Source organism: Roseobacter sp. OBYS 0001, assembly GCF_019654895.1.
GTDB classification, from domain to species: domain Bacteria; phylum Pseudomonadota; class Alphaproteobacteria; order Rhodobacterales; family Rhodobacteraceae; genus Roseobacter; species Roseobacter litoralis.
On sequence record NZ_BPES01000003.1, the window covers coordinates 399,565 to 451,405 of the forward strand.

56 protein-coding genes, 3 tRNA genes and 1 pseudogene (1 of these 60 cut by a window edge) are annotated in these 51,841 nt (G+C 55.9%); 28 read left to right on the forward strand and 32 right to left on the reverse strand.

The features are described 5' to 3' along the window. From K5Q35_RS09670 to K5Q35_RS09715, 10 genes are all read left to right on the forward strand, one after another. Nucleotides 1-142 carry the 3' portion of a hypothetical protein gene (locus K5Q35_RS09670; protein WP_220799457.1) on the forward strand. The gene continues 275 nt to the left of window position 1, outside the view, so 142 of the gene's 417 nt are visible here — the last part of the coding sequence; the start codon falls outside the window, past its left edge; it ends in the stop codon at nt 140-142. A 41-nt stretch (nt 143-183) separates the two neighbouring features. Then, nucleotides 184-603, forward strand: coding sequence for a secondary thiamine-phosphate synthase enzyme YjbQ (locus K5Q35_RS09675; protein WP_220799406.1), 420 nt, complete (start codon nt 184-186; stop codon nt 601-603). A 134-nt stretch (nt 604-737) separates the two neighbouring features. Further along, the gene (gene nrdR / locus K5Q35_RS09680) at nt 738-1,205 is read left to right on the forward strand and encodes a transcriptional regulator NrdR (protein WP_011568035.1); all 468 of its coding nucleotides are present in this window, start codon (nt 738-740) and stop codon (nt 1,203-1,205) included. After that, nucleotides 1,202-2,302, forward strand: coding sequence for a bifunctional diaminohydroxyphosphoribosylaminopyrimidine deaminase/5-amino-6-(5-phosphoribosylamino)uracil reductase RibD (gene ribD, locus K5Q35_RS09685; RefSeq protein WP_259650510.1), 1,101 nt, complete (start codon nt 1,202-1,204; stop codon nt 2,300-2,302). Before nrdR ends, ribD begins: the two co-directional genes overlap by 4 nt. A gap of 139 nt (nt 2,303-2,441) precedes the next feature. Further along, complete coding sequence (locus K5Q35_RS09690; protein WP_013962787.1) at nt 2,442-3,035, forward strand: riboflavin synthase; 594 nt, start codon at nt 2,442-2,444, stop codon at nt 3,033-3,035. A gap of 70 nt (nt 3,036-3,105) precedes the next feature. Further along, entirely contained in the window at nt 3,106-4,230 is a 1,125-nt protein-coding gene (gene ribB, locus K5Q35_RS09695; protein ID WP_013962786.1) for a 3,4-dihydroxy-2-butanone-4-phosphate synthase, read from the forward strand. Between the two features lie 3 nt (nt 4,231-4,233). Then, the gene (locus K5Q35_RS09700) at nt 4,234-4,785 is read left to right on the forward strand and encodes a 6,7-dimethyl-8-ribityllumazine synthase (RefSeq protein ID WP_013962785.1); all 552 of its coding nucleotides are present in this window, start codon (nt 4,234-4,236) and stop codon (nt 4,783-4,785) included. Beyond that, nucleotides 4,782-5,264, forward strand: coding sequence for a transcription antitermination factor NusB (gene nusB, locus K5Q35_RS09705; protein WP_013962784.1), 483 nt, complete (start codon nt 4,782-4,784; stop codon nt 5,262-5,264). Before K5Q35_RS09700 ends, nusB begins: the two co-directional genes overlap by 4 nt. Nucleotides 5,265-5,318: 54 nt before the next feature. Continuing rightward, the gene (locus K5Q35_RS09710) at nt 5,319-5,573 is read left to right on the forward strand and encodes a hypothetical protein (protein WP_013962783.1); all 255 of its coding nucleotides are present in this window, start codon (nt 5,319-5,321) and stop codon (nt 5,571-5,573) included. Between the two features lie 530 nt (nt 5,574-6,103). Then, on the forward strand, nt 6,104-6,562 hold the full coding sequence (locus K5Q35_RS09715) for an MmcB family DNA repair protein (RefSeq protein ID WP_013962782.1): 459 nt from the start codon (nt 6,104-6,106) through the stop codon (nt 6,560-6,562). A gap of 11 nt (nt 6,563-6,573) precedes the next feature. Here the strand turns inward: K5Q35_RS09715 and K5Q35_RS09720 are convergent, their stop codons facing one another. Continuing rightward, nucleotides 6,574-6,759 (reverse strand): DUF6324 family protein, encoded by a 186-nt coding sequence (locus tag K5Q35_RS09720; RefSeq protein WP_013962781.1) that lies wholly within the window; start codon nt 6,757-6,759, stop codon nt 6,574-6,576. 79 nt (nt 6,760-6,838) lie between these two features. Between K5Q35_RS09720 and K5Q35_RS09725 the strand changes: the two genes are divergently transcribed. From K5Q35_RS09725 to K5Q35_RS09735, 3 genes are all read left to right on the forward strand, one after another. Then, a complete protein-coding gene (locus K5Q35_RS09725) occupies nt 6,839-7,321 on the forward strand; it encodes a GNAT family N-acetyltransferase (protein ID WP_220799407.1) in 483 nt (160 codons plus the stop codon). Nucleotides 7,322-7,364: 43 nt separating this feature from the next. Further along, a tRNA-His gene (locus tag K5Q35_RS09730) sits at nt 7,365-7,441 on the forward strand. A 116-nt stretch (nt 7,442-7,557) separates the two neighbouring features. Continuing rightward, entirely contained in the window at nt 7,558-8,565 is a 1,008-nt protein-coding gene (locus tag K5Q35_RS09735; protein WP_259650511.1) for an AraC family transcriptional regulator, read from the forward strand. Nucleotides 8,566-8,575: 10 nt separating this feature from the next. On the opposite strand, the gene K5Q35_RS09740 is transcribed toward K5Q35_RS09735, so the two are convergent. Further along, complete coding sequence (locus tag K5Q35_RS09740) at nt 8,576-8,884, reverse strand: DUF6476 family protein (protein WP_220799409.1); 309 nt, start codon at nt 8,882-8,884, stop codon at nt 8,576-8,578. On the opposite strand from K5Q35_RS09740, the gene K5Q35_RS09745 reads away from it, so the two are divergent. Then, on the forward strand, nt 8,883-9,911 hold the full coding sequence (locus tag K5Q35_RS09745; RefSeq protein WP_220799410.1) for an RluA family pseudouridine synthase: 1,029 nt from the start codon (nt 8,883-8,885) through the stop codon (nt 9,909-9,911). The two genes, K5Q35_RS09740 and K5Q35_RS09745, sit on opposite strands and share 2 nt — an antisense overlap. Before the next feature lie 175 nt (nt 9,912-10,086). Beyond that, on the forward strand, nt 10,087-10,983 hold the full coding sequence (rpoH, locus tag K5Q35_RS09750) for an RNA polymerase sigma factor RpoH (RefSeq protein ID WP_013962776.1): 897 nt from the start codon (nt 10,087-10,089) through the stop codon (nt 10,981-10,983). 160 nt (nt 10,984-11,143) lie between these two features. On the opposite strand, the gene K5Q35_RS09755 is transcribed toward rpoH, so the two are convergent. Next, a complete protein-coding gene (locus K5Q35_RS09755) occupies nt 11,144-12,964 on the reverse strand; it encodes a M3 family oligoendopeptidase (RefSeq protein WP_220799411.1) in 1,821 nt (606 codons plus the stop codon). Nucleotides 12,965-13,171: 207 nt separating this feature from the next. Here K5Q35_RS09755 and K5Q35_RS09760 point away from each other — a divergent pair, with 207 nt between their 5' ends. Next, the gene (locus tag K5Q35_RS09760) at nt 13,172-14,065 is read left to right on the forward strand and encodes a hypothetical protein (RefSeq protein WP_220799412.1); all 894 of its coding nucleotides are present in this window, start codon (nt 13,172-13,174) and stop codon (nt 14,063-14,065) included. Between the two features lie 106 nt (nt 14,066-14,171). Here the strand turns inward: K5Q35_RS09760 and K5Q35_RS09765 are convergent, their stop codons facing one another. From K5Q35_RS09765 to K5Q35_RS09780, 4 genes are read right to left on the reverse strand one after another with little or no spacing between them, the layout of a single operon-like run. Further along, the gene (locus K5Q35_RS09765) at nt 14,172-15,770 is read right to left on the reverse strand and encodes an ATP-dependent DNA ligase (protein ID WP_220799413.1); all 1,599 of its coding nucleotides are present in this window, start codon (nt 15,768-15,770) and stop codon (nt 14,172-14,174) included. Then, the gene (locus tag K5Q35_RS09770; RefSeq protein WP_220799414.1) at nt 15,767-16,780 is read right to left on the reverse strand and encodes a ligase-associated DNA damage response exonuclease; all 1,014 of its coding nucleotides are present in this window, start codon (nt 16,778-16,780) and stop codon (nt 15,767-15,769) included. Before K5Q35_RS09770 ends, K5Q35_RS09765 begins: the two co-directional genes overlap by 4 nt. A 38-nt stretch (nt 16,781-16,818) precedes the next feature. Further along, nucleotides 16,819-17,766 (reverse strand): alpha/beta fold hydrolase, encoded by a 948-nt coding sequence (locus tag K5Q35_RS09775; RefSeq protein ID WP_220799415.1) that lies wholly within the window; start codon nt 17,764-17,766, stop codon nt 16,819-16,821. Next, complete coding sequence (locus tag K5Q35_RS09780; protein ID WP_013962770.1) at nt 17,766-18,056, reverse strand: SCP2 sterol-binding domain-containing protein; 291 nt, start codon at nt 18,054-18,056, stop codon at nt 17,766-17,768. Before K5Q35_RS09780 ends, K5Q35_RS09775 begins: the two co-directional genes overlap by 1 nt. Before the next feature lie 50 nt (nt 18,057-18,106). Between K5Q35_RS09780 and K5Q35_RS09785 the strand changes: the two genes are divergently transcribed. From K5Q35_RS09785 to K5Q35_RS09805, 5 genes are all read left to right on the forward strand, one after another. Further along, entirely contained in the window at nt 18,107-18,688 is a 582-nt protein-coding gene (locus tag K5Q35_RS09785) for a tetratricopeptide repeat protein (protein ID WP_220799416.1), read from the forward strand. Nucleotides 18,689-18,712: 24 nt separating this feature from the next. Then, nucleotides 18,713-21,514 carry a helicase-related protein gene (locus K5Q35_RS09790; protein WP_259650512.1) on the forward strand — a complete coding sequence of 934 codons (2,802 nt, stop codon included), beginning with the start codon at nt 18,713-18,715 and terminating at the stop codon, nt 21,512-21,514. Next, complete coding sequence (locus K5Q35_RS09795) at nt 21,515-21,892, forward strand: RNA-binding S4 domain-containing protein (protein ID WP_220799417.1); 378 nt, start codon at nt 21,515-21,517, stop codon at nt 21,890-21,892. A gap of 53 nt (nt 21,893-21,945) precedes the next feature. Beyond that, nucleotides 21,946-22,284, forward strand: coding sequence for a ferredoxin FdxA (gene fdxA / locus K5Q35_RS09800; RefSeq protein ID WP_013962766.1), 339 nt, complete (start codon nt 21,946-21,948; stop codon nt 22,282-22,284). A 272-nt stretch (nt 22,285-22,556) separates the two neighbouring features. Then, nucleotides 22,557-23,069 carry a CarD family transcriptional regulator gene (locus K5Q35_RS09805; RefSeq protein WP_013962765.1) on the forward strand — a complete coding sequence of 171 codons (513 nt, stop codon included), beginning with the start codon at nt 22,557-22,559 and terminating at the stop codon, nt 23,067-23,069. Between the two features lie 51 nt (nt 23,070-23,120). Here K5Q35_RS09805 and cobS read toward each other — a convergent pair whose 3' ends face one another. Next, nucleotides 23,121-23,882 carry an adenosylcobinamide-GDP ribazoletransferase gene (gene cobS, locus K5Q35_RS09810; protein WP_220799418.1) on the reverse strand — a complete coding sequence of 254 codons (762 nt, stop codon included), beginning with the start codon at nt 23,880-23,882 and terminating at the stop codon, nt 23,121-23,123. 81 nt (nt 23,883-23,963) lie between these two features. On the opposite strand from cobS, the gene cobT reads away from it, so the two are divergent. Next, complete coding sequence (gene cobT / locus K5Q35_RS09815) at nt 23,964-24,977, forward strand: nicotinate-nucleotide--dimethylbenzimidazole phosphoribosyltransferase (RefSeq protein WP_220799419.1); 1,014 nt, start codon at nt 23,964-23,966, stop codon at nt 24,975-24,977. A gap of 14 nt (nt 24,978-24,991) precedes the next feature. On the opposite strand, the gene K5Q35_RS09820 is transcribed toward cobT, so the two are convergent. Continuing rightward, entirely contained in the window at nt 24,992-26,875 is a 1,884-nt protein-coding gene (locus K5Q35_RS09820; RefSeq protein ID WP_220799420.1) for a monovalent cation:proton antiporter-2 (CPA2) family protein, read from the reverse strand. A gap of 22 nt (nt 26,876-26,897) precedes the next feature. Beyond that, a complete protein-coding gene (locus tag K5Q35_RS09825) occupies nt 26,898-27,353 on the reverse strand; it encodes an Lrp/AsnC family transcriptional regulator (RefSeq protein ID WP_013962761.1) in 456 nt (151 codons plus the stop codon). Between the two features lie 156 nt (nt 27,354-27,509). Between K5Q35_RS09825 and hppD the strand changes: the two genes are divergently transcribed. Then, nucleotides 27,510-28,604, forward strand: coding sequence for a 4-hydroxyphenylpyruvate dioxygenase (gene hppD / locus K5Q35_RS09830; protein WP_220799421.1), 1,095 nt, complete (start codon nt 27,510-27,512; stop codon nt 28,602-28,604). 10 nt (nt 28,605-28,614) lie between these two features. On the opposite strand, the gene K5Q35_RS09835 is transcribed toward hppD, so the two are convergent. Beyond that, complete coding sequence (locus K5Q35_RS09835) at nt 28,615-30,819, reverse strand: hypothetical protein (RefSeq protein ID WP_220799422.1); 2,205 nt, start codon at nt 30,817-30,819, stop codon at nt 28,615-28,617. A gap of 159 nt (nt 30,820-30,978) precedes the next feature. On the opposite strand from K5Q35_RS09835, the gene K5Q35_RS09840 reads away from it, so the two are divergent. Then, a complete protein-coding gene (locus K5Q35_RS09840) occupies nt 30,979-31,668 on the forward strand; it encodes an SIMPL domain-containing protein (protein ID WP_220799423.1) in 690 nt (229 codons plus the stop codon). A gap of 65 nt (nt 31,669-31,733) precedes the next feature. On the opposite strand, the gene K5Q35_RS09845 is transcribed toward K5Q35_RS09840, so the two are convergent. Beyond that, nucleotides 31,734-33,032 (reverse strand): O-acetylhomoserine aminocarboxypropyltransferase/cysteine synthase family protein, encoded by a 1,299-nt coding sequence (locus K5Q35_RS09845; RefSeq protein WP_220799424.1) that lies wholly within the window; start codon nt 33,030-33,032, stop codon nt 31,734-31,736. A gap of 298 nt (nt 33,033-33,330) precedes the next feature. On the opposite strand from K5Q35_RS09845, the gene K5Q35_RS09850 reads away from it, so the two are divergent. Beyond that, nucleotides 33,331-34,488, forward strand: coding sequence for an aminotransferase class I/II-fold pyridoxal phosphate-dependent enzyme (locus tag K5Q35_RS09850; RefSeq protein WP_220799425.1), 1,158 nt, complete (start codon nt 33,331-33,333; stop codon nt 34,486-34,488). A gap of 117 nt (nt 34,489-34,605) precedes the next feature. Here the strand turns inward: K5Q35_RS09850 and K5Q35_RS09855 are convergent, their stop codons facing one another. The 6 genes from K5Q35_RS09855 to K5Q35_RS09875 form a co-directional block, all read right to left on the reverse strand. Continuing rightward, nucleotides 34,606-34,995, reverse strand: coding sequence for a hypothetical protein (locus K5Q35_RS09855; protein ID WP_220799426.1), 390 nt, complete (start codon nt 34,993-34,995; stop codon nt 34,606-34,608). A gap of 35 nt (nt 34,996-35,030) precedes the next feature. Further along, nucleotides 35,031-35,104: transfer RNA gene (locus tag K5Q35_RS09860), tRNA-Cys, on the reverse strand. An 88-nt stretch (nt 35,105-35,192) separates the two neighbouring features. Then, nucleotides 35,193-35,558, reverse strand: coding sequence for a tyrosine-type recombinase/integrase (locus tag K5Q35_RS22645; RefSeq protein ID WP_259650513.1), 366 nt, complete (start codon nt 35,556-35,558; stop codon nt 35,193-35,195). After that, complete coding sequence (locus tag K5Q35_RS22650; RefSeq protein WP_259650514.1) at nt 35,498-36,220, reverse strand: hypothetical protein; 723 nt, start codon at nt 36,218-36,220, stop codon at nt 35,498-35,500. The genes K5Q35_RS22645 and K5Q35_RS22650 overlap by 61 nt, the downstream gene beginning before the upstream one ends. Next, on the reverse strand, nt 36,217-36,426 hold the full coding sequence (locus K5Q35_RS09870; RefSeq protein WP_220799427.1) for a hypothetical protein: 210 nt from the start codon (nt 36,424-36,426) through the stop codon (nt 36,217-36,219). Before K5Q35_RS09870 ends, K5Q35_RS22650 begins: the two co-directional genes overlap by 4 nt. Continuing rightward, on the reverse strand, nt 36,423-37,046 hold the full coding sequence (locus tag K5Q35_RS09875; RefSeq protein ID WP_220799428.1) for a hypothetical protein: 624 nt from the start codon (nt 37,044-37,046) through the stop codon (nt 36,423-36,425). Before K5Q35_RS09875 ends, K5Q35_RS09870 begins: the two co-directional genes overlap by 4 nt. A 377-nt stretch (nt 37,047-37,423) precedes the next feature. Here K5Q35_RS09875 and K5Q35_RS09880 point away from each other — a divergent pair, with 377 nt between their 5' ends. Next, on the forward strand, nt 37,424-38,623 hold the full coding sequence (locus tag K5Q35_RS09880) for a DUF262 domain-containing protein (protein ID WP_220799429.1): 1,200 nt from the start codon (nt 37,424-37,426) through the stop codon (nt 38,621-38,623). Continuing rightward, the gene (locus K5Q35_RS09885; protein WP_220799430.1) at nt 38,620-39,267 is read left to right on the forward strand and encodes an MAE_28990/MAE_18760 family HEPN-like nuclease; all 648 of its coding nucleotides are present in this window, start codon (nt 38,620-38,622) and stop codon (nt 39,265-39,267) included. The genes K5Q35_RS09880 and K5Q35_RS09885 overlap by 4 nt, the downstream gene beginning before the upstream one ends. An 84-nt stretch (nt 39,268-39,351) precedes the next feature. On the opposite strand, the gene K5Q35_RS09890 is transcribed toward K5Q35_RS09885, so the two are convergent. From K5Q35_RS09890 to K5Q35_RS09905, 4 genes are all read right to left on the reverse strand, one after another. Next, entirely contained in the window at nt 39,352-39,567 is a 216-nt protein-coding gene (locus K5Q35_RS09890; protein WP_220799431.1) for a hypothetical protein, read from the reverse strand. 72 nt (nt 39,568-39,639) lie between these two features. Then, the gene (locus K5Q35_RS09895; protein ID WP_220799432.1) at nt 39,640-41,490 is read right to left on the reverse strand and encodes a phage major capsid protein; all 1,851 of its coding nucleotides are present in this window, start codon (nt 41,488-41,490) and stop codon (nt 39,640-39,642) included. Beyond that, nucleotides 41,480-41,887 (reverse strand): hypothetical protein, encoded by a 408-nt coding sequence (locus K5Q35_RS09900; RefSeq protein WP_220799433.1) that lies wholly within the window; start codon nt 41,885-41,887, stop codon nt 41,480-41,482. Before K5Q35_RS09900 ends, K5Q35_RS09895 begins: the two co-directional genes overlap by 11 nt. A 428-nt stretch (nt 41,888-42,315) precedes the next feature. Then, nucleotides 42,316-43,422, reverse strand: a complete 1,107-nt coding sequence (locus K5Q35_RS09905) for an AAA family ATPase (protein WP_220799434.1) — start codon at nt 43,420-43,422, stop codon at nt 42,316-42,318. A gap of 867 nt (nt 43,423-44,289) precedes the next feature. On the opposite strand from K5Q35_RS09905, the gene K5Q35_RS09910 reads away from it, so the two are divergent. Next, nucleotides 44,290-44,364, forward strand: a tRNA-Phe gene (locus K5Q35_RS09910). A 208-nt stretch (nt 44,365-44,572) separates the two neighbouring features. On the opposite strand, the gene K5Q35_RS09915 is transcribed toward K5Q35_RS09910, so the two are convergent. The 10 genes and pseudogenes from K5Q35_RS09915 to K5Q35_RS09960 all read right to left on the reverse strand — a co-directional run bounded on the left by K5Q35_RS09915 (nt 44,573) and on the right by K5Q35_RS09960 (nt 51,466). After that, nucleotides 44,573-45,421, reverse strand: a complete 849-nt coding sequence (locus K5Q35_RS09915) for a reverse transcriptase domain-containing protein (protein WP_220799435.1) — start codon at nt 45,419-45,421, stop codon at nt 44,573-44,575. 17 nt (nt 45,422-45,438) lie between these two features. Continuing rightward, nucleotides 45,439-45,663, reverse strand: coding sequence for an AlpA family transcriptional regulator (locus K5Q35_RS09920; RefSeq protein WP_220799436.1), 225 nt, complete (start codon nt 45,661-45,663; stop codon nt 45,439-45,441). Between the two features lie 132 nt (nt 45,664-45,795). Further along, a complete protein-coding gene (locus K5Q35_RS09925) occupies nt 45,796-46,365 on the reverse strand; it encodes a hypothetical protein (protein WP_220799437.1) in 570 nt (189 codons plus the stop codon). Nucleotides 46,366-46,370: 5 nt separating this feature from the next. Then, nucleotides 46,371-46,991, reverse strand: a complete 621-nt coding sequence (locus K5Q35_RS09930; RefSeq protein WP_308443345.1) for a hypothetical protein — start codon at nt 46,989-46,991, stop codon at nt 46,371-46,373. A 231-nt stretch (nt 46,992-47,222) separates the two neighbouring features. Further along, nucleotides 47,223-47,386 (reverse strand): annotated as a pseudogene (locus K5Q35_RS09935) (IS3 family transposase); the annotation flags it as partial. Between the two features lie 212 nt (nt 47,387-47,598). Continuing rightward, the gene (locus tag K5Q35_RS09940; RefSeq protein WP_220799438.1) at nt 47,599-48,483 is read right to left on the reverse strand and encodes a hypothetical protein; all 885 of its coding nucleotides are present in this window, start codon (nt 48,481-48,483) and stop codon (nt 47,599-47,601) included. Continuing rightward, on the reverse strand, nt 48,398-48,970 hold the full coding sequence (locus K5Q35_RS09945) for a hypothetical protein (RefSeq protein ID WP_220799439.1): 573 nt from the start codon (nt 48,968-48,970) through the stop codon (nt 48,398-48,400). Before K5Q35_RS09945 ends, K5Q35_RS09940 begins: the two co-directional genes overlap by 86 nt. A gap of 483 nt (nt 48,971-49,453) precedes the next feature. Next, nucleotides 49,454-49,735 (reverse strand): hypothetical protein, encoded by a 282-nt coding sequence (locus K5Q35_RS09950; protein WP_220799440.1) that lies wholly within the window; start codon nt 49,733-49,735, stop codon nt 49,454-49,456. A gap of 78 nt (nt 49,736-49,813) precedes the next feature. Then, the gene (locus K5Q35_RS09955; RefSeq protein ID WP_220799441.1) at nt 49,814-50,935 is read right to left on the reverse strand and encodes a hypothetical protein; all 1,122 of its coding nucleotides are present in this window, start codon (nt 50,933-50,935) and stop codon (nt 49,814-49,816) included. A gap of 138 nt (nt 50,936-51,073) precedes the next feature. Beyond that, complete coding sequence (locus tag K5Q35_RS09960; protein ID WP_220799442.1) at nt 51,074-51,466, reverse strand: transposase; 393 nt, start codon at nt 51,464-51,466, stop codon at nt 51,074-51,076. Nucleotides 51,467-51,841 lie beyond the last annotated feature (375 nt).

The window sequence follows — 51,841 nt, forward strand, 5'->3', positions numbered from 1 at the left end:
TACGGTCAGCCCGGATGACGCGATGAAGAACACGCCATCCTCCTATTCCGTTTCCGTAAAACGCGGCAACGAAAACCTTGCGATCAGCCATGCGTATAACTTCTGCGACACTTTGTTGGACGGTGTCTTCGGTCGCTTCTGAGAAACCTATTCTTTCCCACCGAACAGGACATGAAAAGCGCGATGAAAACACAGTTTGAATTTCAAACAGACGGGCCCGGGCTTTACGAATTTACCGATCAGGTCGCTGCATGGCTCCGGCCCCGCGGTGATGGTCTGTTAACGTTGCTCGTGCAGCACACATCGGCCTCGCTGTTGATACAGGAGAACGCAGATCCGGACGTGCAAACCGATTTGCAGGCCTTTTTCAACCGATTGGTGCCACCTGCGGATGACGCAAAGATGTCCTACCTGATCCATACGGTCGAAGGCCCGGATGATATGCCTGCCCACATCAAGGCGGCGATCATGCCGGTGAGCCTGTCTATTCCGGTCTCGGCGGGGCGGCTTCAACTGGGCACTTGGCAGGGGATTTATCTGGTGGAACACCGCTGCCGTCCGCATCGCAGACGGGTGGTCGCGCACTTTAATGCTGACCGATAAGACACGGTTTTTGCCACAACATGTGGGATGATAATTCGCCTCTACCCAAAACTTAGGCGTTCGCCTATACTTGTGGATAAGTGGGGCGGTGATCCCACAACAAGAGGCAGAGACTGGAATAAGGGGGACGGCCGATGCGCTGCCCGTTTTGCGGAAATATTGATACTCAGGTAAAAGACAGCCGTCCTGCGGAGGACCATGTCTCCATAAGGCGACGCCGGTTTTGCCCGGCCTGTGGCGGGCGGTTTACCACCTATGAACGTGTGCAGCTGCGCGATCTGGTGGTCATCAAATCTACCGGCAAACGCGAAGATTTTGACCGTGATAAACTTGAGCGGTCCATCCGGATTTCGATGCAGAAACGGCCCATTGATCCTGAGCGTATCGACCAAATGATCTCGGGTATTGTGCGCCGGTTGGAAAGCATGGGCGAGACCGATATCGGCTCCAAACAAATCGGTGAGATCGTGATGGAAGCGCTCGCGCGGATCGATACCGTTGCCTATGTGCGCTTTGCCAGTGTGTACAAGAACTTTCAGGCGGCAGATGACTTTGACAAATTTGTCAGCGAATTGCGCCCGGACGTTCCCGGCGACGAGTGACCGAGGCGTCCCGCTACATGGCGCTGGCCCTGTCGTTGGGGCGGCGGGGGTTGGGCCGTGTTTGGCCGAACCCGGCTGTGGGCTGTGTGATTGTTAAAGAGGGCCGGATTGTCGGGCGCGGCTGGACCCAACCGGGGGGCCGCCCGCATGCCGAGACGCAGGCACTGGCGCAAGCCGGGGCGCAGGCGCGCGGTGCCGATGTCTATGTGACGCTGGAGCCTTGCGCGCATCACGGCAAGACCCCACCCTGCGCAGCGGCGTTGGTCAAGGCGGGCGTTGCGCGGGTTTTCGCGGCCACCGGGGACCCTGACTCAAGGGTGCACGGTGCTGGTTTTCGCGCCTTGGAACAGGCGGGCATCCATGTTCAGTCCGGCATTTTGGAAGCGCAGGCGCGCCGGGACAACGCGGGCTTTTTTGCGCGCGTGGAACTGGATCGCCCTTTCATGACGCTCAAGCTTGCAGGCAGCTTTGACGGGCGCATTGCAACCGGCACAGGCGAGAGCAAGTGGATCACAGGCCCGCAGGCGCGCCGCGTGGTGCATGCATTGCGTGCGCGGCATGATGCGGTGATGGTGGGCGCGGGTACGGCGCGCAAGGATGACCCGGCGCTGACCGTCCGGGACCTCGGCACCACGTGGCAACCCGCGCGTGTTGTGATCAGCCGCAGGCTCGATGTGTCGCTGATGGGGGTCTTGGCCCGCACGGCGTCTGAGGTGCCGGTGATCTTATGTCATGGCAAGGACGCCGATCCGCAGTTGATCCGAACCTGGCAGGATTTGGGGGCAGTTCTGTTGCCCTGCGCGGCGCGGGGTGGGCAATTGGACCCTGCGGATGTGATGCGCCAACTGGCCGGGCATGGTCTGACGCGGATCTTTTGCGAAGGGGGCAGCGCCTTGGCGGCGTCCCTGTTCGAGGCCGACCTCGTGGATGAGTTGATCGGCTTCACCGCAGGTCTGGCGATCGGGGCAGAGGGGTTGCCGTCGATTGGCGCTTTGGGGCTGAGCAATTTGTCGCGCGCGCCGCGATATGGCCTGCGCAGCACGCAGCGCATCGGTTCAGACATCATGCATATCTGGGAGCGCGCGCAGCCTGATTGACACGCGTCGCGATGAACGGTTCTGCCACGCTTTGCGTGGTGCATCAACGGCAGCCATAAGGCCATGACGCGCTGCAGGGGCTTGTCAGCTTTGGGTCTCCCCGCTACGTCATCACAAACACCAGCACGGCGGAGCTTTCATGTTTACGGGAATCATTACCGACATCGGCACAATCATCGACCTCAAACAGGAGGGCGATCTGCGGGCGCGCATTCGCACGGGTTATGATACGTCCGGCATTGATATGGGGGCCTCCATCGCGTCGGATGGTGTCTGCCTGACCGTGGTTGATCTCGGGCCGGATTGGTATGATGTGCAGATCAGCGCCGAGACCGTGAGCAAGACGAACCTCACCCATTGGGCGGTCGGCGGTCACGTCAATCTCGAACGTGCCTTGCGTGTGGGGGATGAGTTGGGCGGTCATATCGTGTCGGGGCATGTGGACGGTGTTGCCGAAGTCGTCGCGGTGATGGATGAGGGCGATAGCACGCGGGTGACATTGCGCGCACCTGAGGCACTGGCACGGTTCATCGCACCGAAAGGGTCGGTGGCCCTCAACGGGACCTCTTTAACGGTGAACGAGGTCGACGGCAGGGACTTCGGAATCAACTTCATCCCCCATACGAAAGAAGTTACGACATGGGGTGGGGTCAGCGTTGGGGACGCCGTGAACCTCGAAATCGACACGCTGGCCCGTTACGTCGCGCGCCTTGCGGAAATGCCTGCGCATTGAACCGGGGGCGGCTGGTCAAGCCTTCTGGCTTGGTCTATGAGCCTCTCCCAGACAAAGAGGCGTTCTTGCTATGACATTTGAAACATCCGGCCCAATTGAGCGTGAGTTGCGCGACAGCATCTCACCCATCGAAGCGATCATTGAGGATGCGCGTCACGGTCGGATGTTCATTCTGGTCGATCATGAAGACCGTGAGAATGAAGGCGATCTGGTGATCCCTGCGCAATTTGCGGATGCACAGGTGATCAACTTCATGGCCACCCATGGCCGTGGGCTGATTTGTCTGCCGATGACGTCCGAGCGTATCGATACCTTGGGTCTGCCGATGATGGCGGTCAACAATTCGTCGCGCCATGAGACGGCTTTTACCGTATCGATCGAGGCGCGCGAAGGTGTCAGCACCGGCATTTCGGCCCCAGACCGGGCGCTGACGGTCGCCATCGCCATTGATGAGGACAAGGGTCAGGCAGATATTGCAACGCCGGGTCATATCTTTCCGTTGCGTGCACGTGCGGGCGGGGTGCTGGCGCGGGCCGGGCATACCGAAGCCGCGGTTGATATCAGCCGCTTGGCCGGGCTGCATCCCTCTGGCGTGATCTGCGAGATCATGAAGCCGGATGGCGAAATGGCGCGTTTGCCCGATCTTGTGAGCTTTGCGCAGGAACACGACCTGAAGATCGGCACGATCAGCGATCTGATCGCCTATCGCCACAAGCACGACAACTTGCTGCGCCTGCGGGATGAGCGGATGGTCAGTTCCGTTTTTGGCGGTGAGTGGTGTATGCGGATTTTCTCGGATGAGATGACCGGCACCGATCATGTCATGCTGTCCAAGGGTGATATTTCGACACCGGAACCGGTGCTGGTGCGCACCCATGCTCTGAACGCGCTGGAAGACGTTCTGGGCCTTGGTCCCAGCCCGGCGGATGAGCTGCCCCGCGCCATGCAGATCATCGCTGAGGAAGGGCGTGGTGCGGTCTTGCTGTTTCGCGAACCGCACCCGAAACTGCGTCTGGACGACGATGACGAGGATGGGCCCCGCACGATCAAACGCACAGGGGTCGGCGCGCAGATCATGTCGACCATGGGGCTGCACGAACTTATCCTGCTGACCGACAGCCCGCAGACGAAATACCTCGGGCTTGAAGCGTATAACCTTTCCATCATCGGCACCCGTCCGATTACAAAGGACTGAACCATGGCTGCTCAAGAACAGCATTACGTCTTGCCGCGTCCGACATTCGAAAAGCCGGTGAAGATTCTGATCGTGGTCGCACCCTATTACAAGGACATCGCGGATAGCCTGGTGGCAGGGGCCAAAGCCGAGATTGAAGCGGCTGGCGGGTCTTGGGAAGTGGCGGAAATGCCCGGCGCGCTTGAGGTGCCGACGGCAATTGGCATGGCGGACCGGCGCAGCAATTTCGATGGCTATGTGGCTTTGGGTTGTGTGATCCGTGGCGAGACAACCCATTATGAGACGGTGTGCAATGACAGCAGCCGTGCGTTGCAGCTTTTGGGGCTGCAGGGGCTGTGCATTGGCAATGGCATCCTGACAGTTGAAACGCGCGCGCAGGCCGAAGCACGCGCAGATGTCTCCGGTCAAAACAAAGGTGGCGGGGCGGCTGCTGCGGCGTTGCATCTGATCGCACTGGCGCGTAAGTGGTCCTCCGAGAGCAAGGGCATTGGCTTCAAGCCGCTGGGGCAAACGATCCAAATGGCCGGCGATATAGACGGAACTGACACGGTATGAGCGCGTTTCACGGTAACCTGTCGGGCAATCAGCGCCGCAAAATGAAATCTGCCGCGCGCCTTTATGCGGTGCAGGCGCTGTTTCAGATGGAGCATTCAGGCCAGACCATTGAAATCGTGCGGCGGGAATTTCTCGAGCACCGCTTCGGTGAGACATACGACGGGCAAGAGATGTTGGATGGTGATGTCGACCTGTTTGATACGGTCATCGAGGGGGCAGTGAACTTTCAGGCCCCGATAGATCAGATGACCGACCGTGCATTGGTGGCCAAATGGCCTTTGGGGCGCATTGATCCGACCTTGCGCGCCCTGTTTCGCGCGGCTGGCGCCGAATTGAATGGTAAAGACACGCCGCCAAAGGTTGTGATTTCCGAGTATGTCGATGTTGCGCGCGCATTTTTTGAGGACGGAAAAGAGCCGAAACTGGTCAACGGTGTGCTGGATCACATGGCACGCGAGGCCCGACCCGACGCCTTTTGAGGCTTGCCGGGGCCGTCTAGGGGGCTACGTTTCTGCTCTGAAGGAGCGACAGTCATGCCACGTGTTTTCAAACTCTACCTGATGAGTGCCCTGAACGGCTTTGGCATTTCGCTGGCCTTTGTGGCGTTGATCCTTGCCTTCAATGTTGCAAACCTGCGCCATCTGGTCGGCACATCCGATATCGGTGTTTTGGCCACCGTTGCGTTCTGGATCCTGAATGGAATCGTCTTTTCCGGCGTTCAATTTGCCTGGGCATTGTCGCAGATGGTGCGCGTTGATCCATCCGAACTGGATGAAAGCAGCCGCTAGATCACTCTTTTGTGGCGAAATATTAAGAAATACTGCCTAAGATCGCTTTAATCGCCATATCCTGTGGCCTAGGCACTGGACATTTTTTTTCCAAATGCCATCTTATGATCAAAGGAGAGCAGTAATGTTTGACGCCATCATATCGTTCTTTCGGTCTTTGTTTGCACAACCTCAACAACAGGAACTTCTTATTCCTGTGCGCGTGGAGCGTAAAAAGGACCAACTGCGCCGCCGTTGATTTCTGTTTGTCGGTTGATTGATGCGGGTGTGACGGGCCCGCAGTAACCGTTTTGGTTTTATATTCCCGAGGACCTGTATGTACAGGTGGGCGCCAGGTAACCAGGCCAAGGCCAGGACAGAGCCAGCTCCCTCGGATTTGCTTAAGGCCACTGGAACGTAACCAGTCACGAGAGAAGCAGCACCCGTCACACCTTACCATCTAGGCCGGGCTTGCCCCGAGAACAAGGGCAAGCGGCGCATTACGCGATATTACTGTTGCGCGGTGTTCTTATTTTGTTCATATTTCCGGTATGGATGTCGAAAACACATGTGTTTTATCGCGTGGGCAGCTGCTGGCGCGCGGCGTGTCGCGTCTACTGGCAAGCCACGGACTGGTCACGATTGAAGAACTCGTACCGTCGCGCGGCCTGCGCGTCGACGTCATGGCGCTTGGCGGAAAAAGCGAGATCTGGATTGTGGAGTGTAAATCCAGCCGCGCCGATTTCCTTTCGGATCACAAATGGCAAGGATACCTCGCGTGGTGTGATCGTTTTTTCTGGGCGGTAGACACAGATTTTCCGACCGAGCTTCTGCCCGATACATCCGGTCTGATCATTGCGGACCCTTATGGCGGAGAAATCATGCGCATGGGTCCTGAACACAAGCTGGTACCAGCACGACGAAAACAGCTTGTTCAGAAATTTGCGACAACCGCAGCGCGCCGGCTGCATAATTTACGCGATCCGGACATGCAATTGGCGGGGCCCTGATCGCTGCGGGCTTACTTCACCGCCCGCGCCCGGTTGGCGGCAGCCACGATTTCCTCAGCAATTTCTTCGGCGTCATCTGGCGTAAAATCCATTGGAATCTCAGCGCCATCAGCTTCCACGAAGATGCGCACCATGCCTTGATTTGTCGGGCCGATTTGCAGGTTCGCCTCAATGTCCCGTTCGGTATCAATGCCCATCGCAGCCTCCTTTACATATTGCGGCATGGCTAGCGCGTACAGCCTTGCAACGCAAGTATAGGGGGTGTCATCTGGGGATATGAAAAACCTGATTCTCAGAAAAGTCAGGCCGGAAGACCGGGAATGGCTGGTGGCTGAACACCGTACGATCTACGCGCAGACGGACGGATTTGACGACAGCTTTGGTGATTTGGTCCAGCAGGTGCTGGACGATTTTCTGGCAAGCCATGACCCGCGATATGAGCGGGGGTGGATTGCAGAAGAGAACGGATTGCGGCTGGGCTCGATTTTTTGCGTGCGTTTGGATGAGGAGACGGCGCAACTGCGCTTGTTCCTGCTGGTTCCGGAGGCACGCGGCAAGGGGCTGGGCCTGCGCATGTTGCGTCATTGCATGCAATTCGCACAAGAGCATGGCTATTCAGGTATGCGGCTTTGGACCCACCAAAGCCATAAAGCCGCCTGCGCTTTGTACAAAGCACAGGGATGGCAGTGCATTGAGACCAAACCAGTGCGATCGTTCGGGCAGGAATTGATCGTTGAGACTTACACCTACCCCTTTTAACCCTCTTGCAATTCGCAGGCGCGGCAGCTAAATCCAGCGCAGTGCCGCCTTAGCTCAGTTGGTTAGAGCGCCTGATTGTGGATCAGGAGGTCCCCCGTTCAAGCCGGGGAGGTGGTACCACCTTAAACCGCTTCATGTGACCGAACGATTATTATCGTTTTCGTGTGCGGAATACCCAACCGTACCGCCCGATCTTGCGCAACGCCGGGCAAAGTGTATTCCTTCGGCGTATGAAGATGATCGGTCCTAATCTCGCGCTGGCCAGCCATGCGGCACTGCGATTGCGCCATCAGGCATCTGTAGATGCGGTCCGCCAAATTGCGGATGATCTTGGTATGCCGGATCCCTTGACGGCAAAACGTACCGAAGTGATCACCACACATCAGGAAGCTGCATTCGTCGAGGAGGCAAGCCGTGTTGTGCGTGATATCGATTTCGGATTTTCTTGTGGCCTGACCTATGGCTCCGCCGGGACTTTGCCGGCATATCTTGCCGAACACTCAAGCACGCTCCGGCAAGGGCTGAACCTCGCAATAGATCATTTGCACACAGTCAGACCCGGGATGGATTTCGTGCTGGATGAAAGCGGAAACTCAGCAAACCTCAGGCTTGTGCTCTCCGATGCCAAGCTTTTGGAGTTCCCGCGTCACACGGAAATGATCTACGCAGGTGTCACGGCGCAAATCCGCGCTTTCACTAAGCGCGCATTCTATCCGGATACGATCAGCTTTTCTTATCACAGGCCGCCCATCGGGTCGGAGGTGCGATCTCGCATGGGGTGTGTGGTGGAGTTTGGTGCCGATCATATCGAGATGTCGATGTCGCCTGCGATTCTGGACGCGTGTATGGTGTCCAACGATGAAGTGCTGCTTGCCTTACTGCTGGATCAGGCGAAAGCGATCGAGGCGCAGGTTTCGCACCCTGAAGCAAGCACCGCAGAGAAAGTCGAAGTGTTGATTGAGGCGGGGCTGGCAAAGGAAGTGCCCAAGATCAGCGATATCGCAAATGCGCTGGGTCTGTCCGAGCGTACGCTGGCGCGCCGGTTGAACGAGGCCGAAACAAGTTATTCGGGCATATTGAACCACGTTCGTTTGCGGGTCGCCGCGCGTGAATTGCGCGAGAGTACGTCGCAGATCGGTGAGATCAGCTGGCGGCTCGGATATGGTTCTTCCGCGTCTTTCTCGACAGCCTTCAAGCGCGAAACGGGATTGTCACCCAGAGAGTACCGTCAAACAAGCAGCTGAGCGGCAGGCCTCAGTCAATTGTAACGGTTTGCTTAAGCGCACCGGTGATCCGATCATAAATCAAGATGCGATTGTCATCCGTCACAATTGCGTACCAGTCGGGACCTTGTGTGAAAGACACGGCCTGTGCCCCGTCCGGCAAAGACACGTTCTGAGGTAAAACCGGCGGTACATCATAGAAGCGGATGACAATCAGCCCAACGATCAGTAGAACGCCTGCAATCATCGTGGCGGTCAATACCGTCACCAAACGCCGCAAAAACTTGAGGTTTGCGGGTTCTTCAGGCTCCCTGTCGGGGGTGAGTTCAGGGGTCATCATGTCCGTGCGTCAAATCCAATTCGTGATCGACGAAGCGCCGCCACTGCGTCTTGATAAAGCGCTGGCGCGCGATGTGCCAGTGGAGGCGGCACTTTCGCGCACAAGACTTGCACGTTTGATTGATGAGGGCGGCGTCTGGGTCGATGGTGTTGTCCAGCACAACCCCAAGGCGCGTATTGAGGCGGGTGCTCAGGTTACCATCCATGTGCAGGAAGCGCAGGACAGTCATATTTTGCCCGAAGACATACCGCTCGACATTATCCACGAGGATGCCGATCTGATTGTCGTCAACAAGCCCGCTGGGATGGTCGTCCACCCCGCACCGGGCACTCCGTCTGGCACGTTGGTAAATGCACTGCTGGCCCATTGTGGGGACGACCTATCCGGTGTCGGCGGTCTCAAGCGCCCCGGTATCGTGCACCGGATCGACAAAGATACCAGCGGTCTCTTGGTAGTTGCGAAATCCGATGCCGCGCATCACGGGCTGGCGGCGCAGTTCCAAGCCCATACGGTCGAGCGGTATTACAACTGTCTCGTCTACGGGGCACCCGACGCAAATGATCCACGCCTGCGTGGGGTCAAAGGGGCACGGTTCGAGGCCGGGAACATCCTGAAAATGACAACACAACTGGCGCGCCATAAAACCGATCGGCAACGACAGGCAGTTTTATTTCAGGGCGGACGGCATGCGGTAACACGCGCGCGCAGCGTTGAGAGATATGGCACGCCGCCCGTGCTCACTTTGATGGAGTGTTGGCTGGAGACAGGGCGTACGCATCAGATCAGAGTTCATATGGCGCATGCGGGCCATGCATTGGTGGGCGATCCGACCTACGGCGGTAAACGCAAACTGCCAGCCAAATCGCTCCCCGATGCGACGCTGGAGGCGGTGAAGTGTTTCAAAAGGCAGGCCCTGCATGCAGAGGTTCTTGGCTTTGAGCACCCTGTTTCGGGGGAACACCTTCGGTTTGAGGCGGCTTTGCCCGATGATATGGCCCAATTGCTGGGTATCTTGCGCGCTCACTGACATGAAAAGCAAACCCGCGTGAACGCCGCTTTTGCCAAGTTTTAACTGTCGCGATTTATGCGTAGACTGACGAAACGAAGTTGTTTTTCGTTAAGGTTTTCTGCCGATCGAGACTTGAACCGATCAGTTTAGATACCATATTTATGTTAAGACAATAAACATCGGGGGGCTTTAAATGGCCAACTACGCAAATCTGCCGGCGCCAACGCCGGAAGGCGGCTTGAACCGCTACATGCAGGAAATTCGCAAGTTCCCGCTGCTTGAGCCGCAAGAAGAATACATGCTGGCAAAGCGATGGGTCGAAGAACAGGATACGGAGGCGGCCCATAAAATGGTCACATCCCACCTGCGTCTGGCCGCGAAAATCGCAATGGGCTACCGTGGCTATGGGTTGCCGCAGGCCGAAGTGATTTCCGAGGCGAATGTCGGCCTGATGCAGGCGGTGAAACGGTTTGACCCCGAAAAAGGTTTCCGGCTGGCCACATATGCGATGTGGTGGATCCGCGCGTCCATTCAGGAATACATCTTGCGGTCCTGGTCGCTGGTGAAACTGGGCACGACCTCAGGTCAAAAGAAGCTATTTTTCAATCTGCGCAAAGCCAAAAACAAGATCGGCGCGTTGGAAGAAGGCGACTTGCACCCGGATAACGTTGCGCGCATCGCAAAGGACCTTGGTGTAACCGAGACCGAAGTGATTTCGATGAACCGGCGCATGTCGGGGGGCGATGCCTCTCTCAATGCGACTGTCGGGTCCGAGGGCGAGGGGACGATGCAGTGGCAGGATTGGCTCGAAGACGAGGGTGCCGATCAGGCCGGTGATTATGAGGCGCGTGATGAGCTGGAAGCACGGCGCGAGCTGTTGGCGGACGCGATGAGTGTTCTGAATGACCGTGAAAAAGACATTCTGCAACAGCGCAGGCTGTCAGAGAAAACGGTGACGCTCGAAGACCTCAGTGCCGAATATAACGTCAGCCGCGAACGTATCCGTCAGATTGAAGTGCGCGCGTTTGAAAAGCTGCAAAAGAAGATGCGTGATCTGGCCAAGGAAAAGGGCATGCCGGTTTCGGCCTGATCATGTGAAAACGTTAGGGAACCGGCGCATACGACGCCAGTTTCCGCATGAACCCTGCGGTGCCCGGGTCACCACGCCGAAAGATCAGCCGGGAAAATCAATCACCTGCCTTGCACGCCCGGTTCCTGATTGCAGGAACCGGGCGTGAAGCATTGGGTCGTTACTCTTCCATCGCTTCCAGTTCGTCGATGAATCCTGAAATCATGCTCAACCCCTTGTCCCAGAACGCAGGGTCCGAGGCATCGAGGCCGAAAGGCGCCAGCAATTCCTTGTGGTGTTTTGAGCCGCCAGCCTTCAGCATGTCGAAGTATTTTTCCTCAAACCCTTCGGTGCCTTCCGCGTAAACGGAATAGAGCGCATTCACGAGCCCGTCGCCAAAGGCGTAGGCATAGACGTAGAACGGCGAATGCACGAAATGCGGGATATAGGCCCAAAAGGTTTCGTACCCATCCATAAACTCAAACGCCGGTCCAAGGCTTTCGCCCTGCACGGACATCCACAACGCGTTGATGTCATCGGGGGTCAACTCGCCGCCGCGCCGCGCATCATGCAGTTTGCATTCGAAATCGTAAAACGCGATCTGGCGCACGACCGTGTTGATCATATCCTCGACTTTTCCCGCCAGCAGGACTTTGCGTTCTGCGTCGTCCTTGGCTCCGTCCAGCATTTTGCGGAAGGTGAGCATTTCGCCAAACACGCTGGCCGTTTCCGCCAGCGTGAGCGGCGTGGAAGACAGCATCTCCCCTTGTCCGGCGGCCAGAACCTGATGGACACCGTGCCCTAGCTCATGCGCGAGTGTCATCACATCGCGCGGTTTGCCGAGGTAGTTCAGCATGACATAAGGGTGCACATCGGTGACCGTCGGATGCGCAAAAGCACCCGGTGCCTTGCCGGGTTTGACACCCGCGTCGATCCAGCCCTTGCTGAAAAACGGTGCCGCGATCTCGCCCATGCGCGGATCAAACGCGGTATAGGCATCCATCACCATGCTTTGTGCCTGATCCCAGCCAACAATGCGGTTGTCCTCAAGCGGCAGCGGCGCGTTGCGATCCCAGACCTGCATCTTGTCGAGGCCCAGCCATTTGCGCTTGAGCTCGTAATAGCGGTGGCTGAGTTTGGGATAGGATTTCACCACTGCGTTGCGCAACGCTTCGACCACTTCGGGTTCAACCTGATTGCTCAGATGGCGGCCTTGCTGTGGGCTTTCCATGCCGCGCCAGCGGTCTACGATCTCTTTTTCCTTGGCCTGCGTGTTGTGCACGCGGGCAAAGGTTTTGACGTTCGCGCCGAAGACATCCGCCAGCTCGCGCGCGGCGGCTTCGCGTTTGGGCCGCTCAGGGTCGGTCAGCAGATTCAGTGCGCCCTCAATGTTCAACGCCTCGCCGTCGACTTCGAATTCCAGCCCGGCAATGGTTTCATCAAACAGCCGCTCCCAGGCATCGCCCACCACGCCCAGATCATGCAGGAACTTTTCCAACTCATCGCTGAGTTGATAGGGCTTCATCGCGCGGATGCGGTCAAAGATGGGTTTATAGCGCGCAAGATCGCCGTTTTGCGCATAAAGACGGTCAAGGTGATCATCCGCAAGCCGGTTGATTTCCAGCGTGAAGAACACCAGCGGCGTGGTGAAATTGGTGATCTTTTCCTGCAGGTCGGACATGAATTTGGCCCGTCCGGCATCCGTGGTCAGCTGGTAATACCGCAGCCCGGCGTAGGACATGATACGCCCGGCGATCTGGCTGATTTTTTCGTTGCGCAACACGCACTCCAGAAAGCCAGCAGCGTCGAGGCTTTCCAGATTGCCTTCGTAATCGGCGGCAAAGCTGGCACAGGCCTGTTCCAGCCAGTCGAGATCGCGTTTCAGCTCGGGCGCATCCTCGCCGGTATAGAGATCATCGAGATTCCACTCGGGCAGATCGCCCAGCGGATCAGCCGCGCCTGAAGCATTTGCATCGCGCACCGGAAAGGGAAGTTGAAACATGAGAGACCTCGTTTTGAATTCCTGTAATACCTAGGCTGCAGCAGGGCAGGGTACAAGCAAACAGATGCGATTATCTGCGGGTACACACAGCCACGCAACCTCACGAAAAATATAGAAACGTGGCGCGAATTCGGTAAACTATGGTCGGGAAAAACAAAAGGCAGGACCGTTCCGGTACCTGTTTTATAACAGAAGGGAGAAACACTCATGAGTAATCAACCGATTGCGATCGCCGCCGGGGGTATGGTCATTGGCGTATTGCTTGCCGTGGCGATCAGTGGCTCGCGCGTGGATACGAAAATATCCGGCGCGCTGCAGCGTGCTGAAGGAACCACCAGCAGCGCCGTGACGGATGCAACAGAGGCCATGTCCGCCCAGCTCGCTGAGCTTGAGGCGCGCCTGAGCGATGGCGCAGCGGCAGCCTCTGAGGAAGCAGAGGCCCGGTTTGCCGCGCTCGAAGAAAGCTTTGGGGCGCAATTGGCTGCCCTGTCCGAATCCGCGGCAGCACAGGCCGGTGCGTTCGAAGCAGCGCTGGCCGATTTGGCAGCGGCGGCTGTGGCCCCTGTCGCCGCACCCGAGGCCGACACACAAATGCCCAGCCTGAACGCCATAGGCGTGGGGCAGACGGCAGTCTTTGCCGAAGGCGCGGTCAGGGCCTTTGTGTCTTCCTTTGACGCTGAGGCGAATTACGCCAAGCTGAGCGTTAACGGAGAGATGGTAACGCTGGATGCCGGGGCATCGACTTCCGTATCCCTCGAAAGTGGCGACTGCGCGGTGTCGGTGGTTGGGTTAAGTGACGCGGGCGTTGAGGTCGGCTCGGATTGTGGCATGTCCGAGATGGCAGCCGCTGACGTGCCGCCAGCCCCCGAAGAGGGCTATACACCAGGTTCCGTTGCGCTTTTGTCTGATGGCGCTTTGCGGGTCTTCGTGTCCAGCCTTGCACAGGATGGCAAGTCGGCGCGGATCGCGGTCAATGGGATCGACACGCAAGTGGTTAATTCCGGCGCCTCGATTGAAGTCGCGGCAGGCGATCAGACCTGCAATGTGACCGTCACCGGCGTTGGCAACGGCATGGTCGGGCTGGAGGGTGCCTGCAACTAAAGCGTCATGCGAAAAACCTGAATCACGTAACGCTGCCTGAAATCAAAGATTTCAACGCGTTACGTGATACTTGATGTTTCGGGTATTTCGTCAGACGCACTAGGGCTCAGCCATATAGTTCAAGCATCTGCTTGAGGTCATCCAGCGTGTTGGCCTCTTGCAGGGGCTTATCCTGTCGCCACCGCGCCATGCGCGGGAAGCGCAGCGCCACGCCGGATTTATGGCGCGGGCTGGCCTGAATACCCTCAAAGGCGATTTCAAAGACATGGTGCGGCGTCACTTGTCGCACCGGGCCAAAACGCTGGAGCGTGTTTTTACGCACCCATGCGGTAATGGCGCGGAATTCGGCATCCGTCAGACCGGAATAGGCTTTGGTGAATGGCACGAGGTCATTGCCATGGCGCACGGCAAAGGTGAAATCGGTAAAGAGGTTCGCGCGTCGCCCATGTCCGGCCTGCGCATAGATCATCACGGCATCAATGGTCAGCGGATCAAGTTTCCATTTCCACCAGTCCCCCTTTTTGCGTCCCACGAGATAGGGGCTGTCGGCGCGTTTCAGCATCACCCCTTCGGCCTGTGCATCGCGCGCAGCACCGCGATGTTGCGCGAGACTGTCCCAGTCTTGAAATGAGAGCTGGGGGGATAGTTTTATCGGCGCTGTTGCGGGCAGGGCCGTGCAGGCGTCTTGCAGGATCGCGCGCCGTTCTGCGAAGGGACGTTGGCGGATATCCGTGCCCTGCCATTCCAGCACATCATAGGCGTGGAGCACGACGGGCGCTTCAGCGAGCAGCTTTTTCGGCACCGTTTTGCGCCCGATCCGTTTTTGCAGCGCATTGAAACTGGACGGCGCTTCGGCACCTTCCTCCCAGACCAGCAATTCGCCATCCAGCACGGTGCCTGCCGGGAAAAAGTCGACCGCCTGCGCCAGTTCGGGAAAGCGGTCCGTCATCAACTCCTCGCCGCGCGACCACACGAAGTACTGCCCGTCGCGCAGGATCAGCTGACCGCGAATGCCGTCCCATTTCCATTCCGCGACCCATTCCGACGGTGCGCCGAGGTCTTCAACCGGCCCCTCCAACCCATAGGACAAATAGAAAGGGTAGGGACGCGAGGCATCCGCCATCGGGTCGTCTGCCTCGATCAGGGCGTCCCACGTGGTGTCATCCGGATGCCAGTTGCCCATCAGGCGATGCGCCAGCTCGGTTTCAGGCTTGCCCGTGGCCTTTGAGAGCGCGCGCGTCATCAGCTTTTGACTGATCCCAACGCGAAAACCGCCGGTGATCAGCTTGTTGAACACAAAACGCTCTGTGCCGCCAAGCTCTGCCCATGCATCGCGCACGAAGGCTTTGCGCTGTGCGTCGTCTGCCTCTGACAGAGCGCGTAATGCGGTGATCCAATCAGATAGGGATGTGTCGTTCGTGCTGGTCGTGTCGGGTAAAACCAGGGCGATCGTTTCGGCAAGATCGCCGACGATCGGATAACTTTCCTCGAAAAGCCACAAGGGGATGTCGGCCATTTCAGCCGCCCATTCGCGCAGCTTGGTGGTGGTGACCGCCCGTTTCGGTCTGCGACCTGAAAAGATGGCGATTGTCCACAACCGGTCCTCTTTCGGGGCCTTGGCAAAATATGCCGCCAGTGCCGCCGTTTTGACGGTGGTCTTGGTGCTTTGGTCAATCGCATTGAAAAGCGCTGCAAACTCTTTCACGATTCTGCCTCGCTTTCGTCGCTCTCACCGCCAAACTCGGTTGGAACCACCTGCGCATGCCATCCGTTTTCGCTGAGATAGCGCGCGAAAACATCCGTATAGCCGTGCGTGACATAGATGTTTTCAGCCCCTGTGGCCTTGATCGCACTCAACAGCCCGTCCCAATCGGCATGATCCGAGATGACAAAACCGCGATCCCCGGACCGGCGGCGGCGCACGCCGCGCAACTGCATCCACCCGCTCGCAAAAGCGCTTTCACTGGGGCCAAACCGCTTGGCCCATGTGCTGCCCAAAGCTGACGGCGGGGCCACGACCAGCGCGCCGCGGTTCGCCTTGGGGTCTGTGTCTTTCGTCAGTTGGGTTGTCTGCGGTAGCACGATGCCCTGTCCGCGCAGAACCGCGTTCGTTGCCTCAACCGCGCCATGGGTCAGGATCGGGCCGATGGAAGGGTCCAGCATGCGCAACAGCCGCTGCGCCTTGCCAAGCGCATAGGCCCCCAGAAAAGCGGTCTTGCCCGCGGCGGCGCATCCTTGCCACCATGCATTGATGTCCTGCGCGATATCGGGCTGGGGCCGCCAGCGAAAAACCGGCAGGCCAAAGGTCGATTCCGTGATAAAATGGTGACAGCGCTGCGGCTCGAACGGTTCGGACAAACCGTCATCTTCAATCTTGTAATCGCCGGATGCGACCCAGATTTCGCCCGCGACGCTGACTTTGATCTGCGCGGAACCGGGAACGTGGCCTGCGGGATGAAAGGATACCTCGGCCGCGCCGATTTGCTGCACCTCACCGTAGCGGATACTCTGACAGGTGATGTCACTGAGCCGGTGTTTCATGACCGGAAGCGCCTGCTCGGTCGCCAGATAGTGGCGATGACCACTGCGCGCGTGATCTGCATGGCCATGCGTGATGAGCGCACGCTCAACCGGTCGCCATGGATCGATATAGAAATCCCCTGCTGCGCAGTAGATACCCCTGTCGGTAAAGGAAAGAACCGGTGTGTTGGACATGGGTTTAACCTAGCGACAGATTGCCCAATGCCCAGCGATTAAACACCGCCCTCTTCCAGAAACAGGTCAACCATCTGGTCAAACAAACCGGCGGTCACCTGCGGGCCTTCCATGAGAACTTCATGCTCGGCATCCGGTACGATCTCAAGATGTCCGCGCTTCCAACTTTGCATCCGGGTATGAATGGCAGAAATGTCGACGATGCGTTCGTTGCTGCCCATCAAGGTAAGGCAGGGCACGTTCGGCGCTGCCCGGCTCGACAAATGGCGCGTTTCCAGCAGTGCCTCACGCAGCCAGACGTAACTTGGGCCACCCAGTGTCAGTTCGGGGTGGGTTAAAAGCTGCTGTCGCATGATTTCAAATTGCGCCGGATCGCGGGTCAGCACGTTGTCTTCGAACCCGTCGGTCAGCACGTGGTGTTCCATCTTCGTCCCCGGTGGCAGCCTGTGGCCCTGACCGATGCGTGGCATGGTATGGCTGAGAACCCACGCGGCAGGCTTGAGGTGGGGCGCGATCTTGATGCCCCACATCGGGCCGCTGAACACGACAGCACGCACGGCCAGCCCTTCCATCGCGGCGCGCAACCCAATCGCTCCGCCCATAGAATGCGCAAGCAGGAAAAATGGACGCGGCAATTCCAGTTCGCGTGCCGCCCGCATCATGGCGGCGACATCCTTCTGGTAATCGGAAAAATGATCCACGTGACCAATTACCGGATCATCGAGCAGCCGGTCCGCGAGGCCCTGTCCACGCCAGTCTACCGAAATGCTCGCCAGACCGCGTTCGCCGAGCGCCTTGGCAATCTGTCCGTATTTTTCGATGTATTCAGTCCGCCCCGGAAAAATCAGCACAGTGCCTTTGGCCGCGTGTATGGGCCAATGACCCACACGGATACGGACATCATCAGATGTCGTCACCCAATACGCCGCAGCGTCTTCGGGGCCATGCGCTATGTCGCCATAATACGGGGCGGGATGAAGTGTCATCAGCCCAAAGCAGCCGCGAGTTGCATCGCCATTGCCATATCACCGTCGACGGTCAGCTTGCCGGTCATGAAAGCCCCGGTCGGGTCTGTTTCACCGGCGAGGATTGACTGAAATGTGTCTGCATCGGCGGTGAGCGTCACATCCGTGTCCTCATCGCCCGCGCGTGCGCCCGATCCATCGACAATGATGGCACCTTCACCGGTGATGTCGAACTTTGCGGTGCCGGTAAACTCGGAACCTGCCAGTTTTTCATTCAGCCGCTCAACGGCACCGTTCACAATATCGCTCATTTTCAAGACCCTTTTGCCTTATCTGCCCACAAGCTCTGGAATTGGCCTGCATGGCTGTTACATTGTCCCACGTTATGGCTACGCACGCACAGATTCTCAAATTGATCGTTACGGCACTTTTTGTCGTCCCTTTGTTTTTAGCACCAGCTAAGGCACAGACCAGCGAAACCGACCTTTTGCAGCAATTACAGACCGCGCCGGAATCGGATGCGAACCGTTTGGAACGTGAACTTGCGCTGATATGGGATCAATCCGGGTCGGCTGCGATGGACTTATTGCTTAAACGGGGCCGCGAGGCTTTGGAAGCCGAAGATAACGCCCGCGCGGTGGAGCATTTGTCGGCACTGACCGATCATGCACCTGAATTTGCCGAAGGTTGGCACGCCCGCGCAACAGCCCTTTATCGCGCTGGACTATATGGCCCGGCCCTTGATGCACTGCATAAGGCGCTTTTGCTAAACCCAAATAACTTCAACGCAATATTTGGCCTTGGGGTCATGTTGCGTGAATTCGGCGATCTTGAGCGGTCGGCAACCGCTTTTGATCGCGTGCTCGAATTGAACCCGCATCACGAACGCGCGAAAGCAGCGAAAGAACAATTGGCCGTGCAGGGACTGGGGCAGACACTCTAGTCAAGTTTGAGCAAGGGAAACGCCGTGACAGGTGACAAAAGGGTCGTGGCCGTTTTAGGCCCGACCAATACAGGCAAAACGACATATGCGATCGAGCGTATGTTGGGCCACAGAACTGGTGTCATCGGATTGCCGCTCAGACTGCTGGCCCGCGAGGTCTATGATCGCTGCGTTGCTGCGCGCGGGCCGTCAGTCGTAGCATTGGTCACCGGAGAAGAGCGCATCGTGCCCCCGCGGGCGCAATATTGGGTTTGCACAGTCGAAGCCATGCCCGACGGCATGGGGTGCGATTTTCTTGCCGTTGATGAAATCCAACTATGCGCCGACCCGGAGCGGGGGCATGTTTTTACCGACCGGTTGCTGCGCGCGCGGGGTCTGCATGAAACGCTGTTTTTGGGTGCTGATACGATGCGCGGGCCGATCCGCGCACTCGTGCCCAACGCGGACTTTATCCAGCGCGAACGCATGTCGACGTTAACATATATCGGTCCGAAAAAGATAAGCAGGATGAAGCCCCGCAGTGCAATCGTCGGGTTTTCGGTTGAGAATGTATATGCCATCGCGGAACTGATCCGCCGCCAGAAAGGTGGGGCAGCCGTGGTCATGGGCGCGCTGAGCCCGCGCACGCGCAATGCGCAGGTGGACATGTACCAAAATGGTGAGGTCGATTATCTGGTGGCCACAGATGCCATCGGGATGGGTCTGAACCTCGACGTGGATCATGTTGCGTTTTCCTCATTGGCGAAATTCGATGGTCGCAGGATGCGGCCACTTGCGCCGAATGAATTGGCTCAGATTGCCGGACGGGCCGGGCGTGGCATGAAAAACGGCACCTTCGGTGTGACGGGTGATGCCTCGCCACTCGATGATGGGGTGGCGCAGGCGATTACCGATCACCGATTTACCCCGCTGAAAAAGCTGAACTGGCGCAACCATGCTTTGCAATTCGGCTCAATCGACAGGTTGATCCAGACGCTCGAAGCATCGCCTGACGACGAAATCCTTGTCAAAGCGCGCGAGGCGGACGATCTGAGCGCGCTCAAAAGCCTCGGGCAGAGTGCCGAGATCATGGCGCGTTGTACGGACGGACCGTCGGTTAGGTTGCTTTGGGATGTGTGCCGAATCCCAGACTTTCGCGGCATCAGCAGCGCCGAACATGCCTCCCTTCTGGAGCAGATTTTTGGCTATCTGCACCAATTGGGTAAGATTCCGGACGATTGGATGGCGCGCCAGATCGAACGGATCGACCGAACGGACGGTGATATCGATGCTTTATCCAAAAGATTGGCGTATATTCGCACATGGACCTATGTCGCACAGCGCAAAGGCTGGACAGATGACGAAAGCCATTGGCGCGACGCGGCGCGTTCTGTAGAAGACAGGTTGTCGGATGCGCTGCACGAGCGTCTGACCCAAAGATTTGTAGACCGGCGCACATCCGTGCTCTTGCGCCGGCTCGGCCAGAAGGAAGCCATGGTGGCAGAAGTATCGAATACCGGCGAAGTAACTGTTGAAGGCGAATACGTAGGGAAACTGGAAGGTTTCCGGTTCAGCCAGGACAAAGGCACAACCGGTGCTGAAGCAAAGACAATTAAAACAGCCGCCTTGCAGGCCTTGGCCCCGCAGTTCCATCTGCGCGCGGATCGGTTCTACAACGCGCCCGACACGGAAATAGACTTCACCGAACAGGGTGGTCTGATGTGGGGCAAGGATGCGGTCGGCAAGCTGGTCGCCGGGTCTGATGCGCTGAAACCGCAAGTCGATGTGTTCGTGGATGATGTCGCGGGACCGGAGGTGGCGCAAAAGGTACAACGACGCCTGCAGCATTTTGTGGACCGTAAGATTGCCGCCTTGTTTGAGCCGCTGATGAACCTCAGCCGGGATGAGACCCTTTCGGGTTTGGCACGTGGTTTTGCGTTTCAGATGGTCGAAGCCCTTGGTGTTTTGCCCCGCGGTCAGGTCGCGGACGACGTCAAGGCCTTGGATCAGGATGCCCGCGGCGCGCTGCGCAAACACGGTATTCGGTTTGGTCAGTTCACGATTTTTCTGCCTTTGCTGTTGAAGCCTGCGCCAACGCGCTTGCGCCTGGTGTTGTGGTCTTTGTCCAAAGGCATTGATGCGTTTCCCGAAGCACCACCGCCGGGGCTTGTTACAATTCCCATCGACAAAGACGCACCAGAGGGTGCTGACACGATGTCTGGCTACAGAAACGCAGGTGAGCGGGCGATTCGCATTGATATGCTTGAGCGGCTTGCAGATATGCTGCGCGCGGAAAACACCCGGTCGGGTTTTGAAGCCAAAGCAGATATGCTGTCGATCACCGGTATGACGCTGGAACAGTTTGCCGATCTGATGCAGGGCCTTGGATACAAGGCTGAAAAAGGCGAGCGACCCAAAGTAAAAGCGGCGACCGAGGTCGTGGCACCGCAAGCTGATGAGACGTCCGAGCCGGATGAAGCAGGTGTGCCAGAGGCGCCGGCCGAAGATAGCCCGGTCACCAAGGCAGAGGGTGAAGAGGCCGTCGCACCGGCGACTGAACCTGCCGAGACGAAAGAGCCGGAAGCCGTCGCGGAGGTTGAGACAGAGGTATTTTACACCTTTACATGGGGTCGTGCGCCGCGGGCACAGGTTCCCCAAAACAGGCGCGCTGGTGCGGGTGCACAAAACAAAGGCAAGCCGGGGCGCAAAGGCAAACGGGGCGCGCCGCAGGGTGACAAACCAAAAGCAGGTCAAAACTTCTCTGCGCGTCCTCCAAAACCTGAGAAAAAGATCGACCCAGACAACCCGTTTGCAGCCGCACTTATGGGGCTTAAGGACAACAAATAAGTGGCTGACAAGCTGCGGATAGATAAATGGTTGTGGCACGGGCGGTTTTTCAAAACCCGCTCGCTTGCCGCAGCGATGGTTGCTTCCGGTGTGGTGCGGGTGAACGGCACGCGCACGCAAAAACGCAGCCATATGGTCGTTCCGGGCGACGTTCTGACCTTTCCGCAGGGCGACGATATCCGCGTGATCCGGATTGAAGCATTGGGCTCACGTCGCGGTCCTGCGCCTGAGGCACAGGCGCTTTACACTGACCTGTCACCGCCAGAGCGCAAAGGGCGGGACGTTACACCGAACAACCCAGCTTTTGAGGGAAAAGGTCGTCCCACAAAGAAGGATCGTCGCACCCTTGATCTTTCTCGTGCTCGGTCTCTTGAATGATTCTAATCTGTCATTTAGCAAGCGGTTAGCTATTCTATTCGGAAAGAGGGTCCATGACCTATATCGTGAACGACAGCTGCATTTCGTGCAAGTACACCGACTGCGTCGAGGTGTGCCCGGTTGACTGTTTTTACGAAGGTGAAAACATGCTCGTTATTCATCCCGATGAATGTATCGACTGCGGTGTGTGTGAGCCCGAATGTCCAGCGGACGCGATACGTCCTGACACCGAACCGGATATGGAGAAATGGGTCGAGTTTAACCGCAAATACTCGGAACTCTGGCCGGTGATTATCACTAAGAAAGATCCGCTGCCGACCGCAGAAGAGCGCGATGGTGAGACCGGAAAGCTCGAAAAATACTTCTCCGAAAACCCGGGCGAGGGCGGCTGATTCGCCGGTTTTCGTCGGTATCCGGACGCAACAGTTTCATTTTATTACAAGAATTCTTAAATGACGCTACGGCAGCTTTCGTTGTGGTGAATTTTGTGGTATAGGTTGTTGGTAAACTAACGACGGAACCGCCTTCCGCCCTGTCTCTCTGTGGGACATGGATTTGAAATAATCGGCATAAACGCACTGGATCGCGCAGCATCGCTGCTTCGGCCCTCGTGTGGTTTTGACTGTCGAAAGAGGGGCGCACGCCGTCAGCTGAGGAATAGTGAATGACAAAATCGAAGAAACTTGATTTCCGCCCGAATGAATTCGTCGTCTACCCAGCCCACGGTGTGGGCCAGATACTCTCGATTGAAGAGCAGGAAGTCGCGGGTATCTCCCTTGAGCTTTTTGTGATTTCTTTTGAGAAAGACAAGATGACGCTGCGGGTGCCGACGCATAAGGCGACGGAAATCGGCATGCGCGCGCTAAGCAGCCCGGATGTGATCTCGCATGCGATGCGGACGCTCAAGGGCAAGGCCAAGGTCAAACGCGCCATGTGGTCGCGCCGTGCACAGGAATACGAGCAAAAGATCAATTCCGGTGATCTGATTGCCATCGCCGAAGTGGTGCGCGATTTACATCGCACCGACGATCAACGCGAACAGAGCTATTCCGAGCGCCAGCTTTACGAAGCAGCGCTTGAGCGTCTGACCCGTGAGGTTGCAGCCGTGAGCGGTGGTGATGAGCTTGCCGCCTCTAAACAGGTCGGTGACGTTTTGGAAAGCCGCGTCGCTGCCTGAGTTGCATCCGATCTAGTGATAGAAAACCGCGCCCTCACCGGCGCGGTTTTTTTACGACAGCGCCATGATAAAAGTCAGCAAGATCAGCAGTTCGGCGACCAGCTGCGTCGCCCCCAGAACATCGCCTGTTTGACCACCGATTTTATGATGTGCGAGTTTCGCGGCTGCCAGCACAACGCCCACAACGACCAACAGTGCCGTCAGGATCACAGGCCCCATCAAAACCGCACCAACCGATACTGCGATGAACAGGCCTAACAGCACAACGCGCAAGGCGGGTCGCCCAACGCTGTGTGATAATCCATCCCCGCGTGCATGTGGTACATAAAGCATCATCACGGGCATCGCAGCGCGTGACAAACAGGCGGCAGCGACGACAGGCGCGATCCCTGTGGGCAGGAGAACGGCCAGAGCAGCCCACCGCAGCCCGCTTGTGACGATCAATGACAGGGTGCCATAGGTTCCGATCTGGCTGTCTTTCATGATCTCCAGACGACGGTCGCGATCAAACCCGCCCCAGAAGCCGTCCGCCGTGTCGGCGAGGCCATCTTCGTGCATCCCGCCGGTCGTCAGCATCAAGGCTGCGAGTGTCAGACCTGCTGCAATGCCTGCAGGCATGCCCAGAAATAGCGCCGCCGCGCCAACGCCGCCCGCGATCATTCCAAGCGTTGCCCCGACAAGCGGATAGGCCCAGACGCTGCGCGCGCCCCGCTCAAATGCAGCGGTTGGCAGGGCGGGCATGGGCAGACGCGTCAGCAGGCAAAAAGCAACCCCGATGTCGCGCATGAAAGACGGGATCATGTCGGATTTCATGCGCCTGCGGCCTCTTCACATCTTGCTGGTTGCGTCCCTTGGGGTAAAGAGGACGCGACAATCATGCAACGGGGTTCTGAAATGACGGCTGCTTTTTCCACACTTGATGAGGTCCGTGATATCCTCCGCGCGCTCCCCGAAAGCGACGCCAAGAGTTTTGATGCAGCGGCTGCGCGCAACGTTCAATTGACCAAGCCCCCCGGTGCCTTGGGTCGTTTGGAAGATCTGGCGATCTGGTATGCCGGCTGGCGCGGTGTCGCGACGCCCAAGATCGAGGCTCCGCAGATCATTGTTTTTGCTGGCAACCACGGCATCGCGGCACAAGGTGTGTCGGCCTTTCCGGCGGAAGTGACGGCACAGATGGTGCTGAATTTCCAGCATGGTGGGGCGGCGATCAACCAGTTGGCGGCGACATTCGGCGCTAAGTTGGATGTGCACGCGCTGACACTTGAGCAACCCACGGCGGATTTCACCCAAGCCCCGGCGATGTCCGAGGCTGAGGTGATCGACGCGCTGCGGACGGGTTGGCAGGCGGTTGATGAGACGGCCGATGTGTTGATCGTCGGTGAGATGGGGATCGGCAACACGACTTGTGCGGCCGCCCTTGCAGCGGCCTGTTTTGGCGGCGCGCCTGCCGACTGGGTGGGGCGCGGCACGGGGGTCGATGACGCGGGTTTGGCCATCAAGCAACGGGTTGTGGCCGAAGGTCTGGCGCGGCATGCAACGGCGCATGACGGTCTGGAGAAGCTGCGCTGTCTGGGCGGGCGCGAAGTCGCCGCGATGGCGGGGGCCATCCTGCGGGCGCGTCTGTTGCGTATACCTGTGCTGCTCGATGGTTTCATTTGCTGCGCGGCGGCGGGCAGTCTGATGCATACGGCACCGGATGCGCTGGCGCATTGTGTGGCGGGTCATTTGAGCGCTGAGGGATCACATGACCGGCTGTTGCATGCGCTTGGGAAAGAACCGCTGCTGTCGTTAGGCTTGCGCCTTGGAGAGGCGTCCGGTGCGGCGTTATCCTTGGGGGTATTGCAGGGGGCCGTTGCCTGTCTCAGCGGCATGGCAACATTTGCCGAAGCAGGCGTCGCCGCCGGTTGAGCCGTGCCGTCGGCTCACCCGTCGGTGTCTTTTGCGGAAATTGAGCGGCTCAATATGGCAGTTTCCAGCTCTTTTTGCAGCTCTTTGGCGCGCGCGACATAGGCTGGATTTTGGCTGGCAGGTCGCGATGGGTCCCACAGATCGGCCAATTGCCGTATCGTTTTACGGTCATGATGGTAAAATACACGCTCGGCTTCTGCGGCTTCAAACTCGCTTAAGCCCACGTTTTCCAAGACATACCGACCCGCCCGGAGCGAGCTGTCAAACATCTCGCGCACAATATCGCTCGCCCCGGCCTGAAACAGGCGATAGACAAACGTGCGGTCACGGGCCCGCGCGATGATATGCAAATCCGGCCTGATGCTGCGTGCATATTTGACCAGTTTTATCGCGGCTTCAGGGCTGTCCATCGCCACAACCAACACCTTGGCATTTTCGATCCCGGCAGCGCGCAGAATATCGGGTCGGGTGGGATCTCCTAGAAACCCTTTGTATCCAAAGCGGCGCATGACGGCGATGGTTTCCATATCCTGATCCAATACAACGGTTTTGAACCCGTTTGCCTGAACCAGTCGATTGACGATCTGACCAAAGCGTCCAATTCCGGCGATGATGACGGGCCCTTCTTCGTCGATCTCATCGTCGGGAAGCTGCTCGACCTGTTCTTCCATGCGGCGGGAAAGGATATCGTAGATGATAAAGAGCAGTGGCGTGATCAGCATGGAAAGCGCGATGACCAGCAGCAGCGTTTCCGCAATCTCCAGCGGGATAACGTTTTGCTGCACCGAAAAAGACGTCAGTACGAACCCGAATTCGCCCGCCTGCGCCAGCCCGAGGGCAAAGAGCCACTGATCACGTCCCTTGAGCTTGAAGGCCCATCCGAGAGCAAACAAGATCAGGCCTTTTACGATGATGACCAAGAGCGCCATCGAAAGGATGGCGGGCGTATTGTCAAAAAGCAGCGGGAAGTTGATCCCCGCACCTACCGTGATGAAAAATAGCCCCAGCAGCAGACCCTTGAACGGTTCAAGGTCGGTCTCAAGCTCATGGCGAAATTCGGAGTTCGCCAGAACCACGCCCGCCAAAAATGCACCAAGTGCCGGGGACAGTCCCACAAGCGTCATTAGAAATGAAATGCCCACGACAATCAAAAGCGCCAAGGCGGTGTACATTTCGCGCAGGCGCGCGGCGTGAATAAAGCGAAAGAGGGGACGCGTCAGATAGACGCCCGCAAAGATGACGGCGGCAATGGCACCGATCGTCACCAGCGTGACACCCCAGGCGGGCAACCCTTCGACCAGTGACAGGGAATGGTGTGCGTCGCCGGCGGCATGGGTGCCTGCGGTCAGTATGATCGACCCATCCTGCGCGATCTGCACGGGTATCGTGACGACAAGCAATGGCAAGAAAGCCAGCATCGGGATGACCGCAATATCCTGTGCCAGCAGCACGGAAAAGACATTGCGGCCCCCATTTGTCTGCATCAGGCCCTTTTCTGACAGGGTCTGCAGCACAATCGCGGTTGAACTGAGCGACAGGCTTAGCCCGATGGCAAGTGCCACGCCCCACGGCTGGTCATAGGCCATGGCGATCCCCATCAGCGCGAGCGTACTCAGCACCACTTGCAGACCCCCGAGGCCGAGCAACCGGTTGCGCATGTCCCACAGTGCGCGCGGCTCAAGTTCGAGGCCGATCAGAAAGAGCATCACAACGACGCCAAACTCGGCAAAGTGTTGCAAGTCCTGCGTTTCTGCGCCCACCAGCCCAAGGACCGGGCCGATAATAATACCCGCCGCGATGTACCCCAGAACCGAGCCCAACCCCAAGCGTGCTGCAATTGGAACGGCAATCACGGCTGCGGCCAGATAGATGGACGCCTGATAGAGGAAGCCTTCCATTGAGTCTAATTCTCCAGTCGGGTCAGGTTGGCAGCGGACCGTCGATTTTCAATTGATCCATCACGATCTGGCTGTGCACGCGTGAAATGGTAGGGTGAAATAGTAAAACATCCTGTATTAAGCGGTTAAAATCTGGCAAATCGGTGCAGTAGACGCGTAACAGGTAATCTGCATCCCCGGTCATTGTCCACGCATCAATGATCTGCGGGGTCGTGTTGATCAGCCGCGCAAAAGCGTTTGAATGCTCCACGCCATGGCTGGCGAGATGCACTTGCACAAACCCTTGTACCTGCAGCCCAAGCTGCCGCGGATCCAAACGCGCAACATAGGATTTGATGTAGCCTTCGTTCTCCAGCCGCTGACGGCGTCGGCCTGCCTGACTGTTCGACAGATGCAAAAGGTCACCCAATTGCTGTGCCGTCAACTGCGCGTCGCGTTGCAGGGCGGCCAAAAGTTTCAAGTCAATGCTGTCCAGCATGATGCACGACCTCCGCATGATTTTAAGATGTCATGCGGCATTCCCGCAGAAATAGCGAGTATGTCCCTGATATTTGCGCAATTGTCGCGGCAAGAAACTGCTAATATTAGCCCCTATAGGCGTAATCATGCGCAATATCCGCAAGGAGTACAGGAAATGGGCCCTTTCCCGCACAATGCACCGAAATCACTAATCACGGATGACAATCCGGTTGGCACAGATGGGTTTGAGTTTGTGGAGTTTTCGCACCCCGAACCTGAAGCACTGCGCGCATTATTTGCGCAGATGGGCTATGCGCATGTTGCGACCCACAAAACGCGCCAGATTGAGCTTTGGCAGCAGGGCGACATCACTTATGTGCTGAACGCGGACCCCGAGAGCTTTGCGGCCGGGTTTGTGCAGGATCACGGCCCCTGTGCGCCGTCCATGGGGTGGCGCGTGGCAAATGCGCAGGTCGCGTTTGATCATGCCGTATCAAAAGGGGCTGTGCCGTATGAGGGCAGTGGCAAGGTGCTGGATGTGCCCGCGATCATTGGGATCGGCGGGTCGCTGTTGTATTTTGTCGACCAATATCATGACACCAGCCCCTATAACGCAGAATATGACTGGCTGCAGGCTTCAAAACCTGCGGGTGTCGGGTTCTATTATCTCGATCACCTGACGCATAATGTGCATAGGGGCAATATGGACAAATGGTTCCGCTTTTACGGCGATCTGTTCAATTTCCGCGAAGTCCGGTTCTTTGATATTGCAGGGAAATATACCGGCCTGCTGAGCCGGGCCCTGACATCCCCTTGCGGGCGCATCCGCATTCCGATCAATGAAGATCGGGGGGAGATCGGGCAGATTGTCTCCTACCTCAAAAAGTACAAAGGTGAGGGCATTCAGCACATCGCAGTTGGCGCGCGCGATATCTATGACAGCACCGATGCGATTGCCGCGCGCGGTGTGAAATTCATGCCCGGACCCCCCGATAGCTATTACGCCCTGAGCCACGAGCGCGTCGTCGGCCATGATGAGCCGATTGATCGGATGAAGGCGCATGGCATCCTGATTGATGGCGAAGGGGTCGTTGATGGCAATGAAACCAAGATCCTGCTTCAGATATTCTCCAAAACCGTGATCGGCCCGATCTTTTTCGAGTTCATTCAGCGCAAGGGCGATGATGGGTTCGGCGAGGGCAATTTCAAAGCCCTCTTTGAAAGCATCGAGCAAGAGCAGATCGACAGCGGAGAGATCGCCGCAGAATAACGCCCCGTTCTCAGCCGCGCGGCATTTTCAACACGATCGCGCGGCCACTTTTCTGGTATCGCAGCTCCGCATCGCCAATGGCGGATACCCGGCCCCCGTCGATCCGATCGCCGACCTCAACCTTGCGATATCGCCCATTGCTGAGCCGGACAAGCGCCCGTCTGCTGGAGGGTTTGCCATAGACACCGATCAGGTTGACCTTGCGCAGATTGATGGCGTTACGCACGGTGGCCTCTTTGCTGGCCGAAGCGCTGGAGGGAATCTTGGGCGTGACCACGCGGGGGGCGACACTTGCGGCCGATGCAGTTGTGACCGCAGAGGCGCTGGGTGCAGGTGTTGCCCGTTGAATTCTTGCAACGGTGTCGCTGAAATCCTTTGGCCGGACATCCGGTCGTAAGGACGCAGCGATTGCCCTTGCCGTGGCGCCGTCAAAATCGTCGGTGGATTGCGGTGTAATCAGCGCTTGTCCGCCCCCATTGTCCAGTGACACAAGACTCGCAGCCGCAAGCGCGTTTTCCTGTTCAGACTGTGGCCGCAGCCGTGGTCTGTATTCCCCCAGTTCTGAGCGCGTCAGACCGCTATAGGTTGCGCGTTCCGAGGATTCGATCAGATCAGCAGGGCGTACCTGTGGCCGGAAACTGGCCAGCCGCAGTCTTGTTGCGAGGTCTTCGCCCGGGTCTTCAACGCGCAACAAATTGGGTGGCTGTCGCACCGGGGGAGTTCCCTCAAAAATCCGTATCCCATCGGGGTTCAGGCTGCCTTCCGGTGTTGCAATCACCATGCCAGTGTCATCCAGCTCGAATACCGTACCGGCAGGCGCAGGCGAGGCGGGCGCAAGAAAACTCTGATCGCTGATCGATCCGGTAACAGCGGGCAGCGCAACCGCGTCGAAGTTCGGATTTATCGGGTCTATGCTGGTGATGTAGAGGTCTTCCAGACCGACGAGTGGCGGTGGGCTTGGCACTTCGGGCGCGAGGGGCCAGATGCCGCTGACTGCATAGTCCGCGCGCAGTTCATCCTCCGTTGGGGCAGGGGGCGGGGACAATTCAGTTTGATCGGCGCCCCGCAACGCATCCAAAACGGCAGCATCTTCGTCCGTCAGATCGCGATTGAGCGATGCGAGGCTCACACCGTCTGGCTTTTCCTCGAGCTTTTGTGCGGCAAGGGGCGCTTCATCCACGAGGGGTGCTGTAAACTGCGCGGTGGGCTTGGGGGTCGACAGGCGTGCAATCAGGCTGTTGAAGCCGGTGCCAAACGCACCGCTGGCAAAGGCAGTGACACCAGCGAAAAGCACAATAAAAACAGCAACCAAAAGGCTAATTGACCCAAAACGGTTCGATAAGCTGTTGCTGTTTCTTGCGCCAAATACCGTCAAACGCTCAGCTTCGTTGTTTGGTTTTGTCACCGTTGGCGTCAGCGCAGGAGCCTTGGGGCGAGGTGGAACACGCGCCGGCTGTTCGGGCGGTGCTGCGTCAAAAGGTGCAGGCGGCTCGGCAAAACCGGGCGCCTCACTGGCAGGTGGTTGGACAAAACCGGCCGTCACACTCGGGTCAGGCGGATCCGTGCGAAAGGTCGGCACGGTGCGACGGCTCACAAAGCTGGGTCCCGGTTTCGACCTATCAATGACGTCCGGCGTCGTCGGCATGGCTTCCAGACCGGTTTGCGGCGCTGTTTCCACGATGTGGATGATCGCTTCGTTGCGCGCGACGTCTTCTCCCGGTTCCAGAAGCCTGTGTGCGGCGTCGGTCATGCCGAAAAACGGCTCTTGCTTAAAGCTGTCGGCAACCGGAATGGCCACAAAGCTGACCGGCGGGAAACCATGCTCGAGCGCGAAAGCTTCGGCCTCTTTCAGGGTTTCCCCGGCGACTGCGGCGACCTGAGAAGTCGCGCCGTCGGTCTCAATGTCAAAGACGAGCTCAGACACCTCATAAGGGGTTGCCCCTTCCAGTGCCAACCGCGCTGCCGCATGTCGATCCGCGTCATCCAGCCCGGCGGTTTCAACAGTCAAATATCGTATCTGATCGTTGGGAATAACCAGTTTGCAATACACCTCGCCAGTGATCAGTGCCTTGGCCTTGCGTTGCAATCCTGTCAGATCTTCGGCAAGGCTCTCGGATGCCGGGTCAGCCTTACCAATAATCCGCCAGCCCGCTGCCGTGCGATGAAGCAGAAGGATACCGTCGTGGGACAGGGACAAGGCAAAGTTCGGTCTCATGGCGTGCTTGTTACCTGAAAAAGATTACGACCAATAGCGAATAGCCGGTGCGCGACATGATAAAGCAGGTCTTTGCCGAGGGAAAGGAAAACGGTGCATGCTCTTGTCTTATGGCCTCAGCATGGTCATGTTTTTTGCGTGGATCAATGGAGAATCTGGATGAAAAATCTGATCGTGGCGCTTGTGTTCGTGCTGGGAACGGTCCCGGCGGTTTGGGCTGACGCTGATCGCGTTATCACCACGACGGGACAAGGCGTCGTTGAAGCGGTGCCTGACATGGCAACCATAAATCTGGGCGTCACCAACGAAGCACGTCTCGCAGGGGATGCATTGCGATTGACGTCGGATGCGGTTGCGGGTGTTCTTGCGCAGCTTAACGAGGCGGGTATCGCACCGCGTGATATGCAAACGCAGGGTGTGTCGTTGCAACCCGTGTGGAACCGTCGCAACCCGGAAAATGAGACGCCCCGTATTACTGGCTTCGTGGCGCGAAATACGCTGACCATACGCGTGCGGGACCTCGATACACTTGGCGGCATTCTGGATCGCGTGGTTCAGGACGGGGCCAACACATTCAACGGATTGCAATTTTCCATACAGGACCCGGAGCCCGCCATTGCTGCGGCGCGTCAGGATGCCGTCAAGGATGCCATCGCCAAGGCCGAGCAATTGGCTGAGGCGGCTGGTGTCGCGTTGGGACCTGTGCAGTCCATATCGGAAAGCGGTGGCGGTGGCCGACCAGTGATGATGGAGATGGCCTCCGCGCGGATGGCATCGGATGTGCCTGTCGCTGCAGGAGAGGTGAGCCTGACAGCCCGGGTGTCCATGGTTTTTGAGATACTGGACTGAACGTAGTTTGGTGATATGCAAAAGGGCGGCACGTGGCCGCCCTTCGCTGTTCAAAATACTGGTTTTCAGCTCGTTGCTTTGGAGAGCGCCTGATCAAGATCGGCGATCAGATCTTCCGAACTTTCGGTCCCGATTGAAATCCGGACGACGCCGGGTCCGGCCCCTGCCGCCTCTTGCTGCTCTTGGGTCAGCTGGCGGTGCGTTGTTGAGGCAGAGTGTGTCACGATCGATCTCGTATCACCCAAGTTTGCCACGTGACTGAAGACTTCGAGTGCGTTCACGAATTTAATGCAGGCATCATAGCCGCCCTTGATCGCGAATGTGAAAAGGCCACCAGCCCCCTTCGGACAGATTTTTTTCACGCGGTCGTGGTAAGGGGACGAGGGCAGACCGGCATAGGTCACGTAGTCGACCCGCGGGTCTTTTTCCAACCACTGTGTGATGATCTCTGCGTTTTCCACGTGGCGGTCCATGCGCAGTGACAAGGTTTCCGTTCCCATCAATGTGTAATGCGCCGCCTGCGGGTTCATGGTCATCCCGAGGTCGCGCAGACCGATGGCAATCGAGTGGAAGGTGAACGCCAAAGGCCCGAAAGTTTCATGAAACTTCAGCCCGTGGTACGCCGGTTCCGGTGCGCTCAGCGACGGGAATTTGTCATTTGCAGACCAGTCGAACTTGCCTGAATCCACGATGCACCCGCCTGTGACAGTGCCGTTGCCGGTCAGGTATTTGGTGGTGGAGTGCACAACCAATGTGGCGCCATGTTCAATCGGGCGACACAGGTATGGCGTGGCCGAGGTGTTGTCGACAATCAGCGGAATGCCCGCCGCGTCAGAGATTTTGGAAATGGCGTCGAGGTCGGTGATATATCCGCCCGGATTGGCGATCGCCTCGCAGAAAACCGCGCGCGTGTCGTCGTTGATTGCGGCCTTCACGGCATCAAGGTCGTCGAAATCGACAAAGGTACACTCCCATCCGAAACGCTTGATCGTATGGCCAAACTGCGTAACGGTTCCGCCGTAAAGGCGGGTTGATGCCACGACATTTTTACCCGGCCCCATCAAGGGGAACAGTGCCATGATCTGTGCGGCATGACCCGAAGAGCAGCAGGCCGCGCCGACACCACCTTCAAGCGTCGCGATCCTTTCCTGCAGCACGGATACCGTGGGGTTGGTCAGCCGCGAATAGATAAAGCCGACTTCCTGCAGGTTGAACAGTGCCGCCGCGTGGTCGGTGTCGCGAAAGACATAGCCCGTTGTTTGATAAATAGGGGTCTGGCGTGCACCTGTTGCGGGGTCCGGGCGTGCGCCGGCATGAATTTGTAACGTGTCAAAGCCGTAGCTCGGACCTTTCGGGTCTGTCATTCTGGGTTCTCCTGAAGGCTTGATTTGTCACATGGTTAGGCCAAGCCGCGCAGGGGTACAAGAGTGCAGCGACATGCCCGGTGCATCCAGAAACCGTACGCAACTCACTGGCGAAGGCTTCTGTTATGCGCTGACACGAGGTGCCGTGACCCCTGCGGCATAGGCATTCCGGATCAAGGCCGAGCCAGCAGCATGTTGAGGGCGGTCAAAACATGATTGCCACAGGGGCTTCGCATTTTGTGGCAGGTCGCTTAAGACATGAATTCGGCTTTTTACCCACCACACCAAAGGTCCACTCATGCCCACGCTGCCAGATTTCCGCCTTGAGACCCATTTCGCCAAATGGGAGTTTACTGCGCAATACCACCTGACAGCTTCCGACGCGGAAAGCATCTCTTTGCGTGACCTTCTTGCTATGGCCTCGGATGAGGATCGTGCTGCGTTCGAAGAGATGTGGCTCGGATATACCGAAACCTTTGGCGCTCCGGATTTGCGCGCCCGGATTGCGCAGACCTATGAACAACAGTCGGCAGATAACATCCTGTGTTTTGCAGGTGCCAGTGAGGGTATTTTTGCCGCCAATTCCGTGCTGCTCGACAAGGACAGCCACGCCATTGTCGTGACCCCGAATTATCAGTCTCACGAGACGCTGCCGGTCACGATCTGCAGTGCCACCGGGGTCCCGCTTGACCCCGATGATGGCTGGTCATTGGACATCGACCGGGTGGCCGCTGCGATCCAACCAAACACCCGGCTTTTGACAATGAACTTTCCCCACAACCCAACGGGCGCGATCCTGTCACGGGATCGTTATGATGCGCTGATCGCGCTGTGTCGCAAACACGGCATTTACATTTTGCATGATGAAATTTTCCATGGACTGGGGCCCAGTGGCACGCAGTTTTTGCCCTTTGTCGCGGATGTCTACGAACGCGGACTGTCTTTGAACGTGATGTCAAAATCATATGGCTTGCCGGGGTTGCGTATCGGCTGGATTGCATCGCAGGACCGCGACGTACTGGCGCATATGGAACGGCTGAAGCACTATCTTTCGATCTGTAATTCAGGCCCCAGCGAAAGACTTGCGATGATCGCGCTGGCGAACCGGCGCGCGTTGCTGGCGCGGAACTGTGCCATAGTTGATGAAAACCTGCCGAAATGGGATGCATTTTTCGCGCGATACCCGGACCTGTTTGACTGGCAGCACCCGGATGGTTCCTGCATGGCGTACCCGCGCTACAAGGGAGCAGGTGGGGTCGACGCCTTTGCCCGCGATCTGGTGGAGCAAAGCGGTGTTCTTGTCCTGCCGAGTTCAATCTATGCATCCGACATCGGCCCTGTGCCGAGCGACCGGTTTCGCATCGGGTTGGGCCGTCGCGGCTTGGACGAAGGACTGGCGGCGTTTGAGGCCTATCTCAACCGCAACGACGGGCCCTCATTGCTGACGGACGATTGACGTTCTGAGAAGCGGCCAGTTACGCACTCTCCAAGCTGGCATATGCGTTACTTGTAGTTCCCTGACCGAAAAGCTGAGAGAATGATCGCTCTTAAAGCGTCATGCGAAAAACCTGAATCACATAACGCTGCCTGAAATCAAAGATTTCAACGCGTTACATGATACCCGATGTTTCAGGTATTTCGTCAGACGCTCTAGTCGCTGTTCTTTTTTGATTTGGCGATGTCTTCCAAAGCATCGGCTATTCGGGCTTGTTAATTTGCTTTTCTCTTGCTCGAGCGCATAATTAGCCAGATTGGCAATATGATGATTAACAGGATCAATAGGAGCCCAGGCAGGCCGATGTTGTTGAGCATGTAAAACGGTCTTCAATATATCTACGACGACCTTTGTCAACACCGCGCGAAAAGTATCAACCGATAACCGTGTTTTGAGAAGAACCGCTTGCAGAAATTTCCAGTACTTGAGCGCGGAACAAAAACAGAATATCCAGACGCGGCTGGTCACGATTCCCAAAAACCTGCTAAGTACTTAAAATTAAATGGAGGCGAGTAGGAGAATCGAACTCCTGTACACGGATTTGCAATCCGCTGCGTAACCACTCCGCCAACTCGCCGAAGCCCTTGTTTCATTAGCCTCTGAGTTTTCGGAGCGCAAGCGGTTATCACATGGGTTATCATGTTCTTGTTCTTTACCCGTTCTTTTCATAGCGCACTCCAGAGTCTGCGTTTTTCGTGCGCCGTCTTGGCTCGTGTTATTTGCCGCGCGATACCGGCATACTTAATGACCATGGCTTTCGAACTGTGCCCGCTGAAAGCCATGATTTCATCATCGGTGCACTTTGACCAAGCTAACTCCATGACGCCGCGATACCGAAGCGCGTGCATGTCGTGCGCCTCTAGGCCCAGCCGCTTGCGTTCATCTCCAAAAATGCGAGCCATTCGCCGGTAATTCATCGGCTGACCATCCTGTTTGGTAAGAATGTGCCGTGAAGGGTGGGGCGCTGCTCCTATTGTCTTTTTGGCGGTCGAGAGCGCCGCAAGCAATTGGGGTGTGCATGGAGAAGCCATAGCGGCTTTCCTGATTTGTTCTGGCGCAGTCTGAGGGCCTCGCCATCGAAGTCACCCCAAACAAAGTCGACCAAATCCCCGGGGCGCTGGACACTACCAACGCCAAGTTCAAAGATCAGGCGCGGAATCGGCTCGCCATACTCTCGGATCGTTTGCACCGCCTGATCTGTCCACGGCACATGAGGCTTTTGGCGTTCCTTAGGCACTCGCAGTTTCTCGATCCCCGCGGCTGGGTTGTCAGTCATCCACCTTCTACGGACGACGACTTTGAAGATCATGGATATTGCCACGGGCAGATAGTTCGCGAATCGGACACGGTGTTTGTTCGCATCCATCGCGGCGTAGATGTCCGCCTGCGTCAGTCGTGTTACATCGCTTTTGCCGATCTTTTCTTCGATGTATGCCAGCACGGGTTCGAGGTCAGCGCGGTATCTCGGCGAAATGTCGGCCCAGCGATCAGATTCGCGCAGTAATTCGATCGCGGCAGACCAAGACCTCTTAGCCTCTGCGCGCTTGCCGGTCAGTATCTCCCAATAAATGCGATCACCCTCGGCAGTGTCAGGCTCATGCCAATTACCGTTCTGATCGCGGATCGGGAAAACCTTACCCTTGATCCGAACGTTGGGCTTATCGTGCCGATTTCGCCAGAGATACTTTTTCACCACTGCACGTCTCCGACGCCCTCGATCGCTTCACCAGTAACCACACGACAAAGCTCGCCTGTATCCCAGCGCTCAAACTCACCGATGGCTTTGGGCTTAGGAAGCTGACCGCCCTCCACAAGAGCGCGAAACTGTGCTGGCTTGAGATCGAATAACTGGGCCGCTTGACGCTCACCCACGAAAATTGGGAGAGGGGCGCGTTTCATTGAACGGCTTCCCCGCAAAACTCAGAGAAAGGCACGTCCAAGTTATCAGCCAGGTTGCGGCAAACGTCGCTCACATTGAGGAGAATCCTTGGCGTTCCATCGACGGGTTCTCCGACGCTCAAGGCAACCGAGTTCAGGCTGTCGAAGGTCCTGCCGTCGATTTTGTAAGCCGGATCGTCAGAAAAGTAAGTGAAGCAATCATCACCGGGCATTCCGTTTGCGCCGGGCGCAACGATAAGCCAAGTGCACCCAATCGAGAATAGCCGACCGGGTGAACGATCGCTTTCAGCCTTGAATTGCGGGATGACAGCTTTGTTGTCCGGTTTACCCCACAGCGTCGCACTTTGGCCTAGGAACGCAAATCGAAAAGCAATTGAATAAGAGGCCTCGACACGAAGACCGGCCTCGATCAATCGCTCTGCGATTGCTAGCTGAACCGCACCGCCAAGCGGCATCGCCAGTCCTTTCCCCGGACCGCGACCGATCGCTCTGATTTTCGCCTCAGGATCGTCCGGCGAGCTCCCAAAAACATGCCCTTCTCTTCGGCGAATTTTCACCGCTTCTTCGGCAGCACCTGCGGCGTCACAGGCTTTACGAAAGGAAAATTCCAAATCACTCACGAGTTCGTCTCCATTAAGAAAAAGCATAACTTGCAGAGTGAGACACTACCACAGTTACTTTCCTGTTGCGGGTTCGGAAGATTTGGGCGTTCGCTGCCGTTAAGGCAACCCTAACGCCTCGTTGTCAAATTGCCCTCCTCACGGCGGCGGATGTACCGCCAATACGAAGAAAGTTTAGGCCAGCGCTCGTCGCTGACGAATGCTCAGTCTGAACTGCCGGTACGACATTGAGAAAACAACTTTCCAAAAAACAGCGTTCACCGACTTACTGCTTCGCGGCCTACTCCAAGGTCCAACCCAATAAGTAGCTATTAGGAGCCACTTACGCTAGAGTTCTACGTGCTAGCTTTCTCACCAATGCGAAGTAAGACCAAGGGTTGCTCAACATCATGCTTCAACAACGAAGCGATACGCTCTATGGTAGAGGAGCGTTAGAAGTGCCCGGCAGTAAAAGCAGGTTATTCAAAGTGTTACAAGACGAAATTGAGATTGCTCAGCGAAGTGTGCGCACAGACGCATATCAAATGTCGATAGGCGAGTTAGTCAGCATGTATGATGAGGGCGAAATAATAATTGCCCCGGAATTTCAGCGGCTTTTCCGATGGGAAATTGGTCAAAAGTCCAAACTGATAGAGTCTCTACTGCTTGGCATCCCGCTTCCTTCAATCTTTGTCTATGAACTCGAAGACGGGAAATGGGAGTTGGTTGACGGTCTGCAACGACTATCGTCAATACTCGAGTTTATGGGGAAGTTGAAAAACTCGGATGGGACCGTTTGTGCGCCTTCGGTCCTTGAGGCGACCAAATACCTTCCCTCTCTTCACAACTCAGTATGGGCAAAGAGTGACCGGATCGACGGAACGCCGCAGGAAGAACAGGCGGAAATGGATCGCAGTCTGCAACTCACTATCCGCCGCTCGCGAATTAGCGTCGAAATATTGAAGCGCCCAAGTGACAGCATGACAAAGTTTGATCTGTTTCAGCGGCTAAACGCAGGCGGCACGGTCGCCAATCAGCAGGAGATACGCAATTGCATCATTCTGATGATTAACGATGAGTACTACCGAGCTATCAAGGCTGCCGCTGAAACGGAAAATTTCAAAGTTTTGACCGCGCAAACCGAGTCCCAAATGGAGAAACAGCGGCACATAGAAATGGCGGTACGTTTCCTTGTCCACACCTTCGTGGCTTACGATAGCAATTTAGATGTAGGAGAATTCATCGATGATGGCATTGTTGAGCTTGCAAGTACGGGCGATATTGCCACTACGATTTCGGCCATAAATTCAACTTTTGACCTTCTGTACCAAGCCGCCGGGCAAGATGCGCTACGGCGTTTTCAAGAAGGAAATTATTCTGGCCGTGTAGGTTTGGTTGGCCTCGAGGCGATCGCGGTTGGTGTTGCAAAAAACCTTGCTGCAATTCAAAAACTCGATAATCCAGTCGAATTTGTGAAGTTGAAAACACAAGAATTCTGGTCGCAAGATGAAGTAGCGGAATTTGTATCACCCGGTATGAGGGGAACAACAAGAATTCAACGCACGGTTCCATTCGGAGAACGATGGTTTAAACCATGAGCAAACCGTACACAGAAGACGATTTTACTCACCTGCTGACTACTGATCGAACTTGGCGGATCAAGGAGATATCGGATTTAAAATCAGCAATACGCAATGCAGATGCAGCACTGGAGAAAGTTTTGCTGAGGGCACTAGTAACCATTTCATATGCGCATTGGGAAGGGCATGTTAAGAATGCTGCCCGCCTGTACCTGACACATATTGCACTAAGAAAATTTCCGTTTTCTAAATTAGATAATCAGTTTTTAAAAAACTATTTCCTACCACGATTGACTGCCCTGTCTACCAACAGGACCAGTTTGGCTGCCAGATGTGAATTGCTTGAAGATGTATTAGCAGCGTCCGAACAGCAGTTTTCTCGTTTCAACCCTGACTTGGTAAACGCAAGATCAAATTTAAATGCCGAAGTACTTCGCGAGATCTGTATAGTCTGCGGCATCCCTTTTGAGCCTTTCGAAACACATGAGAGTTTCATAGATACTATCCTGTTGAAGCGGCGAAATTCCATCGCGCACGGTGAAGAAACCTTCATCGAAAAAACCGATTTAGATGATCTTTCAACGAAAACGATTTCTTTAATGCGGATGTTTGGCGATGGCTTGGACAATAAGGTTCAACTCAAAACTTATAGAGCTGCATAGCCGGAGTTTACTCGAAGTGGCACATTGGCTGTCTAAGTGCAGCCAAGAAATGCATTTCTTTCATATTGAACTTCGCGCTTGGGATTATTTTGAGCGTTCTGAACGAAAAATAGGAGTTTTATGTTCCACGGCATTTTCCGCTCGACCTATGGCTTCCTCTATTTCATTTAATCGTTGTAACTCTATCTCCATCCGCTCGAAAGCGGGGACAAAATCGATTCCATACCTCGCAACCAGCTTCGCTGATACTTGGTACGCCTTGACAAGGTCCGTTTTACTGATTGTCCGAAGATTGCTCATTGTACGTGTCCTTTTCATCTTGGTGCAGATTTCGACATTGAAGGCACGGCCCGCGAGGGCCGCGCCGGTTGGTTAGGCGATAATGTCGGTCACAGCCGCAAAGGACTGAGCGTTGCGCAAGGCAATGTCCCATTCGCTGTGTGCCGTGATCCGAACGTTGCCGCGATCGCTTTCGGTCTTGTCGTCCACGATAACGTCGATCCCGCCCCATTGGCCAATCAGAAGTTCGGACCATGCGCCGAAGATAAGAGCCGACAGGTTTGTACCCGCGCCCAGCGTGAAGTTGGATGGCACAAGCGACGTAAAGGCGGCTGTGTGCCCTGCAATCGACAAGCTTGACCCGGACGTCGTCAGGATCGCAGAGTCGCCACCGGAGAACTTTGGCGTGCTAAGCAGCTTGGCCTTCACTTTCGGATTCGACAGGAAGGCGAGGCTTTGCATTGGTGCGCCTGCGTCCTCAACCTGAGCCATCAGATCGGTGACGTGCGCCCAGTCGATCGTCCGGCCGTCTGCGCCGTCAGCGGGCAGTGTGCCGATCCCGGTTGTGTTGAGAATGCCTTCCGGTTCCAGCGCCGACCCGACCCCGGCGATTGCCGCGCGATCGACTGCAATCGCGATTTCGCGACGCAGATCGTTTTGCAGCACGGCATCGAGGGCGGGAAGTGACTGCTTGATCTGACGGCGGCTCATGCGTGTCCGAGCGCTCAACTGCTTAAGCGACAGGCTCACGCTGTCAAAGCCGGGTGTGCTTTCGGTCGCGGCCGCGTCTTCGGCGATCCATTCTGCCGAAGTGCCCGCAGGCATCCGGGGGATCGAGACGTTCTCGCGCAGACCGGGCAGAACCCGCGCGCCAAGTTGCATCACCTGCACTTCCGGACGAAGAGCGTCGATGAATTGGCTTGCCATGTGTTCGGTGCCGATGAGAGCGCCAGCATTGCCGGTCGTGAGCAAATCGCGCCCGGCGAGGGCAACTGCCGGGACGTAAATGCCCGTTGGTGAGCGTCCGGAGGATCGTGCCAGTTCTTCGGCGCACTCGCGCTCAAAACCGGCTTCTTTCCAGTTCCCGCTCAACTCCGCCGCGATCGCACGGGTCAGGGAGTACGAACGGTCCTGACTACGGCGCAGAACGCCCAACGTAGAGCGGACATTGGATGGCTCAGCGGAATTTGAGTTGTCGAGATAATCCATGACCTGAGACCGGAACTTGTCGATCGAGGTTCCTTCCGCGATTGCATGCGAAACGGTCGATTGGTCCAATTCGAACCGCTGGCCAATTATTGTAATCTCTGAGGCGCGGGCGCGTTCTTGGGCGATTGTATTGTGGGCTTGATCGCCCGAGTTTTCGGCAGTGATGGGAGACGTCATGTCTCTTTCCTTTCGTTGATGTTGGTTTGAGATCGCAGGCGGCATCGACCTGCCAACGCCGACCAGGGCGTCCGCAGGAACCGCAACAAGCGAGATTTCGTAAGGCATCCAGCGGACCCTTACGGTAGGCAGTCCATCCCGGTCATCAACGCGGGCATGTTCAAGCACCCGGTATCCCACCGAGACGCTCTTGACTTCACCGGCCCGTACTCGAGCCAGCATTTCGGACCCTTCGGCGGTATCGGCAAAGCGAACCAACGCCTGCCCCTTACCGCTTTCGATCCAAGCACGTTCCACAGACCCGATCATCGCGTCGAGATCGTGTCTGTGGTCTTTGAGAAGTGGCGCACTTCCCGCCGCCAAGCGGGTCATGTCCACCTCCCCCGGGCCATGGCCGAGGATTTCCCAGCCCGCCCCAAAGTCAAAGACCCGCATCACGGGTTCTTCGGATGAGAACGACAACTTCACCAGCCGGTCGTCCTTTGTCGCGGCCGAGATATCGACCACAACGGCGCGGGTCAGTTCCGCGCCATTCTCGAAGGTGTTCTCATGCGTCATGACGAACGCCCTCAGAGGTCGCCTCGATCAGATCGTTGATCCGAGGCTCGATCATTGATGCAAGTGTTGCGATCAAAGATGGGTTAAAGCACAGGACGTTTGCGCCTTCGGCCTGTGCCTTTCGAGCGAAAACTTCCAGCTTGTCGCCGTGATCGGTGACAATGCCGCGGATCTCGCCGTCGGCGATCTTGTAGAAAACCAGCGCATCAGGACCGCGTGTGAGAGCCGCCTCGATCTTGTCTGGGGCCTCGGCCAGCGCTTTGAAGGCAATCGCGTCGGGCGTTTCAGCGACCTTCAGTTCGCGTATCAGGAGCGCGAGAGAAGCCGCGACGACATGCATCCGGTTTTGTTTGGTTGCCTGCCCGATCAAGGCAGTTGGAGAATGAAAATCCTTCATTCGGTTAATCCTTTTGGTTGGGAGGGACCGCCGCAGTCGCAGGCTTGTGGCGGAGAACGTGTGGTCAGTGTCAATCATGGCGGCGGCTAGCCCGCGCACCTGCGACGACCACCGCAGACGACAACAACCACAAGCCAAACCCGAAGTTTGGCGATTGGCCGAAGTAATCTGCGAAACGGGGCGCGAATTACCCGTGTAATCAAGGCGCGGGAAAGGACCCACGATCGAAAACTGAGGTGCATCGCAGTGATCTTGAAAACTGTGTGCCCATTGTCTTGCCTGCTCACCGCCGAGGACGGCGGGCGATGCCAACCCTTTCAAAGGGGTGGACACACGTTCATGTGTGTTCACACCCTTAGGGGTATAAGGGGTGTGTGTGGCTAGGGGGGATGAAGTGGGGGTGAAGGGGGTTTGAAGAGGTGTGAAATTCATAGTGAAACCTCCAAGAAACTGACGCGCCGAGAGGGCGGCCCCTCGGTTTCAATACGGACTTTCCCGGCTTGCAGAAGGCGCTCCATTGCACCCGTCATTGCGCGCTTGGTTATGCCCTCGCTGCCGGGGTGAGCGGCGAATACCTTTGGCGCGTAAGTCGTCCCACCGCTGGCGTTTACCCGCCGTCCTTGCTGAACGAACTCACGTAGAAGGTTCAGAAACACGCGCTCGGCGGTGGCATTACCAGCGGCCCTGTCCAGCCCGCCAGCGGGCGCATCTGGCATGAATGCCCCGTCCTGCCAGCGCAGAAGGAATTCATCGCCTGTGCGGGCGTAATTCGCCTTCTTGGTGGACAGGCGACGGGCGTCCGGGTCTGGCTCGTATCCATCTTCTGAAATCCGTTCGAGGTAGAGGCGCGAGCGGACTGAGGCGTTCCAAGCGGTCGAACCCGACAGGCCCGATCCGCTCGAAATCCCGGTCAACGACGGGTGCGCCAGAAGCATGACGGCCGTGTTGTGAGTGATTGCCAAGTGCCGCAACATGCCGATGAATTGTCTGGCGTGGGCGCGGTTGTTTTCTTCACCAGCCGTCAGGTCTGCCAGCGTGTCGAGAACGATCAGCGACGGCCGCTCAGTTGCCATCCATTGGTCGAGGGCGGCGTAAAGCGGCGTTGGCGTAAGAGTATTCGTGCCGCGGTTCAGGACCGCCAAGAGCGCGTCTTCGCCCGCAAGCGAGCGATAGCTTAGATCATGCAGGCCGTCGATCGCGACACCTTTAGCCCGGCAGATCGCATCAAGCCGTCGGTGCAATTCGTCCTTGTCGTCTTCGGCCGAGAGGTATGCGGCGGGGCCGCAATCCTCGATCGACCTGCCAACCCACGGGACGCCCGCGACAGTCGCGACGGCGAGGCCAAGGGCAAGTGTGCTTTTGCCGGTGCCACCGTCACCACCCAGCATGGTCACTGTGCCACCCGGAACGAGTCCAGGTACAAGCCACTCCCGAGGTGGGATCGGTTGATCCGCGAGGCCAGCCGCGCGCGCAAAAAGCGATCGAGGGTCGATCGGCGCAGCTTCTGGTGATCCGGGACGAATGAAAGCGTTCATTCGTCCCCCGATCCGCGTGGCGCGGCGGTGAAGGGCGAAACAAGCCAGCGATCCTCGCCGTCCGCGAAAATCGCGTCGATCTTGCGACGCCGGACTTGCGCCAGTTCAACAGCAGCCGGGATTAGCGACGGCTCGATCCGCCGTAGCGATGCACAAGCCCTAAGCAAACGGCCCCGCCATGACCTCGTTACCCGGTTGTCAGCGGTTTGAAAGCACCCAAAGGCCGAAAGTATTTCGATCTCGTCAAGCGTTAGAAGCGAAAGCCCCTCGGCCGCGCGCTCGACCTCTCGACGATCACGATCGGGAAATTCGGGCGCGTGCGTATCAACGCGCTCAAAAGAAACGAAAAAGCGCTGGACTGCGTTATTCGAAAAGGAAGACGGATTTGCGCTTGGCAGGTTCTCAGGTTCACATTGCGTTCCTGATTTGTCTTGATAACTTTTCGAGGCTAAGTTTTTGTTTTCGCTCGAAATGCAACCGGCTTTGCAATCCGCTGCGTAACCACTCCGCCAACTCGCCATCAAGCACTCTAGGCATATGTACTTCGAATCCGAGCGTCAAGCGACATTCCTCAGCTTTTGGCCATTTCATTCTGCTTTCACTTTAGGCTTATCGCTAATGGACTCTCACACCTGCCACTGCTTTTTGAATTGGCCGGTGAGCCTTTAAGTGTAATCCGCTGGGAACAAAGATCGACGATCTGATTCCGCGTTGCCTGTTAAGAAGTTTTGGAAGGCTCCAGATCTGAACATTGGCACTAGAATCAAAGTGTTTATGTTACATGGGTATAATATCAAAATATGGGCTGGACACCTTCTTACCAAACTCCTAGAACGCTGGCACCTCGTCAGTGAACTGACTTATATTGCCCGGGTAGCTCAGGGGTAGAGCAGTGGATTGAAAATCCTCGTGTCGGTGGTTCGATTCCGCCCCCGGGCACCATTTAACAAAATAATATCAGCTACTTAAGCGGCTTTAAGTTTAAGTTGCACATTTAGAGATTTGTGCTGGGTGCCATATGGGTGCAGTTTAATTTGGTCAGTTCACTCCCCCAAATCGACTTTTGGCCAAAGGCTGAAAAGTATGAGTTCGTTGAACTTACGAGACTACTTGCCCCGAATGGTATGATCGGCTCTATGTTGGCGCTGTTTCAACTTCGCTTGTTGGGGGGCGTTTCAACGTTTAGGTTCGAGAACGCATCTGAGGCTATTTGCGACTTATGCCGAACATGGGCGCGCACAATAGCTTTCCTCACACGTTCTTTCATTTGCTCTTTGAAGTTGCGAGCTTGCGGCAGGATGCGGTCCCCTTTCGGGCCAAATGTTTGCGCGGCACGTTTCAGGTAACTGTAGAAGGTCCAACTTTTGTAGTCGTCGGTCAGTTCACCCTTCTTCACGCGGCTAAATTTCTGACTGAAAAGCGAGTAGTTGAAGCTTCCGATCAGTGTTGCACTGCTTGCCGTCGGATTGGAGAGGACATGCATGGTCCCGTCACGCTTTGCTGCGACCGACACCTTTCTATAGAGGCGAGAAATGGTGCTTTCTCTAACATAGACTTTCCTGCCATCGTACCTAAAGCCAAGGTACTCCAACCCATTCTTGCCCTGCGGGCCGGTTAGGTGCTCAAAGGACAGATCTTCTCCCGAGCCCGTGAATTTGACGATGCATGTTTTGGCCGCTTTTATCTCGAGCGCTTCCCCGTGTTTCTTGATCTCATCTGTCGCAAACGCCGTCGCTGTCGCAGCCTCTGTATCGCCGCCTGGGATGATCAGCAAAATGTCGTCTGAATAGCGCATGTATTTGCCCCCGCGCTCACGTGCGTACTGGTCCAGCTTTGCGTCAAAGTCGATGAGGTAGAAGTTGGCAATAAGGTCAGAAATTGGAGCGCCTTGCGGGACGCCGTGCGGAAGCGCGTTCTTTTGGATTAGGGAGGGTTTGGTTGGGTCGCCGCCGCAAATCTGGGCACGAAAGTCCTCCGGAGAGCATAGCTGCTTGGGCATCTCACGGTAGGCCGGTATTAGAACTCGGCGTAATGCGTGCGAGAGCGTTCTTCGGCGCGCTCAGAGAGCCATTGTTCGAGTTCGTTCAGCAACCATGCGACGCTTGTTCCAGCAAGGCGGACACGGCGCGGAAATCGTCCCCGTGCTTCCCAGCGCAATAGCGTGCTGTTGCTTACGATAATACCAAGGCGCTTGAGGTCAGCGCGTGTTGCAAGGGCCTTTTGGCCATCTAAAATATCCATTTTCTTTCCTTCTACATGTTTGCGTTTGTGAAGGAGCGCTCCGACAAGAATGAAGATGACGCGGATTGGGACGCATTGCGAGCTAAGGTCCTGAAGGTCTCAACTCGATTTGAAGTGGGGTTTTCAAAAGGCTTACATGTTCGCCTGCATTGGCCCATCTAGCTGCTCATGCTGCCCTGTGGTTTCGAGAAAAATGCGACGCACAAAATCTGGGATCGCACCCGTTGCCACCTTGATTTCCTTGTCCCAATTTCCTCTTGATAGCTTGAGGTCTGGGTAGCACTCGCGCAATTCAGACAAACAGACGTGGACAATGTAATACCTGATCTCGTGGGTGTGCGTTACTTTACCTGCCCTTTCGCCAGTGATTTCATCTGCAAATTCGGCCTGTAAACGTGTGGCCCTATTCTTCAATTCCGCGAGGTTGGAGAGAAGCGCTTCGTCAGCAACAGATTCGACTTCGCCATACCGTTCCCAATGTGCGAAATGCGGAACGTTTTCATCGGCCAGAGCAGCCTCTAGCGTCTCAATAGGGTTAATGATCTGCCGTTGGAGCCACGTCTTTCGCTGCGTAAGGGACATATCGAAAGGAGCCAATCGAAACCCATTAGGTGAAGTCTCCACGCCACGGCGAATTTTCAGGCATTCTACCCGCAGCCGATTCCAGAAATTAGAAAAGATTTCGTCATCAACAACGCTCAAGATACCTAAGATTTCTTTTCTACATTGGTCGCCGAAAGCTTCTGCACGATCTTCGTCAGTTCGATTGACCGTGGATTGATCGTTTCAAAAGGCGCTATTTTCTCTGCGAGCGCATCCAGTAAGCGACCATCTTCACGTTCGTAACTGAACGTCTCGATTAAAGTAGTTTCGTGCTCAGCGTGGACATCGCGCTTCCACTCCATACCAGCGAGGTATTCTTCACGGTCAACGAACGGCGCGGTCGTGAAACGATAGGTTCCGTCTGCAAGTTTCGAACGCCGAACGCCGAAGTGCTCAACGTACACCCCGCTATTAGTTAGGCGAAAATCAGGACAGTAATCGCGGTACCCGCCTTCAGAAACCTTGTGCTCGTAGTCGGGTTCATACTCGTATTCGATGCCATTCTCGTATAGCCAATTGGCAATCATCAATTCTTCAAAGCTTTTGACCTGTTCGCCCTGAAGGGTGCGCAGATCAAGCTTTTCGATGTAAGTGTAGTAGCTGTGCTTCTTTTTGAAATCCCATTCGCTTTTCTCATCGAGACGGGCGTATGAGAACCAGCCAACGATGGACTTCGATACCTCAGAAGCCGTCTTGACCAAGGCTTTCAGAATATCGCGGATCAAAGCTAAGTCCGGTTGGAAAAGCAGTCTAGGACTTTTGGTATTGCTCGCAAGTTTTTGTACGATTTGCTTTCTATGCAATTTGATTTTTGTCAAACTTACGGCTCTGCATAGATTCCGCTCCGCAGCGCACTATACTAGCTCGTCGATTGCAATATTTCTTGGCGGTTTTCAACTCTCCAAGTTTCTACACTGGCTGATCATAAATCGGCTTCACTGATGAAACATGAATGTACCCTCAAGGCGGCACAGGTCGGCGATGCTGTCTTCACCGCGCAGGCCATCGAGCACGATCCTGATCTTCTCTTCGGATGAAATGTGCTTGGGCGTGGCGCGTTTGATGACATATTTGACGACCTTCTCGCTTGGGTTTTGAGTGTTCCAGTTATCTGTTTCATCTTCCAATCTTCAGTGGTTACGAAGAGCCAAGAACACTCTATTATCAAATACTGCTATTTGAACCCCTAAGCGTTGACGACAGACAGTTAGTGCATTTGAAAGTTGCACAGCTCCCAAAACTTGAGAGATCCTTTAAATGACGAAGTGTTGACTCTGTACAAGCATTGTTGCCGATGCGTGGCTCTCGGCGAAGATGTGACCGGTGAACCGGTCACTCTGTGGTTATGTCCAGAACGTATAAAACAGGGTCTTGTTCGAACTGAGCAGCCCAAACATACGCTTTGGCAACGCCACTTCCTCCGGAAAAGGCTTTCAATCTGATTTCGTGTTTTAAGATCATGCAGGAACCTTCTTTGAATGCAGGGGGAAGAGTAATACCATCCCGGTTTGCAATGCGCTGTATGGCGATGAGGCATAGGTTGTCGAATGTACCATGCATGTGGGCATAAGAGGCATAGCCGTTCCAGGACGCCTCAAGATGCTCTATACTGTCTTGGCCGAAGTAAAAAGTGGCGGCGGCACGGGTTCCATCACTGCTGGCCCATTCGGAGAACCGTTGGGCGACAACTTCAACCATTTTCATTCTGTTAAATATTTCAGACGAGGAAAGCCCGGAAAGTTCCAGGTGCCGAAGACTCGAAAGCGGAGTAAATGTAGGCGACACAAACCCAAGTGCCTCGAGACTGGTGTGCCGACCGCCTAAATTTTTCTGCTGGGCGGCAAGCGTATCCAAAGCATTTGAAAGAGCTACCTTTAACGGTTCGATCGTGCTCCGTTCGGGAAATTCGCGCCAAAAACCAAATGACAGTTCCGCTGCCTTCTTTATATTGCGAGGTGGGGTTCCTCCTTTTGAGGGATCAAATTTTTCGCCGTGGAAATGTTCGTAAACAAAAAGACTGAGTGCGCCTTCCAAGCCCTCTTGAGCAACTCTGTAATCTCTGTACTCTGCGTGAGCAGCGGTCGAGGTACTTCCTGCCATCAGGGCAAGGCCCACCAGAAACTTACGAAAGCTATAAACCAAAACAAAAATCCCTGATAATTGTCTGTGAAATAAATCGCTCGGCAGAACCTCCGCTAGCCAGAAATCCTGTTTCATAGGCTTTTGTCGAACGCCCCCTTCCTAACGAAAAACTAATGTCGTATTCGAAGAAAGGTTCGGTCATCGACAAAATAATATCACGCAACTCTTCCGTGGGCTGATTACTCAGATCCTCTGTAAAGAACACGAAGACATCTTCTTCTTCGATGTATATCAAAGGCGCGTGGAGGTCACTGAACCGCACGAGTCTATCGCCAGCATAGATCACGAATCGAAGCGCGCTCAACGAGACATCTATCCTCTTTTGGTATAAATTCTGCAACGTTGGATCGGTTTTGGATGCCGACCTGAAGCCAAAGAAAATGCTTGTTGTATCTGAGCGCTCGCATAGAATCCGAACTATGATATCCATCTCGTCAGGGCCATTCAGATGATAGGACGCGCGCATTCGGTTCTTGTCATTACTAAAGTTGATCTCGATATCTCTTGAGTTCAGATCTTCAGAGTTCGCCTTCTCCGCCATTAACAGTGTGATCAACGACATGAACAGAAGCCAAATCATATGACGACAGAATTTGCACATTAATTGTTTCCTCTGTGAATTATTCACTTCTTCAGTGAGGAAGACTGTAAGTCAAATGAAAGTTCACTGACCAGCCCCCTGAGCCCGTTTACTGAAACTGAGGTTGATGGTTACCTTTGGTCCGAACCATTGTTGAAAAGACCAAAGTGTATAAAGTCATTGTAGCGAGCTGTGTGCTGAAGCACTTTCAAGACAGCCACCTCTGGTGGCGCAACAGCATCAATATTTATATGAACCAATGTTGTAGCAAGCTGTGTTTTGTAATACAAAACGCTAGGAAAGGGGGTAAATAAATACCGCCGTTTCATCCCCTGCCTACCTCGCCCCGAAGCTCAGATACTTAGCAACCCTTGCGGACGGATATTGTTTGTTTTGGCCATGCTTAGTTCTGACTGCCAAACAAAATTTCGACGAAGATTAAAGCGTGTGTAGCTGTCCAATGAGTTATTCGCTGGGCTCAGTTTTCAGTAGTTCTAACTGGTGCTGGAGCCGCTGCACTTCGCCTTTCAGAATTAAAATCTCTGCCAGAGCACCGTCGTAGTTACGTTGCAGCTGCTCTAGCACAAAAGCCTTGGATTTCAGTTCGTCTTCTGTACTTTGTAAATCGCTTTCCAGCGAAGTAATACTGCCTGCTGCATCCGAATTGATGTCAGAAAAACCCAGCAAGACGAAAGTCAAAACGAAATTGAGCAGAACAGATACGATGAAAGCCAGAGGCAACAGCACCCATAAGCTCCTGCGAGTGCCTTGGTCCTGTTCCACCGCACCGTAATCTTCAGATTGTCGATCCCGCCAGCCCAAGGTTCAGCCCGCCCCGCCGTTTTGTGCGTCTTCTTCCAGAACATTGCGTAGTTCCGCTATTGTATGGGAAGAATTTACAGAACCAACTATCGTCTTCACACTGCTGTCGCGCCAGATCTTGGAGAGATGAGAGCGGAAGTCTTCGAAATGAGCCATAATTTCCGCGCGATCAGTCTCTTCAAGCGGGCGACCCAAGACATATGCATACTTCTGTACTGCATCCACCGCGTTGATAAATAGTATGAAAGATTTTGGACCACCAGATTTCAACTCTCCCTTTATAAGTTCAAGCGAATTTCCTCCCCATGCGATCGTCTGCTGATTTATGCGCATTTGATCTACTTCCTGTCGTTGAATACGGATGGGTTCATCCGCTGATTCAGGGGGGGCTACAACGTCAACGACCAGTATTACTGCCGTGACTGGTTGGCTATGTTTACGTGTAAGTTGATCCATTAAGCCAGTCACCGATCCTGGTCGTTGCCCATTATAGTCAACAGTACTGATAACCAAACCGGAACCTTTTGGGTTTGCAGAACTAACTCCTAATGCCATGGCAAAGGTAGCAAAGTCCGCTTTGCCCGTCTTGATGTCAGATCGCCCTGCCGCTCCATGGCTCATTGCTTTAAGCAATGAAGACTTTCCCGCGCCACCTTCGCCAAGCGTTAACAGCTTGTGACCGCGAAATTTGCCGAAATCTATCAAACCCAACGACCGCGATGCGCTGCGCGGGTTGAGTTTAAAAAGGTTACGTCTGATTTTGAGGTAGAACCACTCAAGTGCTAACGTGATCAAAACACCGACAACAAGAAATATTAAATTAATCGGTGTAAATTGACCAAAATCCAAGCCTCTCAACAATGCGTCGAACCAACTGATAGGTTGCCCCAAGTCCGGGGTTTGAGCGGTTAAAAGTGAAGGGCAGCAGACTGCTAAAGCAATAACTCTGATGAACATATTTATTTCCAAAATCTCTGATAAATATAGTGAATTGGGGCTGATGGCCGCAATGTGCACATAAACCATATCGATCAAAAAAAAATTGAAAAGAAAATTCAGATGAACTGGGAGAATGATCGAAGCTGAGTTTATCAGAGAAACCTCATGCCGATGCCAATCGAACAAGGCAATTCTTCACCGCCCAGCCACTGCATGCCATCCGGTGCTGCGGCCAAAGCCCGGTTCCACTTGTCGTCTCCAAGCGCTCACGACGTCTGCGTTTCTGCTTGCTAAGCCAGACCCGCGTGTTCGCAGGGACAGGGATCATACAGACAAGCCTCGGATCAGCCGGGCCAGTGCTTCGGGATCGTAGCCACCGACAATCCGCAGTTGATGACCTCCCGCGATGTCGATCTCAATCACGCTGTGGCTGGATGTGGCATTGGCCGCACGCGCGGGAACCAGTTCTTCAGTGGCAGGCCGGTCAACAACCTCCACAGGCAAAAAGCACGGCGTCTCAGCAACTTTACCTTCGATGATCTCCGGATCAGGCGCAAACTTGGGATCCCGTAGCCATTTGTGGATCAGGTTGGTGTTCATCGCGTACCGCCGCGCGACCTGCGCTACCGACACCCCCGGCGCGCATGTTTGCGCACAGATCGACACCTTCTCCTCATCCGACCAGAACCGCTTCTTCTGACCCTTCTTGCCCGCCATATCCGTCCTCAAGATGTCCACTATCGTCGGTGGACACTATCAACACACTCCATGAACCGTCAGAGCAGCGAGGCCGGACGCTTACCATTCCTTTGCTATTGCTAGCAATTCATCGACAAGGCCATCGGCGGCTTCTTGCATCCCATCCCACTGCGCTAATCGCGCCTGAAGGCGAACCGATTTTTCGATTGTAGTTCTACTTATACTCGATGCGGGTCGAACAAGAGCTCGCTTTAAGCTGCGTAGTTCGCTTTGGGCGTCCTTATAGTCCTTCTCGATTGAACGCCCGCGCAGTCGCAGTTCTGTCAGGCGTTCCTCCGTGACCTGCTCCCCTGAAAAGTCCGGTGTTTTGAGTTAGCCTGTTCTCCAAGTAAG

What these genes read in the sequence shown, in the direction of transcription:
- K5Q35_RS09760 (WP_220799412.1), top strand. Translation starts at nt 13,172, where the DNA reads ATGAGTAATCAACCGATTGCGATCGCCGCCGGGGGTATGGTCATTGGC.
- K5Q35_RS09675 (WP_220799406.1), top strand. Translation starts at nt 184, where the DNA reads ATGAAAACACAGTTTGAATTTCAAACAGACGGGCCCGGGCTTTACGAA.
- K5Q35_RS09715 (WP_013962782.1), top strand. Translation starts at nt 6,104, where the DNA reads ATGGATGTCGAAAACACATGTGTTTTATCGCGTGGGCAGCTGCTGGCG.
- K5Q35_RS09920 (WP_220799436.1), bottom strand. Translation starts at nt 45,663, where the DNA reads ATGGATATTTTAGATGGCCAAAAGGCCCTTGCAACACGCGCTGACCTC.
- fdxA (WP_013962766.1), top strand. Translation starts at nt 21,946, where the DNA reads ATGACCTATATCGTGAACGACAGCTGCATTTCGTGCAAGTACACCGAC.
- ribB (WP_013962786.1), top strand. Translation starts at nt 3,106, where the DNA reads ATGACATTTGAAACATCCGGCCCAATTGAGCGTGAGTTGCGCGACAGC.
- K5Q35_RS09775 (WP_220799415.1), bottom strand. Translation starts at nt 17,766, where the DNA reads ATGACACTTCATCCCGCCCCGTATTATGGCGACATAGCGCATGGCCCC.
- K5Q35_RS09735 (WP_259650511.1), top strand. Translation starts at nt 7,558, where the DNA reads ATGATCGGTCCTAATCTCGCGCTGGCCAGCCATGCGGCACTGCGATTG.
- K5Q35_RS09825 (WP_013962761.1), bottom strand. Translation starts at nt 27,353, where the DNA reads ATGCTGGACAGCATTGACTTGAAACTTTTGGCCGCCCTGCAACGCGAC.
- hppD (WP_220799421.1), top strand. Translation starts at nt 27,510, where the DNA reads ATGGGCCCTTTCCCGCACAATGCACCGAAATCACTAATCACGGATGAC.
- K5Q35_RS09835 (WP_220799422.1), bottom strand. Translation starts at nt 30,819, where the DNA reads ATGAGACCGAACTTTGCCTTGTCCCTGTCCCACGACGGTATCCTTCTG.
- K5Q35_RS09785 (WP_220799416.1), top strand. Translation starts at nt 18,107, where the DNA reads ATGGCTGTTACATTGTCCCACGTTATGGCTACGCACGCACAGATTCTC.
- K5Q35_RS09770 (WP_220799414.1), bottom strand. Translation starts at nt 16,780, where the DNA reads ATGTCCAACACACCGGTTCTTTCCTTTACCGACAGGGGTATCTACTGC.
- K5Q35_RS09945 (WP_220799439.1), bottom strand. Translation starts at nt 48,970, where the DNA reads ATGTCGTTGATCACACTGTTAATGGCGGAGAAGGCGAACTCTGAAGAT.
- nrdR (WP_011568035.1), top strand. Translation starts at nt 738, where the DNA reads ATGCGCTGCCCGTTTTGCGGAAATATTGATACTCAGGTAAAAGACAGC.
- rpoH (WP_013962776.1), top strand. Translation starts at nt 10,087, where the DNA reads ATGGCCAACTACGCAAATCTGCCGGCGCCAACGCCGGAAGGCGGCTTG.
- K5Q35_RS09890 (WP_220799431.1), bottom strand. Translation starts at nt 39,567, where the DNA reads ATGAGCAATCTTCGGACAATCAGTAAAACGGACCTTGTCAAGGCGTAC.
- K5Q35_RS09870 (WP_220799427.1), bottom strand. Translation starts at nt 36,426, where the DNA reads ATGAAACGCGCCCCTCTCCCAATTTTCGTGGGTGAGCGTCAAGCGGCC.
- K5Q35_RS09755 (WP_220799411.1), bottom strand. Translation starts at nt 12,964, where the DNA reads ATGTTTCAACTTCCCTTTCCGGTGCGCGATGCAAATGCTTCAGGCGCG.
- K5Q35_RS09740 (WP_220799409.1), bottom strand. Translation starts at nt 8,884, where the DNA reads ATGATGACCCCTGAACTCACCCCCGACAGGGAGCCTGAAGAACCCGCA.
- K5Q35_RS09840 (WP_220799423.1), top strand. Translation starts at nt 30,979, where the DNA reads ATGAAAAATCTGATCGTGGCGCTTGTGTTCGTGCTGGGAACGGTCCCG.
- K5Q35_RS09900 (WP_220799433.1), bottom strand. Translation starts at nt 41,887, where the DNA reads ATGAAGGATTTTCATTCTCCAACTGCCTTGATCGGGCAGGCAACCAAA.
- K5Q35_RS09720 (WP_013962781.1), bottom strand. Translation starts at nt 6,759, where the DNA reads ATGGGCATTGATACCGAACGGGACATTGAGGCGAACCTGCAAATCGGC.
- K5Q35_RS09845 (WP_220799424.1), bottom strand. Translation starts at nt 33,032, where the DNA reads ATGACAGACCCGAAAGGTCCGAGCTACGGCTTTGACACGTTACAAATT.
- K5Q35_RS09885 (WP_220799430.1), top strand. Translation starts at nt 38,620, where the DNA reads ATGAGCAAACCGTACACAGAAGACGATTTTACTCACCTGCTGACTACT.
- K5Q35_RS09700 (WP_013962785.1), top strand. Translation starts at nt 4,234, where the DNA reads ATGGCTGCTCAAGAACAGCATTACGTCTTGCCGCGTCCGACATTCGAA.
- K5Q35_RS09905 (WP_220799434.1), bottom strand. Translation starts at nt 43,422, where the DNA reads ATGAACGCTTTCATTCGTCCCGGATCACCAGAAGCTGCGCCGATCGAC.
- K5Q35_RS09820 (WP_220799420.1), bottom strand. Translation starts at nt 26,875, where the DNA reads ATGGAAGGCTTCCTCTATCAGGCGTCCATCTATCTGGCCGCAGCCGTG.
- nusB (WP_013962784.1), top strand. Translation starts at nt 4,782, where the DNA reads ATGAGCGCGTTTCACGGTAACCTGTCGGGCAATCAGCGCCGCAAAATG.
- cobT (WP_220799419.1), top strand. Translation starts at nt 23,964, where the DNA reads ATGACGGCTGCTTTTTCCACACTTGATGAGGTCCGTGATATCCTCCGC.
- K5Q35_RS22645 (WP_259650513.1), bottom strand. Translation starts at nt 35,558, where the DNA reads ATGGCTTCTCCATGCACACCCCAATTGCTTGCGGCGCTCTCGACCGCC.
- K5Q35_RS09940 (WP_220799438.1), bottom strand. Translation starts at nt 48,483, where the DNA reads ATGAAACAGGATTTCTGGCTAGCGGAGGTTCTGCCGAGCGATTTATTT.
- K5Q35_RS09780 (WP_013962770.1), bottom strand. Translation starts at nt 18,056, where the DNA reads ATGAGCGATATTGTGAACGGTGCCGTTGAGCGGCTGAATGAAAAACTG.
- cobS (WP_220799418.1), bottom strand. Translation starts at nt 23,882, where the DNA reads ATGAAATCCGACATGATCCCGTCTTTCATGCGCGACATCGGGGTTGCT.
- K5Q35_RS09710 (WP_013962783.1), top strand. Translation starts at nt 5,319, where the DNA reads ATGCCACGTGTTTTCAAACTCTACCTGATGAGTGCCCTGAACGGCTTT.
- K5Q35_RS09745 (WP_220799410.1), top strand. Translation starts at nt 8,883, where the DNA reads ATGTCCGTGCGTCAAATCCAATTCGTGATCGACGAAGCGCCGCCACTG.
- K5Q35_RS09690 (WP_013962787.1), top strand. Translation starts at nt 2,442, where the DNA reads ATGTTTACGGGAATCATTACCGACATCGGCACAATCATCGACCTCAAA.
- K5Q35_RS09960 (WP_220799442.1), bottom strand. Translation starts at nt 51,466, where the DNA reads ATGGCGGGCAAGAAGGGTCAGAAGAAGCGGTTCTGGTCGGATGAGGAG.
- K5Q35_RS09805 (WP_013962765.1), top strand. Translation starts at nt 22,557, where the DNA reads ATGACAAAATCGAAGAAACTTGATTTCCGCCCGAATGAATTCGTCGTC.
- K5Q35_RS09850 (WP_220799425.1), top strand. Translation starts at nt 33,331, where the DNA reads ATGCCCACGCTGCCAGATTTCCGCCTTGAGACCCATTTCGCCAAATGG.
- K5Q35_RS09895 (WP_220799432.1), bottom strand. Translation starts at nt 41,490, where the DNA reads ATGACGCATGAGAACACCTTCGAGAATGGCGCGGAACTGACCCGCGCC.
- K5Q35_RS09915 (WP_220799435.1), bottom strand. Translation starts at nt 45,421, where the DNA reads ATGCCCAAGCAGCTATGCTCTCCGGAGGACTTTCGTGCCCAGATTTGC.
- K5Q35_RS09725 (WP_220799407.1), top strand. Translation starts at nt 6,839, where the DNA reads ATGAAAAACCTGATTCTCAGAAAAGTCAGGCCGGAAGACCGGGAATGG.